General features: G+C 72.9%; 39 protein-coding genes and 1 pseudogene (1 of these 40 running past the window's edge). 16 read left to right on the plus strand and 24 right to left on the minus strand.

The window, feature by feature from the left end; all coding sequences use genetic code 11:
• Nucleotides 1-134: 134 nt before the first annotated feature.
• The 5 genes from AB0M11_RS19005 to AB0M11_RS19025 are packed head-to-tail and all read right to left on the minus strand — an operon-like array spanning nt 135 to nt 5718.
• On the minus strand, nt 135-1445 hold the full coding sequence (locus AB0M11_RS19005) for a DUF58 domain-containing protein (protein ID WP_365706822.1): 1311 nt from the start codon (nt 1443-1445) through the stop codon (nt 135-137).
• Nucleotides 1445-2434: a MoxR family ATPase gene (locus tag AB0M11_RS19010; RefSeq protein ID WP_365706955.1), complete on the minus strand. Its 990-nt coding sequence runs from the start codon at nt 2432-2434 to the stop codon at nt 1445-1447. The genes AB0M11_RS19005 and AB0M11_RS19010 overlap by 1 nt, the downstream gene beginning before the upstream one ends.
• Nucleotides 2434-3633: a DUF4350 domain-containing protein gene (locus AB0M11_RS19015; RefSeq protein WP_365706824.1), complete on the minus strand. Its 1200-nt coding sequence runs from the start codon at nt 3631-3633 to the stop codon at nt 2434-2436. Before AB0M11_RS19015 ends, AB0M11_RS19010 begins: the two co-directional genes overlap by 1 nt.
• On the minus strand, nt 3630-4328 hold the full coding sequence (locus tag AB0M11_RS19020; RefSeq protein WP_365706826.1) for a DUF4129 domain-containing protein: 699 nt from the start codon (nt 4326-4328) through the stop codon (nt 3630-3632). Before AB0M11_RS19020 ends, AB0M11_RS19015 begins: the two co-directional genes overlap by 4 nt.
• A 31-nt stretch (nt 4329-4359) precedes the next feature.
• Complete coding sequence (locus AB0M11_RS19025) at nt 4360-5718, minus strand: hypothetical protein (RefSeq protein ID WP_365706828.1); 1359 nt, start codon at nt 5716-5718, stop codon at nt 4360-4362.
• Between the two features lie 140 nt (nt 5719-5858).
• On the opposite strand from AB0M11_RS19025, the gene mtnA reads away from it, so the two are divergent.
• From mtnA to AB0M11_RS19045, 4 genes are all read left to right on the plus strand, one after another.
• Nucleotides 5859-6998 carry an S-methyl-5-thioribose-1-phosphate isomerase gene (gene mtnA / locus AB0M11_RS19030; RefSeq protein WP_365706830.1) on the plus strand — a complete coding sequence of 380 codons (1140 nt, stop codon included), beginning with the start codon at nt 5859-5861 and terminating at the stop codon, nt 6996-6998.
• A gap of 189 nt (nt 6999-7187) precedes the next feature.
• The gene (gene mtrA, locus AB0M11_RS19035; protein WP_015659998.1) at nt 7188-7877 is read left to right on the plus strand and encodes a two-component system response regulator MtrA; all 690 of its coding nucleotides are present in this window, start codon (nt 7188-7190) and stop codon (nt 7875-7877) included.
• A 1-nt stretch (nt 7878) separates the two neighbouring features.
• Nucleotides 7879-9927: an MtrAB system histidine kinase MtrB gene (gene mtrB / locus AB0M11_RS19040; RefSeq protein WP_365706832.1), complete on the plus strand. Its 2049-nt coding sequence runs from the start codon at nt 7879-7881 to the stop codon at nt 9925-9927.
• Complete coding sequence (locus AB0M11_RS19045; protein WP_365706834.1) at nt 9917-11755, plus strand: LpqB family beta-propeller domain-containing protein; 1839 nt, start codon at nt 9917-9919, stop codon at nt 11753-11755. Before mtrB ends, AB0M11_RS19045 begins: the two co-directional genes overlap by 11 nt.
• Here AB0M11_RS19045 and AB0M11_RS19050 read toward each other — a convergent pair.
• Entirely contained in the window at nt 11743-11952 is a 210-nt protein-coding gene (locus tag AB0M11_RS19050; protein WP_365706836.1) for a hypothetical protein, read from the minus strand. The genes AB0M11_RS19045 and AB0M11_RS19050 overlap by 13 nt on opposite strands.
• Before the next feature lie 54 nt (nt 11953-12006).
• Here AB0M11_RS19050 and AB0M11_RS19055 point away from each other — a divergent pair, with 54 nt between their 5' ends.
• From AB0M11_RS19055 to AB0M11_RS19065, 3 genes are all read left to right on the plus strand, one after another.
• Nucleotides 12007-12912, plus strand: a complete 906-nt coding sequence (locus AB0M11_RS19055; protein ID WP_365706838.1) for a ComF family protein — start codon at nt 12007-12009, stop codon at nt 12910-12912.
• Between the two features lie 281 nt (nt 12913-13193).
• Complete coding sequence (gene raiA, locus AB0M11_RS19060; protein ID WP_365706840.1) at nt 13194-13919, plus strand: ribosome-associated translation inhibitor RaiA; 726 nt, start codon at nt 13194-13196, stop codon at nt 13917-13919.
• 207 nt (nt 13920-14126) lie between these two features.
• The gene (locus AB0M11_RS19065) at nt 14127-14876 is read left to right on the plus strand and encodes a response regulator transcription factor (protein ID WP_365706842.1); all 750 of its coding nucleotides are present in this window, start codon (nt 14127-14129) and stop codon (nt 14874-14876) included.
• 15 nt (nt 14877-14891) lie between these two features.
• Here AB0M11_RS19065 and AB0M11_RS19070 read toward each other — a convergent pair whose 3' ends face one another.
• Nucleotides 14892-16082: a crosslink repair DNA glycosylase YcaQ family protein gene (locus AB0M11_RS19070; RefSeq protein ID WP_365706844.1), complete on the minus strand. Its 1191-nt coding sequence runs from the start codon at nt 16080-16082 to the stop codon at nt 14892-14894.
• A gap of 49 nt (nt 16083-16131) precedes the next feature.
• Complete coding sequence (locus tag AB0M11_RS19075) at nt 16132-16707, minus strand: GNAT family N-acetyltransferase (protein ID WP_365706846.1); 576 nt, start codon at nt 16705-16707, stop codon at nt 16132-16134.
• 301 nt (nt 16708-17008) lie between these two features.
• Here AB0M11_RS19075 and secA point away from each other — a divergent pair, with 301 nt between their 5' ends.
• A complete protein-coding gene (secA, locus tag AB0M11_RS19080) occupies nt 17009-19855 on the plus strand; it encodes a preprotein translocase subunit SecA (protein ID WP_365706848.1) in 2847 nt (948 codons plus the stop codon).
• A 127-nt stretch (nt 19856-19982) separates the two neighbouring features.
• On the opposite strand, the gene AB0M11_RS19085 is transcribed toward secA, so the two are convergent.
• The gene (locus AB0M11_RS19085; RefSeq protein ID WP_365706850.1) at nt 19983-20444 is read right to left on the minus strand and encodes an Rv3235 family protein; all 462 of its coding nucleotides are present in this window, start codon (nt 20442-20444) and stop codon (nt 19983-19985) included.
• A gap of 329 nt (nt 20445-20773) precedes the next feature.
• Between AB0M11_RS19085 and AB0M11_RS19090 the strand changes: the two genes are divergently transcribed.
• The 3 genes from AB0M11_RS19090 to AB0M11_RS19100 all read left to right on the plus strand — a co-directional run bounded on the left by AB0M11_RS19090 (nt 20774) and on the right by AB0M11_RS19100 (nt 27526).
• Nucleotides 20774-21289 carry a hypothetical protein gene (locus AB0M11_RS19090; RefSeq protein WP_365706851.1) on the plus strand — a complete coding sequence of 172 codons (516 nt, stop codon included), beginning with the start codon at nt 20774-20776 and terminating at the stop codon, nt 21287-21289.
• Nucleotides 21290-21335: 46 nt separating this feature from the next.
• Nucleotides 21336-22001 carry an HAD hydrolase-like protein gene (locus AB0M11_RS19095; protein WP_365706853.1) on the plus strand — a complete coding sequence of 222 codons (666 nt, stop codon included), beginning with the start codon at nt 21336-21338 and terminating at the stop codon, nt 21999-22001.
• A gap of 587 nt (nt 22002-22588) precedes the next feature.
• On the plus strand, nt 22589-27526 hold the full coding sequence (locus AB0M11_RS19100) for an NAD-glutamate dehydrogenase (protein ID WP_365706855.1): 4938 nt from the start codon (nt 22589-22591) through the stop codon (nt 27524-27526).
• A 68-nt stretch (nt 27527-27594) separates the two neighbouring features.
• Here AB0M11_RS19100 and AB0M11_RS19105 read toward each other — a convergent pair whose 3' ends face one another.
• Entirely contained in the window at nt 27595-28467 is an 873-nt protein-coding gene (locus AB0M11_RS19105) for an ABC transporter ATP-binding protein (RefSeq protein ID WP_365706957.1), read from the minus strand.
• 40 nt (nt 28468-28507) lie between these two features.
• Complete coding sequence (locus AB0M11_RS19110) at nt 28508-29422, minus strand: ABC transporter permease (protein ID WP_365706857.1); 915 nt, start codon at nt 29420-29422, stop codon at nt 28508-28510.
• A gap of 366 nt (nt 29423-29788) precedes the next feature.
• On the opposite strand from AB0M11_RS19110, the gene AB0M11_RS19115 reads away from it, so the two are divergent.
• Nucleotides 29789-30415, plus strand: coding sequence for a TetR/AcrR family transcriptional regulator (locus tag AB0M11_RS19115; protein ID WP_365706859.1), 627 nt, complete (start codon nt 29789-29791; stop codon nt 30413-30415).
• A 269-nt stretch (nt 30416-30684) separates the two neighbouring features.
• Here the strand turns inward: AB0M11_RS19115 and AB0M11_RS19120 are convergent.
• From AB0M11_RS19120 to AB0M11_RS19130, 3 genes and pseudogenes are all read right to left on the minus strand, one after another.
• A pseudogene (locus AB0M11_RS19120) lies at nt 30685-30804 on the minus strand (ADP-ribosylglycohydrolase family protein); the annotation flags it as partial.
• 17 nt (nt 30805-30821) lie between these two features.
• The gene (gene galE, locus AB0M11_RS19125) at nt 30822-31802 is read right to left on the minus strand and encodes a UDP-glucose 4-epimerase GalE (protein ID WP_365706860.1); all 981 of its coding nucleotides are present in this window, start codon (nt 31800-31802) and stop codon (nt 30822-30824) included.
• Between the two features lie 39 nt (nt 31803-31841).
• The gene (locus AB0M11_RS19130) at nt 31842-33059 is read right to left on the minus strand and encodes a glycosyltransferase family 87 protein (RefSeq protein ID WP_365706862.1); all 1218 of its coding nucleotides are present in this window, start codon (nt 33057-33059) and stop codon (nt 31842-31844) included.
• 421 nt (nt 33060-33480) lie between these two features.
• Between AB0M11_RS19130 and AB0M11_RS19135 the strand changes: the two genes are divergently transcribed.
• Nucleotides 33481-34989, plus strand: a complete 1509-nt coding sequence (locus AB0M11_RS19135; protein WP_365706864.1) for a glycosyltransferase family 39 protein — start codon at nt 33481-33483, stop codon at nt 34987-34989.
• Between the two features lie 74 nt (nt 34990-35063).
• Here AB0M11_RS19135 and AB0M11_RS19140 read toward each other — a convergent pair whose 3' ends face one another.
• Nucleotides 35064-35552: a MarR family transcriptional regulator gene (locus tag AB0M11_RS19140; RefSeq protein WP_365706866.1), complete on the minus strand. Its 489-nt coding sequence runs from the start codon at nt 35550-35552 to the stop codon at nt 35064-35066.
• A gap of 152 nt (nt 35553-35704) precedes the next feature.
• On the opposite strand from AB0M11_RS19140, the gene AB0M11_RS19145 reads away from it, so the two are divergent.
• Nucleotides 35705-36121, plus strand: coding sequence for an organic hydroperoxide resistance protein (locus tag AB0M11_RS19145; protein ID WP_365706868.1), 417 nt, complete (start codon nt 35705-35707; stop codon nt 36119-36121).
• On the opposite strand, the gene AB0M11_RS19150 is transcribed toward AB0M11_RS19145, so the two are convergent.
• The 9 genes from AB0M11_RS19150 to AB0M11_RS19190 form a co-directional block, all read right to left on the minus strand.
• Nucleotides 36111-37667, minus strand: coding sequence for a hypothetical protein (locus tag AB0M11_RS19150; RefSeq protein ID WP_365706870.1), 1557 nt, complete (start codon nt 37665-37667; stop codon nt 36111-36113). The genes AB0M11_RS19145 and AB0M11_RS19150 overlap by 11 nt on opposite strands.
• Before the next feature lie 72 nt (nt 37668-37739).
• Nucleotides 37740-39023 carry a hypothetical protein gene (locus AB0M11_RS19155; RefSeq protein WP_365706872.1) on the minus strand — a complete coding sequence of 428 codons (1284 nt, stop codon included), beginning with the start codon at nt 39021-39023 and terminating at the stop codon, nt 37740-37742.
• Entirely contained in the window at nt 39020-41332 is a 2313-nt protein-coding gene (locus tag AB0M11_RS19160; RefSeq protein WP_365706874.1) for a CDP-glycerol glycerophosphotransferase family protein, read from the minus strand. The genes AB0M11_RS19155 and AB0M11_RS19160 overlap by 4 nt, the downstream gene beginning before the upstream one ends.
• Nucleotides 41333-41334: 2 nt before the next feature.
• Nucleotides 41335-43527 carry a bifunctional glycosyltransferase family 2 protein/CDP-glycerol:glycerophosphate glycerophosphotransferase gene (locus AB0M11_RS19165; RefSeq protein WP_365706876.1) on the minus strand — a complete coding sequence of 731 codons (2193 nt, stop codon included), beginning with the start codon at nt 43525-43527 and terminating at the stop codon, nt 41335-41337.
• 124 nt (nt 43528-43651) lie between these two features.
• Nucleotides 43652-45913 carry a CDP-glycerol glycerophosphotransferase family protein gene (locus AB0M11_RS19170; RefSeq protein WP_365706878.1) on the minus strand — a complete coding sequence of 754 codons (2262 nt, stop codon included), beginning with the start codon at nt 45911-45913 and terminating at the stop codon, nt 43652-43654.
• Nucleotides 45914-46079: 166 nt separating this feature from the next.
• Nucleotides 46080-46919: a carbohydrate ABC transporter permease gene (locus AB0M11_RS19175; RefSeq protein ID WP_365706880.1), complete on the minus strand. Its 840-nt coding sequence runs from the start codon at nt 46917-46919 to the stop codon at nt 46080-46082.
• A 91-nt stretch (nt 46920-47010) separates the two neighbouring features.
• The gene (locus AB0M11_RS19180; RefSeq protein WP_365706882.1) at nt 47011-48342 is read right to left on the minus strand and encodes a sugar ABC transporter permease; all 1332 of its coding nucleotides are present in this window, start codon (nt 48340-48342) and stop codon (nt 47011-47013) included.
• Nucleotides 48343-48349: 7 nt separating this feature from the next.
• Nucleotides 48350-49726 (minus strand): ABC transporter substrate-binding protein, encoded by a 1377-nt coding sequence (locus AB0M11_RS19185; protein ID WP_365706884.1) that lies wholly within the window; start codon nt 49724-49726, stop codon nt 48350-48352.
• 240 nt (nt 49727-49966) lie between these two features.
• Entirely contained in the window at nt 49967-54178 is a 4212-nt protein-coding gene (locus AB0M11_RS19190; RefSeq protein WP_365706886.1) for an FHA domain-containing protein, read from the minus strand.
• Nucleotides 54179-54618: 440 nt separating this feature from the next.
• Between AB0M11_RS19190 and AB0M11_RS19195 the strand changes: the two genes are divergently transcribed.
• Nucleotides 54619-56370, plus strand: coding sequence for a serine/threonine-protein kinase (locus tag AB0M11_RS19195; protein ID WP_365706888.1), 1752 nt, complete (start codon nt 54619-54621; stop codon nt 56368-56370).
• 111 nt (nt 56371-56481) lie between these two features.
• Nucleotides 56482-57671: the 5' portion of a serine/threonine-protein kinase gene (locus AB0M11_RS19200; protein WP_365706890.1), read on the plus strand. Its footprint extends 46 nt past the window's final position; 1190 of the gene's 1236 nt are visible here — the first part of the coding sequence; its start codon is at nt 56482-56484; the stop codon falls past the right edge of the window.

Raw genomic sequence — 57671 nt, forward strand, 5'->3', positions numbered from 1 at the left:
GGTACTGCAGGGGGGACCCTGTGGGAGAGTAGGACGCCGCCGAACAAATATTGAGAAAGAGCCCCACACCTCACGGTGTGGGGCTCTTTCGCGTTTAGGGGGCCGGGGACCCGGCCGTCCCCGGCAGGCCGGAATCAGAGCCGGCCTGCCGCCTTCAATGCCAGATACGCGTCCGCCAGCGCGGGAGCGAGCTCATCAGGCGTCGCGTCCACGACCGTCACGCCGTGCCGACGGAGTTGTTCGGCGGTCCGATGCCGTTCGCTCTGCGCCTGTGCGGCCGCCGCCGCCTCGTACACCGCGTCGGCGTCTCCCCGAGCCGTCGCCATACGGGCGACATGCGGGTCGGCCACTGACGCGAGCAGAACGGTGTGGCGGTGGGTCAGCTGGGCGAGCACGGGCAGCAGGCCCTCCTCGACCGGCGCCGTGTCCAGTGTCGTGAGAAGGACGATCAGGGACCGGCGCGGGGCCGTACGGAGTGCGGTGGCGGTGAGCCCGCGGGCGTCCGTCTCCACCAGCTCCGGCTCCAGTGTGGCCATCGCGTTGACCAGGGACGGCAGGACGTCGCCCGCGGCGCGCCCCTGGACGAGGGCGCGCCCCCGGCGGTCGTAGGCGAGGAGATCCACGCGGTCGCCCGCACGGGACGCGAGCGCGGCGAGGAGGAGAGCCGCGTCCATGGCGGCGTCCAGGCGCGGGGCGTCGCCGACTCGGCCTGCGGAGGTGCGGCCGGTGTCGAGGACGAGGAGGATGTGCCGGTCGCGTTCGGGACGCCAGGTGCGTACCGCGACCGCCGACTGCCGGGCTGTGGCACGCCAGTCGATGGAGCGGGTGTCGTCGCCGGGTACGTACTCGCGCAGGCTGTCGAACTCCGTGCCTTCGCCGCGGGTCAGAACGCTGGTGCGGCCGTCGAGTTCACGCAGCCGAGCGAGTTTCGACGGTAGGTGCTTGCGGCTGGTGAACGGGGGCAGCACCCTGACGGTCCAGGGCACCTTGTGGCCGCTCTGGCGGGAGAACAGCCCGAGGGGGCCGTAGGAGCGGACCGTGACGCGGTCCGCCTGTCGGTCGCCGCGGCGGGTGGGGCGTAGACGTGTGGTGACGCGGCGGCGTTCGCCCGGGGGGACGGTCAGACGGTGGCGTGAGGCCTCGACCTCCGTCCCGGGCTGCCAGCTGCTCGGCGGCCAGCCGTCCCTCAGGCGGGCCCGCAGCGGGCGCCTGGAAAGGTTGGTCACCGTCAAAGTGACGTCGGCGGTCTCGCCCAGACGGGCGGAGGTGTCGCCGGAGCGGGTCAGGACCAGGCGTCGTACCGGGGCCGCGAGGGCGAAGTCGCAGGCGCAGGCCAGGGCCAGCGGGCCGTTGACGGCGAGGAAGCCCGTCCAGCTCGGTTCCCAGATGCCGATGGGGATCGATCCGATGGCCGCGACGAGGGCGGCGCGTCCGGTGAGCGGCATCAGCGGGGGACCGGGACGTGGGCGAGGATCGCGTTGATGACGGAGTCGGCGGTCACGCCCTCCATCTCGGCCTCCGGGCGGAGTTGGACGCGGTGGCGGAGGGTGGGCAGGGCGAGGGCCTTCACGTCGTCGGGGATGACGTAGTCGCGGCCGGTCAGCCAGGCCCAGGCGCGCGAGGTGGCCAGGAGGGCGGTCGCGCCGCGTGGCGAGACGCCGAGGGTCAGGGACGGCGACTCCCGGGTGGCCCGGCAGATGTCCACCACGTAGGCGGTGATCTCGGGGGAGACGGTCGTCTTGGCGACCGCCGCGCGGGCTGCTTCGAGATCGGTGGGACCCGCGACGGGGCGTACGCCGGCGGCGCGCAGGTCGCGGGGGTTGAAGCCCTCGGCGTGGCGGGTGAGGACGTCGATCTCGTCCTGGCGGGAGGGCAGAGGGATCGTCAGTTTGAGGAGGAAGCGGTCGAGCTGGGCTTCGGGGAGGGGATAGGTGCCCTCGTACTCGACGGGGTTCTGGGTCGCGGCGACCAGGAAGGGATCGGGGAGCGGGCGCGGGATGCCGTCGACGGTGACCTGGCGTTCCTCCATGGCTTCGAGGAGAGACGACTGGGTCTTCGGCGGGGTGCGGTTGATCTCGTCCGCGAGGAGGAGGTTGGTGAAGACCGGGCCGGGCTGGAAGGAGAACTCGGCGGTGCGGGTGTCGTAGACGAGGGAGCCCGTGACGTCGCTCGGCATGAGGTCGGGGGTGAACTGGACACGCTTGGTCTCCAGTTCGAGCGCGGACGCGAGGGCGCGCACGAGCAGCGTCTTGGCGACTCCGGGGACTCCTTCGAGGAGGACGTGTCCGCGGCAGAGGAGAGCGACGACGAGGCCGGTCACGGCGGGGTCCTGGCCGACCACGGCTTTGGCGATCTCCGCGCGCAGGGCTTCCAGGGAGGCCCGGGCGTCGGCCGGGTTCCCGGTGTTCCCGGCGTTGTCAGTGGTCGGGTCCATCATGGACGGCGTACCTCTCTTTCGAGGGCGTCGAGCTGGTCGGTGAGGGCGATGAGGGCCGCGTCGTCGCCGGGCGGCGGTCCGAAGAGCAGGGCGTGCAGGGCCTGTCCGTCACCGTGCAGGTGCGCGGAGAGGGCGGGGAGCAGCGCCTCGGGTGCGTGCGCCTGGGAGACGGGGACGCCTATGAGGGGGGCGAGTCGGGTGCGGGTGGTGGAGCGGAGAGCGGCGGCGGCGCGGTCGCGGGCGCCGGCCTTGCGGTAGAGGCGGGCGCGGCCTTCGACGGTTTCGGAGGCGCGGATCGCCACGGGGAGTTTCTCGGGCACGAGGGGGCCGAGTCGGCGTGCTCGCCAGAAGGCGGCGAGGGCCGCGGCGAAGAAGAGCTGGAGGGTGCCCCAGAGCCAGCCGGAGGGCAGCAGGTCGAACAGGGATTTCTGGTCGCCGGTCCCGGTGGCCGTGGCGTCGGAGAGCGAGGGGAGGTACCAGACCAGATGGGGGCGGGAGCCGAGGAGTTGGAGGGCGAGCGAGGCGTTGCCCTGCTCGTCGAGGCGGTCGTTGAGGAGGATGTCGGGGGCGCCGAGGACGACGGTGTCGCCGCCTCCGGAGGCCGCGGGGACGCGGATCAGCGTTGCCAGGCGCTGGCTGGGGTAGCAGGAGTCGGCGTCGAGGTGGGTGGTGGTGTAGCGGATGCCTCCGGTGTCGGCGCTGCCGGCCCGCCGGGCCGCGGCCAGGCCGCAGTGCGGGGCGAGCGTGGACCTGACGCTGGTGGCCGGGTCGGCGGTGACGCCGGGGGCGAGCCGTTCGACGGAGGTGCTGCCGGCGGCCACCAGGACGGTGCGGCCGCCCGATCCGGCCGTCGACTTCTGCAGTTGGGACTGCTGGTGCGGGGTCAGCAGGTCGGGGACAGCGACGAGCAGGGTGGTGTCGCGGCCGGCCGCGGCGCGTGCCTCGGTCAGGGTGGTGACCACGCGAGTGTCCACGCCCCGGTCGGCGAGCAGTTCGGCGACGGCCCGGCTGCCGTAGCGGTCGGCGGAGCGCGGGTCGAGGTCGCCGTGCCTGCTGTCGGAGCGGATCACGGCGATGGCGACGGCCCCGGCGAGGACGAGCACCGCGGCGAGGACGATGCCGCGGGTGCGGGTCCAGACCTGGCGGCCGGTGGGCGCGGTGGAGGTGGCCGGGGGAGCGGTCACGCCGGTGGTCATTCGGCGGCTCCCTGGCGGGCGTTGTGGGCCGTGCTGCGGGCGCCGGCCGTCAGCATCGGTCTGGTGCGTTCGAGGTCGCGGTCGAGGTCGGCGACGCGGTCGTACGACGCCTGGGTCGCCCGGCGGCCGCCGTACGTCACGTCGTCGAACTCCAGGGCGGCGGCGCGCAGCCGGTCGGTGTGGGCGGGCAGGACGCGGCTGGCTTCGGCGGCGGCCTCGTCGGCGGTGCGGCCAGGGCGGACGTCGAGCAGGGCGCGTTCCTCCAGGGCGCGGACGACGGCCCGTACGCGTTCCTGGAGGGCCTGGTTCCAGTGGCCCTGGGCGGCGTGTGCCTCGGCGGCGGCCCGGTGTTCGGCGGCGCTGCGCGGACGGTCGTCGAACAGGGCGGCCGCGGAGACCGGTTGGCGGCGGGGGGTGCCCAGGCGCCACCAGAGGGCGCCCAGCACGGCGACGACGGCCAGGACCACGACGACCAGGCCCAGCGCGCCCCCGGGCGTCGCGGACGCGGCGGCGGAGAGCAGGCGGTCGATCCAGTCCAGGACGGCGTTCAGGGCGCGCTGGTACAGCCCGGGGTCGTTCTCGTGGTACATCCGCTTGGACAGTTCACGCCGTGCCGCCTCCCGCGCGGGGTCGCGCGGGATGGTCACGGGCGGCTGGTCGCCCGAGCCGGTCAGCGACAGCAGGGCTGCGGGCACAGCCGTGAGGACTCCCCCCGGGCTCACCGCATCAGCTCCCCGGGACGGTGCCGGGAGTGCCGGCGCCGTAGTTCTCGACACCGGCGGCGCGGGCCAGTTCGAGGTCGAGGGCCTCGCGGCGGATGCGCTGGTCGATGTAGAGGAGCACGGTGACGCCCGCGTTGATCGGGAAGGTGAGCATGGAGCCGATCACGGAGCCGACGCCGCTGATGACGAGGAACGTCCAGCCGTAGTTGGCGTTGGTGTTCTGGAGGAAGCCGGTCAGGCCGTGACCGCCCGCGTAGGCCGCGATCAGGGTGAAGGGGATCACGGCGAGCGACGAGACGATGTTGGCGATGACCGAGGCGAGGAACTGGATGCCGAAGACCCGCCACCAGGAGCCGCGGACCAGTTTGGTGGAGCGGCCCAGGGACTTGGTGATGCCCTGCTTCTCCAGCATCAGGGCGGGCGAGGCCAGGGAGAAGCGGACCATCAGCCAGACGGTGACGATGGCGCCGGCGAGGATGCCGAGCACGAGCAGGGCGGCGATGGCACCGCCCGGGCCGCCGGCGATCGCGACGACGATGCCGGGGAGTGCGCCGGCCAGCAGGACGCCGACCGCGATGAGCCCGGTCAGCAGGAGGAGGCCGAACAGCCTGGGGACCTGCGGGCGGGCGTCGCGCCAGGCCTCGCCGATGGTGACGGACTTGCCGAGCACGGCGCGGCTGGTGACGGTCGTCAGCAGGGCCGTCGCGACGATGGTGCCGACCAGGGTGATCAGCAGGACGGCGCCCGAGCTGAGCGCGACCTCCCCCGCGGCGCGGCTGATCTCGGTGAGCGAGGCGCTCGGGTCGTTGAGGGCGTCGGTGGTCTCGGTGTCGTTCAGGACGAGGCCCTGGAGGAGGATCACCGCGACCTGGGTGATGACGGCGATGGTCAGCGAGATGCCGAGGACCGTGCGCCAGTAGGTGCGCATGGTGGAGACGGCACCGTCGAGGATCTCGCCGACGCCGAGCGGGCGGAGCGGGATCACGCCGGGCTTGGCGGCGGGCGGGGGACCGCCCCAGCCGCCGCCCCAGGCTCCGTATCCGCCGGGCTGGCCGTACCCGCCGTATCCGCCAGGGCCGCCGTAGCCGCCGCCGGGGGGCCGGCCGCCCCAGCCGGGGCCCGGCGGTGGGGGCGGCGGCGCCTGGCCTGGTGCCGGGGCGCCGGTGGGCGCGGACCACTGGCCGGGCGGCGGCTGCTCCTTGGACCACTGCGAGCCGGAGCCCTGCGGATCCGTGCCGGGCTGCGCGGCGGGCTGTTCGGCAGGCCCTGCGGGGACGGGGCGGTCGGCAGGGGTGGACGCGCCGGGTTCCCGCCCGTCGGACGGGGCGGATCCGGGCGAGGCCCAGCCCGGAGTGTCGTTCATCGAAGCTCCTTCACGGTGCCCGTCCGCGGACGCGTCGGCAGGTTGGCTGCCATCGTGCCATGGGGCGGGCGCCCCGTGACCGGCCGAGGTGGAGGCTGCGCACCTTCAATGGTCCGCCGGATACGGGGCAGACTGACCGCATGGCTGATCAGTACGCGCGAAGCGGCGAGGACAAGCGGCCGACGGGAATGCCGGTGATCCGGTGGGAGGAGCCGCCAGAAGGTCCAGTGGTGGTCCTTCTCGACCAGACCAGACTGCCGGCCGAGGAGGTCGAGCTGGTGTGCACGGACGCGTCGGCGCTGGTCGAGGCGATCCGTTCGCTCGCGGTGCGCGGAGCGCCGCTGCTCGGGATCGCGGGGGCGTACGGTGTCGCGCTCGCCGCCGCGCGGGGCTTCGACGTCGACGAGGCCGCGGTGGCGCTCTCGGGTGCCCGGCCCACGGCCGTGAATCTCTCCGTCGGGGTGCGCAGGGCCGTGTCGGCGTACCGGTCCGCTCTGGCCGGGGGCGGTGACAGCGGGGCGGCGGCCGCGGCGGCGCTCGGTGCGGCGCGGGCGCTGCACCGGGAGGACGCCGAGGCCAGCGCCCGGATGGCCGAGCACGGGCTGGCGCTGCTCGAGGAGTTGCTGCCGGGCGGAGGGCACCGGATCCTCACGCACTGCAACAGCGGTTCGCTGGTGTCGGGCGGGGAGGGCACGGCGTTCGCGGTGGCCCTGCACGCTCATCGGGCGGGGCGGCTGCGGCGGCTGTGGGTGGACGAGACGCGGCCGTTGCTGCAGGGGGCCCGCCTGACGGCGTACGAGGCGGCGCGCAGCGGCATGGCGTACACCTTGCTCACCGACAACGCCGCCGGTTCGCTGTTCGCGACGGGCGAGGTGGACGCGGTGCTGATCGGCGCGGACCGGATAGCGGCCGACGGGTCGGTGGCGAACAAGGTGGGGAGTTATCCGCTCGCGGTGCTCGCGCGGTACCACCATGTCCCGTTCATCGTGGTGGCGCCGGTGACGACGGTGGACCTGGAGACGCCGGACGGGGCGTCCATCGAGGTCGAACAGCGTCCCGGGTACGAGGTGACCGAGGTCGCGGCACCGCAGGTTCCGGTGACGGGAGCGGGCGGCGGGATTCCGGTGGCACCGCTGGGGACCCAGGCGTACAACCCGGCGTTCGACGTGACGCCGCCCGAGCTGGTGACGGCCGTCGTCACCGAGGAGGGCACCGTCTCGCCCGTGACGGCCGAGGCGCTCGCCGAGCTCTGCGCCAGGTCACGTCAGGTGACGACTTAGGGTGGCCGTGCCGGTGTGCTGATCGGCCAGGCGTAGGGGCACTCCACGTCGGTGCGGCTCGGGGCAGTCGGAACCGGCGTGCGTCGTCGGCGCCGGGAGACGGGGGCAGACAGTGACGGTCCGCAGCGGCTAGGGTCACTGGCCGGTGAGCCTGGTCACCTGCGTAACCTTCACTGTTATGAGAATGGGATGATGTCGTTTATGAAGGGACGAGTCCTTGTCGTCGACGACGACACCGCACTGGCCGAGATGCTCGGCATTGTGCTGCGTGGTGAAGGTTTTGAGCCGTCTTTCGTAGCTGACGGCGACAAGGCGCTGGCCGCTTTCCGTGAGACCAAGCCCGACCTGGTGCTGCTGGACCTGATGCTGCCCGGTCGGGACGGTATCGAGGTGTGCCGCCTGATCAGGGCGGAGTCCGGCGTGCCGATCGTGATGCTCACGGCGAAGAGCGACACCGTCGACGTGGTCGTGGGCCTGGAGTCGGGCGCGGACGACTACATCGTGAAGCCGTTCAAGCCGAAGGAGCTGGTGGCCCGGATCCGGGCCCGGCTGCGCAGGTCGGAGGAGCCGGCGCCCGAGCAGCTCGCCATAGGCGACCTGGTCATCGACGTGGCCGGGCACTCGGTGAAGCGGGACGGGCAGTCGATCGCGCTGACCCCGCTGGAGTTCGACCTGCTGGTCGCGCTCGCCCGCAAGCCGTGGCAGGTGTTCACGCGCGAGGTGCTGCTGGAGCAGGTCTGGGGCTACCGGCACGCGGCGGACACCCGTCTCGTCAACGTTCACGTCCAGCGGCTGCGCTCCAAGGTCGAGAAGGACCCGGAGCGGCCGGAGATCGTGGTGACCGTCCGTGGCGTCGGATACAAGGCGGGACCCAGCTGACATGTCCGGGGACAGTGCCGCTTCGGCCCCCGGCCGGTCCGGGGACCGTCCGGAGCGGCCTGTCGGCGGGAGACGGTTCGGCAAGCGCTGGCGGATGCTCTTCGAGGGCGGGCTGCTCCAGGGCGGGGTTCAGGGCAGCCCGGTGCTGCGCCTGTTCATCCGCTGGGTGCGACGGCCGCTGTTGCCGGTCATGCGGCTGTGGCGGCGCAACATCCAGCTCAAGGTCGTCGTCACGACCCTGCTGATGTCGCTGGGCGTGGTCCTGCTGCTCGGCTTCGTCGTCATCGGCCAGGTGCGCAACGGCCTGCTGGACGCCAAGGTGAAGGCCTCGCAGAGCCAGGCGACCGGCGGTTTCGCGGTGGCCAAGCAGAAGGCCGACGAGGCCGGGACCGGCGCCGGTGACACCGCCGACACGGCGGACGGACGGCAGTCGCCGAACCTCACGTCGTGGATGAGCGACCTCGTCGACTCCCTCTCCAGCGGCGGCCAGGGTGCCTTCGACGTGGTCACCCTGCCGGCGGGCGACAACAACAGCGGCGGCGGGCGCACGCGTGCCTCCGGGTTCGTCGACCCGACGGCCAGCGTGCCCGACGCCCTGCGCGCGCGGATCAACGGCAACACGACGGCCGCGCAGAGCTACACCCGGATCGTCTACACGGACGACAAGGAGTCGCAGCCCGCGCTGGTCATCGGCAAGCAGGTCACCGACCCGAACGGCGGCCCGTACGAGCTGTACTACCTCTTCCCGCTCTCCCAGGAGGAGAAGTCCCTCAGCCTCGTCAAGGGCACGCTGGCGACCGCCGGGCTGTTCGTCGTCGTCCTCCTCGGGGCCATCGCCTGGCTCGTCGTGCGGCAGGTCGTCACGCCGGTGCGGATGGCGGCCGGGATCGCCGAGCGGCTGTCGGCGGGACGTCTCCAGGAGCGGATGAAGGTCACCGGCGAGGACGACATCGCGCGGCTCGGTGAGGCCTTCAACAAGATGGCGCAGAACCTCCAGCTGAAGATCCAGCAGCTGGAGGAGCTGTCGCGGATGCAGCGCCGGTTCGTCTCCGACGTCTCGCACGAGCTGCGGACGCCGTTGACGACCGTCCGGATGGCGGCCGACGTCATCCACGAGGCGCGAGAGGACTTCGACCCGGTGACCGCGCGCTCCGCGGAACTGCTCGCCGACCAGCTGGACCGGTTCGAGTCGCTCCTCGCCGACCTGCTGGAGATCAGCCGCTTCGACGCGGGCGCGGCGGCGCTGGAGGCTGAGCCGATAGACCTCAGGGAGGTCGTACGGCGGGTGGTCAGCGGGGCCGCCCCGCTCGCGGAGCGCAAGGGCACGCGCATACGCGTGGTCGGCGATCTGCAGCCCGTGGTGGCCGAGGCGGACGCCCGGCGTGTGGAACGGGTGCTGCGCAACCTCGTGGTCAACGCCGTGGAGCACGGCGAGGGCAAGGACGTCGTCGTCAAGCTGGCGGCGGCCGGCGGCGCGGTCGCCGTCGCGGTGCGCGACTACGGCGTGGGGCTCAAGCCCGGTGAGGCGACCCGGGTCTTCAGCCGCTTCTGGCGGGCGGACCCGGCACGCGCGCGTACCACCGGTGGTACCGGCCTGGGGCTGTCGATCGCCCTGGAGGACGCGCGGCTGCACGGCGGCTGGCTGCAGGCGTGGGGGGAACCCGGTGGCGGCTCGCAGTTCCGGCTGACCCTGCCCAGGACGGCGGACGAGCCGTTGCGGGGCTCGCCGATACCCCTGGAGCCCAAGGACTCCCGGCGCAACCGCGGGCTGGGCGAGACCGGCCTGCCGAGCGGCGGCGAGGACAAGCGGGCGACGGTACCGGTGCAGTCCGGCGGGCAGGCGCCGCCGCTCGCGCCGATGACGCAGCGGACGGCCGGCACCGCGCCCACGGCCGACCCGACCGCGCTGCCCGGCAGCGGTGCGCGCGTGGTGCCCCGGCCGGTCCAGGGCGCACGGCGTCAGGAGGGCCCGCCCGGCACCGGCCAGGACGGCGGGGCGGGCGAGGCGGACGAGTCGAACAAGCCAGGGGAGGCATTTCGTGGGCGCTGACCGCGAGGGGAGCGCCCGGGGCGGGCCGGCGCGCGCGGTGGCGTACGCCGCCTTGGGGGTCGTACTGCTGGCAGGCTGCGCCTCCATGCCGGACAGCGGCAACCTGCAGGACGTCGAGTCCACGCCACGGCAGGACACGCAGGTGCGGGTCTTCGCCATGCCGCCGCAGCAGGACGCCTCGTCGACGGAGATCGTGCAGGGCTTTCTGGAGGCCCTGACCAGTGACGATCCGAACTACGACACGGCGCGCGAGTACCTGACCAGGGCCGCCTCCAAGAGCTGGCGGCCGGAGTCGCAGACCACGGTGCTGGCGAACGGGCCGAGCATGCAGACCGACCCGCGTCCGGCGACCCGGGAGGGCACGGGCAGCATCACCTACACGCTCGAGGGCAGCCGGGTGGCCACCGTCGACGCGCAGCAGGCCTACACGCCCGCGGACGGGTCCTACAGCAGGACGGTGCATCTGACCAAGGACGCCAAGAGCGGGCAGTGGCGGATCGACTCACTGCCGCAGGGTGTCGTGATGGGCCAGTCCGACTTCCAGCGCAACTACACGTCGGTCGACAAGTACTACTTCGCCTCGGACACGTCGGCCGGCCAGAGCGGGCAGCCGGCGGCGGTCGCCGATCCCGTCTTCGTGCGCAGCCGGGTGGATCCGACGACCCAGCTGGTGCGTTCGCTGCTGCACGGCCCCACCACGTGGCTCCGCCCGGTCGTCCGGTCGAGTTTCCCGACCGGTACGGCGCTGAAGAAGGGCGTGTCCGGGCTGGCGCCGGACGACCAGAACCAGGTCACGGTGCCGCTGAACGTCAAGGCCTCCCGGATCGGCCCGGCCAAGTGCAGCGAGATGGCGACCCAGTTGCTGTTCACGCTGCGGAACCTGACACCCACCGTGGACTCGGTCGCGCTGCAGGCCGTCAACGGCACCCGCATGTGCGACGCCGACGAGCGGCAGGCCGAGGCCACCGCCTGGCGTGCCTCCACCAAGCGCCCCGAATACCTGTACTTCCTCGACGGCAAGCACCGATTGGTGCGGATGGCCACCGGCACCACCGGCACCACCGCGTACGCCGTGCCGGGCCCGTTCGGCGCGGGCACCAAGCCGCTGCGGTCGGTGGCGGTCGCCCGTGACGAGCGGACCGCGGCCGGGGTCAGCAGCGACGGCAGCGCGCTGTACGTCACCTCGCTCGCCTCGGACGGTTCGCTGGGCGACGCCGTGCTGACCAGTCACGGCGCGACCGAGGACGACCGGCTGACGGCGCCCAGCTGGGACGCGCGCGGCGACCTGTGGGTGGCCGACCGCAACCCCGCCAAGCCGCGGCTGTACATGCTGGAGCAGGGCGTGGGCCAGCCGCTGGCCGTGCAGATCCCCGAGCTGAACGGCCGGATCGAGGACGTGCGGGTCGCCGCGGACGGGGTGCGGATCGCGCTCGTCGTCGACAAGGGCGGCAAGCAGTCGCTGCTCATCGGGCGGGTCGAGCGCACCGGGTCCGATGACCAGCAGGAGGTCTCGGTCCTCGAACTGCGCTCCGCCACGCCCGGCTCCGAGGAGGTCACCGCGATGTCCTGGGCGGGGGACAGCCGGCTCGTGGTGGTCGGGCGCGAGCAGGGCGGGGTGCAGCAGACGCGGTATGTCCAGGTCGACGGCTCCACGCCGGACGGTCCGGCGCCCGCGGCGCTCACCGGTGTCCTCGCCATCGCCGCGTCCGAGGACGACCGGGTGCCGCTGGTGGCCAAGTCGCAGGACGACGGGATCGTCCGGCTGCCGTCCGGTGACCAGTGGCAGAAGGTGGTCAAGGACGGGTCGGCGCCGGTCTACCCGGGCTGAGCCCCGAGCCGTGGCGAGCGGCCGTCCCGGTCGGGCGGCGAGCCGGTAGGAACGGCCGTTCTGCGTTCGTCGGCATCGGCTCCCTCGTGGGCGTCCTCGTTGGCGTCGTCGTGGGCGTCGTCGTGGGCGTCCTCGCGCGGGTGTCGGCTTCCCTCTGTGCGGGTGACGTCCTGTGCGTGCCGTGCGGAGTTGTCCACAGGCGGTTGTCCACAGGGGTGGCGGGCCCGGTCGGCCGTGGGCAGAGTGGGCACATGCGGGGGTGGTGGCAGGATCTCACCGACCTGGTGCTACCGGCCGAGTGCGGAGGCTGTGGGACGCCTCGCACGGTGCTCTGTGCCGAGTGCCGTGCCGCCCTGAGCGGGGCCGCACCGCGCCGGGTGCGACCGGTGCCGGAGCCGCCCGGCCTGCCGGCGGTGTACGCGGCGGCGTCCTACGCGGACGAGGTGCGGGCAGCCCTCCTCGCCCACAAGGAACGCGGTGCGCTGGCGCTCGCCGGGGCGCTGGGCGCGGCGCTTGCCGGAGCGGTGCGGGCCGGGCTCCGGGACGGCCGGACGGTGCGGATCGTCGCCTCGTGGCGCGGTACAGCGGGGGGTGTCGGCGGGTCCGGGCCCGTGCTGCTCGTCCCGGTGCCCTCCGCGCCGTGGGCGGTGCGGGCGCGGGGGCACGACCCGGTGCGTCGGATCGCGCTCGCGGCGGCAGCGGAGCTGCGGCGGGCCGGGACGCCGGCCCGGGTGGCGCCGGTGCTGCGCCAGCGGCGGGCCGTGGCCGACCAGGCAGGGCTCAACTCCCGGCAGCGGTTCGCGAACCTCGCGGGCGCGCTGGAGGTGACGGCGGGCGGGGCGCGGCTGCTCACCGGGGGCCGTGTCGTCCTCGTCGACGACCTCGTCACCACCGGCGCCACCCTCGCGGAGGCGGCACGCGCGGTACGGGAGGCCGCGGGGCCAGGGCCAGGGGCGGGGGTACGAGAGGGGAAAACGGCTGTGTATCGGCGCGCGGCCTGGGAAGGAAGGGAAGAACGGAAGACCGGATCAGGAGAAGAGCAGGCGAAGTGGACACGGGACGTATCGGGATTGCCCGAGGTGAACGGCCTCGCAGGACCGGTCCGGGCGGCTGTGGTCGCGGCCACGCCGGATTCTTTCGAAATGAACCGGAACTGACCGTGAACGTACATCGTTGCAGCTAGTGACAGGGTCAATTCGCCTGAATGGAGGTACGCATCAGTAGAGGGTGACGACATCCGTCCGGGCGAGATATGTTCGGTTGTGAGGGAGAAAGCCGCAGGCCATGGCTCCCTATCCGAATGCCGTGCCGCGGGTTTTCCGTAATCATCGCGGTGCCGGGGTGCAGATCTTGCCCATGGGGGAGGAGGAGGTGAAGTCGCCGAGTCCGAGGCTCCGGGGTTCACCGGAGCTGGGTGCAAAAAGGGAGATGCTCCGCAGTGCAGCGGAGCGATCCGGGAACGGAGTTCTGCGTGGACATCGTCGTCAAGGGCCGCAAGACCGAGGTGCCCGAGCGGTTCCGCAAGCACGTGGCCGAGAAGCTGAAGCTGGAGAAGATCCAGAAGCTCGACGGCAAGGTGATCAGCCTCGACGTCGAGGTGTCCAAGGAGCCCAACCCCCGACAGGCCGACCGCTGTGACCGAGTGGAGATCACGCTCCGCTCCCGCGGTCCGGTGATCCGGGCGGAGGCAGCGGCCAGTGACCCGTACGCGGCACTCGACCTGGCGGCGGAGAAGCTGGACGCGCGGCTGCGCAAGCAGCATGACAAGCGGTTCTCGCGCCGTGGCGCACGGCGGATCCCGGCCGCCGAGGTCCCCGACCACGTCCCGGGCGCGGCGACGCTCGACGTGAACGGCACCCCGGTCCATGAGGAAGAGCCCGACGGCGTGCCCACCAAGAAGATGGGCTCCCTGGAAGTGAAGGGCGAAGGGCCCCTCATCGTCCGCGAGAAGACCCACGTCGCCTCCCCGATGACCCTCGACCAGGCCCTGTACGAGATGGAACTGGTCGGACACGACTTCTACCTGTTCGTCGACTCCGAGACCAAGGAGCCGAGTGTCGTCTACCGGCGGCACGCGTACGACTACGGCGTCATCCACCTCAGCACGGACCCGATGGTCGCCCAGGCGCAACCTCCCGCGGCAGGAGGCACGCTGGGCGGCTGACCCGTCCGGTCGGCAGCTGACCCGGTGCCCCTGGGAGCGGCGTGCGCCCCCGGGGGCACCGGTGTGCGACCAGTTGGCGCCCCGCTCTGTCCCCGCGTTCCCGTCCGGGCATGGAATCATGGCCGTAGCGGGTCCAACCGGTGGGCCGCTGCCTTGGGTTGGCGGATGGCACAGCACCACAGGCCACAGCCTTCAGGGGGAGGAACGATGGCGGACAGCTTCGGACCGATGCGGGACGGTGATGCCGACGGCGGCGTCGCCGGCATGGGCCCGGACGCGGGCGGTACTGCGCGCAAGGAACCGATCAGAGTCCTTGTCGTCGACGACCATGCCCTCTTCCGCCGCGGACTGGAGATCGTGCTCGCCGCCGAGGAGGACATCCAGGTCGTCGGGGAGGCGGGTGACGGCGCGGAGGCCGTCGACAAGGCCGCCGACCTGCTGCCGGACATCGTGCTGATGGACGTCCGGATGCCCAAGCGCGGCGGTATCGAGGCCTGCACCTCCATCAAGGAGGTCGCACCCAGCGCGAAGATCATCATGCTGACGATCAGCGACGAAGAGGCCGATCTCTACGACGCGATCAAGGCGGGTGCGACCGGATACCTCCTCAAGGAGATCTCCACCGACGAGGTGGCCACCGCCATTCGCGCGGTGGCCGACGGGCAGTCGCAGATCAGCCCGTCCATGGCCTCGAAACTCCTCACCGAGTTCAAGTCGATGATCCAGCGCACCGACGAGCGCCGGCTGGTGCCCGCGCCGCGGCTCACCGACCGGGAACTCGAGGTGCTCAAGCTGGTAGCCACCGGGATGAACAACCGCGACATCGCGAAGGAGCTGTTCATCTCCGAGAACACCGTGAAGAACCATGTGCGCAACATCCTGGAGAAGCTGCAGCTGCACTCCAGGATGGAGGCGGTGGTCTACGCGATGCGGGAAAAGATCCTCGAAATCCGCTGAGACCGCCGGCGCCCCTCAGCGCAGTGCGGCGATCAGGAAGCGGGTCACTTCCTTCATGAGCGGCTCGCGCAGCTCGGGGGCGTCCACTCGCTCCACGCGCACCGTCGTGCAGTCCACCCAGCTCGCCGCCTCGACCAGGGCCTCCGCCACCGCCGGGACCGCCTTGGGGCCCTCCAGCGCGACCTGGCGGGCCACCAGGATCCCGCCCGCCTCCCGCGCCGGGTCCACCCGGCCCACCAGGCGGCCGCCGGCCAGCACCGGCATCGCGTAGTACCCGTACACCCGCTTCGGCTTCGGGACGTACGCCTCCAGGCGGTGGGTGAAGCCGAAGATCCGCTCCGTGCGCGCCCGGTCCCAGACCAGCGAGTCGAACGGGGAGAGCAGAGTCGTGCGGTGCCGCCCGCGCGGGGGTGCGGCCAGGGCCGCCGGGTCCGCCCAGGCGGGCTTCCCCCAGCCCTCCACCTCGACCGGGACCAGACCCGAGTCCGCGATCACCGCGTCGACCTGCTCGCCCTTGAGCCGGTGGTAGTCGGCGATGTCCGCGCGCGTGCCCACGCCCAGCGACTGCCCGGCCAGCCGGACCAGGCGGCGCAGGCACTCGGCGTCGTCCAGCTCGTCGTGGAGGAACTCGCCCGGGACCGCGCGCTCGGCGAGGTCGTACACCCGCTTCCAGCCGCGGCGCTCGACGCACACCACCTCGCCGTACATCAGCGCCCGCTCGACGGCGACCTTGGTGCCGGACCAGTCCCACCACTCGCTGGTCCGCTTCGCGCCGCCCAACTCGGTGGCGGTCAGCGGGCCCTCGGAGCGCAGCTGCTTGACGACCTGGTCGTAGGCGCCGTCGGGGAGGTCGTGGTTCCAGTGCGGGCGGTCGCGGTAGGCGCGGCGGCGGAAGGCGAAGTGCGGCCACTCCTCGATGGGCAGGATGCAGGCCGCGTGCGACCAGTACTCGAAGGCGTGGGCGTCCTTCCAGTACGCGTCCTCGATCGTCCGGCGGCCGACGCGCCCGAGGCGGGCGTACGGGACGAGCTCGTGCGAGCGGGCGAGGACGGAGATGGTGTCGAGCTGGACCGCGCCGAGGTGGCGGAGCACGCCCCGGACGCCGGAGCGGCGGTCGGGGGCGCCGAGGAAGCCCTGTGCCTTCAGCGCGATACGACGGGCTTCGTCCGCCGAGAGCGCGGCGGCGGGGCGCGGGAGGGTCGTCATGGGTCGGACGATAGAGGGTGGCACTGACAGCCCCGCACGAGCTGGGGTTTCAGCTCCGTGCGGGGGCCGGCAGGTAGGGCGCCGCCGACGGCAGGCCCAGGTCCGAGGGGAGCAGGGAGCCGACCCAGCAGTCGCGTCGCACGCCCTTGTTGTTGATGGAGGAGCGCAGGGTGCCCTCGACGGTGAAACCGGCGCGCTCCGCGACCGTGCGGGAGGCGTGGTTGCCGACCTCGGCGCGCCACTCGACCCGGTCGATCGCCATCCGGGTGAACGCCCAGCGGGCCGCCGCGAGGGTGGCCTCGACGGTGTACCCGTGGCCGCGGTGCTCCTTGGCCGTCCAGAACCCCACCTCGGCCGTCCCCAGCGAGCGCATGGTCAGGGCGAGCATCCCGGTCAGTTCGCCGGCCGGCAGGAAGACCCCGAAGGTGAACATCGACCCGTCGGTCCAGCCGTCGGGGACCAACTGCTCCGTGAAGCCGCGCGCGTGCTCGGCGAGGTAGGGCGAGGGAATCGTCGTCCAGCGCTGGATGTCGGGGTCCTGGGCGGCCGCGTACACCGCGTCGGTGTCCTGCGGGCCGACCGCGCGCAGCCGCAGACGGGGGGTGGTGAGCGTGACGGGTTCCATCGGCTGATTCTGCTCGCCCCGGCCTCCGCCACGCCATCGAATTCGCCCTCGTTTCGCTCTACGTGGGCAAGTGATCACATTCCGCGCAATTCCGCATCCGGCGCGGCACTATCCGCGGGCCCCGGCCGTTGTCCTGGGTGAGGCGCGAAGAGGGTCCGCCGGGCCCTCCGGGAAGCGACGGGCGGTCGCCGGACCGACAGGCCTCCCGACGCGGCCGGGTCCTCGCATACGATGGCCGTTGCTCAGTACGTCAAATGGAAACCGACCCTCCCAGGCCCGACCGGCAAGGAGACTAACCCCCGTGTCCGTCCTCTCGAAGATCATGCGTGCAGGCGAAGGCAAGATCCTGCGCAAGCTGCACCGCATCGCGGACCAGGTCAACTCCATCGAAGAGGATTTCGTCGACCTCTCCGACGCCGAGCTGCGGGCCCTCACCGATGAGTACAAGCAGCGCTACGCCGACGGCGAGAGCCTCGACGACCTGCTCCCCGAGGCGTTCGCGACCGTCCGCGAGGCCGCCAAGCGTGCCCTCGGCCAGCGCCACTACGACGTGCAGATCATGGGCGGCGCGGCCCTTCACCTCGGCTACGTGGCCGAGATGAAGACCGGTGAGGGCAAGACCCTCGTCGGCACCCTGCCCGCGTACCTGAACGCGCTGTCGGGCAAGGGCGTCCACCTCATCACGGTCAACGACTACCTGGCCGAGCGCGACTCCGAGCTGATGGGCCGCGTCCACAAGTTCCTGGGCCTGACCGTCGGCTGCATCCTCGCCAACATGACGCCGGCCCAGCGCCGCGAGCAGTACGCGTGCGACATCACCTACGGCACGAACAACGAGTTCGGCTTCGACTACCTCCGCGACAACATGGCGTGGGCCAAGGACGAGCTCGTCCAGCGCGGCCACAACTTCGCCATCGTCGACGAGGTCGACTCCATCCTGGTCGACGAGGCCCGTACGCCGCTGATCATCTCCGGCCCGGCCGACCAGGCCACCAAGTGGTACGGCGACTTCGCCAAGCTGGTCCTGCGCCTGAAGAAGGGCGAGGCCGGCAACCCGCTCAAGGGCGTGGAGGAGACCGGCGACTACGACGTCGACGAGAAGAAGCGCACCGTCGCCATCCATGAGTCCGGCGTCTCCAAGGTCGAGGACTGGCTGGGCATCGACAACCTCTACGAGTCGGTGAACACCCCTCTGGTGGGCTACCTGAACAACGCCATCAAGGCGAAGGAGCTCTTCAAGAAGGACAAGGACTACGTCGTCCTCGACGGCGAGGTCATGATCGTCGACGAGCACACCGGCCGTATCCTCGCCGGCCGCCGCTACAACGAGGGCATGCACCAGGCGATCGAGGCGAAGGAAGGGGTGGACATCAAGGACGAGAACCAGACGCTCGCCACGATCACCCTGCAGAACTTCTTCCGCCTCTACAAGCGCCACGACCACAACGGCAAGGAACTGCCCGGCCTGTCCGGCATGACCGGTACGGCCATGACCGAGGCCGCCGAGTTCCACCAGATCTACAAGCTCGGCGTGGTCCCGATCCCGACCAACAGGCCGATGATCCGCAAGGACCAGTCGGACCTGATCTACCGCACCGAGGTCGCCAAGTTCGAGGCGGTCGTCGACGACATCGCGGAGAAGCACGAGAAGGGCCAGCCGATCCTGGTCGGCACGACCTCCGTCGAGAAGTCGGAGTACCTCTCGCAGCAGCTCTCCAAGCGCGGCATCCAGCACGAGGTGCTCAACGCCAAGCACCACGAGCGCGAGGCGTCGATCGTCGCGCAGGCCGGCCGCAAGGGCGCCGTGACGGTGGCCACCAACATGGCCGGCCGTGGTACCGACATCAAGCTCGGCGGCAACCCCGAGGACCTCGCCGAGGCGGAGCTGCGCCAGCGCGGCCTCGACCCCGAGGAGCACATCGAGGAGTGGGCGGCCGCGCTGCCCGCCGCCCTGGAGAAGGCCGAGCGGGCCGTCAAGGCCGAGTTCGAGGAGGTCAAGGAGCTCGGCGGCCTCTACGTGCTGGGCACCGAGCGGCACGAGTCCCGCCGGATCGACAACCAGCTGCGCGGCCGCAGCGGCCGTCAGGGCGACCCGGGTGAGTCCCGCTTCTACCTCTCCCTGGGCGACGACCTGATGCGCCTGTTCAAGGCCCAGATGGTCGAGCGCGTGATGTCCATGGCCAACGTGCCGGACGACGTGCCGATCGAGAACAAGATGGTCACCCGCGCGATCGCGTCCGCGCAGTCGCAGGTCGAGCAGCAGAACTTCGAGACCCGCAAGAACGTCCTGAAGTACGACGAGGTGCTCAACCGGCAGCGCGAGGTCATCTACGGCGAGCGCCGCCGCGTCCTGGAGGGCGAGGACCTGCAGGAGCAGATCCAGCACTTCATGGACGACACGATCGACGCGTACGTGGGCGCGGAGACCGCCGAGGGCTTCCCGGAGGACTGGGACCTCGACCGCCTGTGGGGCGCCTTCAAGCAGCTCTACCCGGTGAAGGTCACCATCGAGGAGCTGGAGGAGGCGGCCGGCGACCGTGCGGGCCTGACCGCCGAGTACATCTCCGAGTCCATCAAGGACGACATCCACGAGCAGTACGCGTCGCGCGAGGCCCAGCTCGGCTCCGAGATCATGCGTGAGCTGGAGCGCCGGGTCGTGCTGTCGGTCCTCGACCGCAAGTGGCGCGAGCACCTCTACGAGATGGACTACCTCCAGGAGGGCATCGGCCTGCGCGCGATGGCCCAGAAGGACCCCCTGGTCGAGTACCAGCGCGAGGGCTTCGACATGTTCACCGCGATGATGGACGGCATCAAGGAGGAGTCCGTCGGCTACCTGTTCAACCTGGAGGTCCAGGTCGAGCAGCAGGTCGAGGAGGTCCCGGTCGAGGACGCCGAGGCGGCCGCGGAGGGTGTTCAGGACGCGGTGCCGGCCCAGGCGGGCTCCCGTCCGGAGATCCGCGCCAAGGGTCTGGAGGCGCCGCAGCGACGGGGCATGCACTTCTCGGCGGCCACCGTGGACGGCGAGGGCGGCATCGTCGAGGGCGACTTCGCCTACGACGACGAGGAGCCGGCCCGCTCCGAGGCCGACGGCCTGACCCGAGCCGAACGCCGCAAGCAGGCGAAGAGCCGCCGCGGCCGCAGGAAGTAACCGCGACGCCAGCGTTGCGTGAGGGCCGGTCACCTGGAAAGGGGGCCGGCCCTTCGCCGTGCGGCCGGGGCAGGGCGACCGGCGGGGCGGCCGACGGGACCGGTGGCCGCCTCGTCCGGGGCGGCCGTCACGCGTCGTGGGCCGCGCGTCGGCCGCCCATCTCCACCGCCGTGCAGCGCCAGCGCAGATCCGCGCCCTGCTCCAGGCGGAAGGCCATCGCGCGCAGACTGTCGCCCGCGGCGATCCGGGCGAACACCTCCAGGGCGCCTGCCCGCGGCACGTAGTAGCCGATGTCGCGGACGACGGGGTCGGCGCCGCGGGTGCGCAGCGGGCCGCGCTCGGCGAGCCGGGCCAGGTCGTCGTAGGCGTCGCCCGCGGTGTGCCGGAGCATCCAGTGCACGGGGCGGCGACCGCTCAGGACGGCCAGCAGGCGCTCCGCGAACAGGTCGGTGGGGCGCGGGCCCGGCGGGGCCGCCGGAGGCGCGAGCGGACGGCGCGAGGAGGGGGCGCCCGGACGGCGGGAGTCGCGGCGGCCGGGCGGCCGGGTGACCGGGCGGAGCTGTGCGGTCCTGGTCATGACCTTGTTCATGGGGGTCCCCGTTCGGCAGGCCCGGAGAGTGACCGGGCGGTAACTTGAAGTTACGGATCTTGTACGGGGCGCGGACGGCGGCAGCAAGGCGGTGGCGGTCCGTGTCGGGGGCCCGGGAAGGTTCACCTATCCGAGTGGTCAGGGGTGCGGTCGGTCCGTCGGGCGGGCGGCGGCACCGGGTGAATCGCGGGGCGTTTGGTTGACGTGCGGGGCGTCATCGCCCGGGACCCGAAAGGGGACGCCCGCACGTATCCTGAAGGCCCTCCGGAGGTGCCAGGTCCTCCGGGAGACGCAGAGTCGAAGAGCCCGGAAGAGAAGAGCGGCCAGCCATGCGCGTGTACGTCCCCCTGACCCTCCCCGGACTCGCCGAGGCGCACCGGACGGGCGAGCTGGGGACCGGTCCCTTCGTCGCCTACGCCGTCACGCCCGCGCTGCGCGAGTGGTACCTCTCCGACGACATAGAGGAACTGGAGTACGCCGCGCTCAACCGGGCCGCCCTGGCCTCCCTGCGGCTGCTGGCCGCCGATCCGGGCGCCGTCCGGCGCCGGGTGGTGGTCGCCGTCGACGTGCCCGACGGCGCGGCGGCGGCCGACCCGGACCGCGGGCTCGACCCGGCGGCGCTGGGCGAGGTCCGGGTCACCGGGACGGTGGCGCTGGCCAAGGCGGCCTCGGTGCACGTCGACTCCGACGACGCGCGGGAGGACGTGACGGCGGCGGCCGACGCGCTGGCGGCCGCGGACGACGGGGACGACGACGCGCAGTTCGTCGTGGACGGCGCCGAGGACCACGAACTGCTCTGGTATGCCACGCAGGAGATCGCGAACCTGGTGGAGCTGGGCGGCTGAGCGGGCCGCGTCTTGATTGTCAGTGCCGGCGGGTAGCGTTTTTGGCATGGGGAAGCACGAAAGCGCACACATTGTCTGGGACTGGAACGGGACGCTGTTCCACGACAACGACGCGATCATCGGGGCGACGAACGCGGCCTCGGCCGAGCTGGGCCTGGCGCCGATCACGCTGGAGCAGTACCGGGCGCTGTACTGCGTGCCGGTGCCGAAGTTCTACGAGCGGCTGATGGGGCGGCTGCCGACGCAGGCCGAGTGGGAGGTCATGGACGAGATCTTCCACCGCTACTACGCCGAGCACCGCGGTCGGTGCGGGCTGACCGAGGGGGCGGCGGAGCTGCTGGCCGGGTGGCGCGCGGCGGGGCGCAGCCAGTCGCTGCTGAGCATGTACGTGCACGACGAACTGGTCCCGCTGGTGCGGGGGTTCGGGATCGAGCCGCACTTCACGCGGGTGGAGGGCCGGCTCGGGCCGTCGGGCGGCAGCAAGGCCGAGCACATGGTGCGGCATCTGCGGTGGCTGGTGGATGTGGAGCCGCGGCGGACCGTGGTCATCGGAGACGCGGCGGACGACGCGGTGGCGGCGCGGGCGGCGGGGGCGCAGGCGGTGCTGTACACCGGGGGGTCGCACGGCAGAGCGAGCCTGGAGGAGGCCGGGGTGCCGGTCGTGGACTCACTGGCGGAGGCGGTCGAGGAGGCGGAACGACTGGTGGCGTGAGCGAGGGCCGAGATGGGGGTGGGGACGCTTACCGGCACGACTGCCCGCGGCTGTGACGGGCCCCGTAAGGGGCGCGGGGCTGTGCCCGTATGCGGCTCCGCCGCGGCGCGACCAGCCCCCACGCACCCGCGCCGTCAAACGCACCCCCAGCCCCCCGGTCGGCCGAGCCACCGCAGCCTCCCTGTGCAGAACGTCAAAGTTCCACCCCAGCTTTTGTACACATACGGCTCATGACGACCCCCCGGTCGGGAGCGATAGCCTTGGTGGCGTGATCAGCGCGATAGTTCGCGGGGGCCTCGGTGTCCCCGCCCTGCGCCCGGTGAGCACGGAACACCTCCGTGACCGGGCGGCGGTCGCTGGTTCTCCCGGGCGGAGGGCGCCGAAGGCGGCCCTGGCAGGGACGCTGCCGAGAGCAGCATCACACCTGCGGAGCAGCTCAAATATGGCTCAATACCCACCGCTCGTCTCACCCCGCGGCATAGCGTCGGAACAGACCGGAGACCCCGGCCGTGGCGTCGAGCCGCAGGGGGAAGAGCCCGTACTTCCTTCTACGTCACGCAATGGCGCGCGACAGGAGCCAGAGGACAATGCAGACCAAGCTGGACGAAGCCAAGGCCGAGCTGCTCGATCGGGCCGCCCGGGTAGCTGAGAACAGCCCGGCCGGGGGGCACCTACCGACTGGGACGACGGGAGAGGCGGATCAGGAGTCCGTCTTCGCGTTCCTCCAGCGCTACTACCTGCACACCGCACCGGAGGACCTCGCCGACCGCGACCCGGTCGACGTCTTCGGCGCCGCCGTCTCGCACTACCGTCTCGCCGAGACCCGCCCCCAGGGCACCGCGAACGTCCGGGTCCACACCCCGACCGTCGAGGAGAACGGGTGGACCTGCAGCCACACCGTGGTGGAGGTCGTCACCGACGACATGCCCTTCCTCGTGGACTCGGTCACCAATGAGCTGACCCGGCAGGGGCGCGGGATCCACGTCGTGATCCACCCCCAGTTCGTCGTCCGCCGGGACCTCACCGGCAAGCTGATCGAGGTGCTGCCCACCCCGCCCGCCGACGGCGAGCTGCCGCACGACACGCACATCGAGTCGTGGATCCACGTCGAGATCGACCGGGAGACCGACCGCTCCGACCTCAAGCAGATCACCGCCGACCTGCTGCGGGTGCTCTCCGACGTCCGGGAGGCCGTCGAGGACTGGGAGAAGATGCGGGAGTGCGCCGTCCGCGTCGCCGAGAACCTCGGCGAGGAGCCGGTCCCCGCCGACCTGCCGCGCCCCGAGGTGGAGGAGGCCCGCGAGCTGCTGCGCTGGCTGGCCGCCGACCACTTCACCTTCCTCGGCTTCCGCGAGTACCAGTTGCGCGAGGACGACTCGCTCGGCGCCGTGCCCGGCACCGGCCTCGGCATCCTGCGCTCCGACCCGCACCACTCGGCCGACGAGGGCCACCCGGTCAGCCCGTCCTTCGAGCGGCTCCCGGCCGACGCGCGCGCCAAGGCCCGCGAGCACAAGCTCCTCGTGCTGACCAAGGCGAACAGCCGGGCGACCGTGCACCGGCCGTCGTACCTGGACTACATCGGCGTCAAGAAGTTCGACGCGGACGGCAACGTGGTGGGGGAGCGGCGCTTCCTCGGCCTGTTCTCGTCCGCCGCCTACACCGAGTCGGTGCGCCGGGTGCCGGTCATCCGCCGCAAGGTCGACGGCGTGCTGGAGCGGGCGGGCTTCTCGCCCCACAGCCACGACGGCCGTGACCTGCTGCAGATCATGGAGACCTACCCGCGCGACGAACTGTTCCAGACCCCGGTCCCGGAGCTGGAGTCGATCGTCACCTCCGTCCTCTACCTCCAGGAGCGCCGCAGGCTGCGGCTCTACCTGCGCCAGGACGAGTACGGCCGCTACTACTCGGCCCTCGTCTACCTCCCGCGTGACCGCTACACCACCGGCGTCCGGCTGCGGATCATCGACATCCTGAAGGAGGAGCTCGGCGGCATCAGCGTCGACTTCACGGCCTGGAACACCGAGTCGATCCTGTCCCGGCTGCACTTCGTCGTCCGCGTCCCGCAGGGCACCGAGCTGCCCGAGCTGTCGGACGCCGACAAGGACCGCATCGAGGCCCGCCTGGTCGAGGCGGCCCGTTCCTGGACCGACGCCTTCGCCGAGGCGCTCAACGCCGAGTGCGGCGAGGAGCACGCGGCCGAACTGCTGCGCCGCTACGGCAACTCCTTCCCCGAGGGCTACAAGGCCGACCACACCCCGCGCGCCGCGGTCGCCGACCTGGTCCACCTGGAGCGGCTCACCGAGCAGGCGGGCGACGACTTCGCGCTCAGCCTCTACGAGCCGGTGGGCGCCGCACCCGACGAACGCCGGTTCAAGATCTACCGCAAGGGCGCGGCCATCTCCCTGTCGGCCGTGCTGCCGGTCCTCAGCCGGATCGGCGTCGAGGTGATCGACGAACGGCCGTACGAGCTGCGCTGCGCGGACCGGACGACCGCGTGGATCTACGACTTCGGCCTGCGGGTGCCGAAGGTGCAGGGCAGCGCTAGCGGCGACTACCTGGGGGACGACGGCCGCGAGCGGTTCCAGGACGCGTTCGCGGCCACCTGGACCGGCCAGGCGGAGAACGACGGCTTCAACGCGCTGGTGCTGAGCGCCGGCCTGAGCTGGCGGCAGGCGATGGTGCTGCGGGCGTACGCCAAGTACCTGCGGCAGGCCGGTTCCACGTTCAGCCAGGACTACATGGAGACGACGCTCCGCAACAACGTCCACACCACCCGGCTGCTCGTCTCGCTGTTCGAGGCGCGGATGTCGCCGGACCGGCAGAAGGCCGGCCTGGAGATCACCGACGCCCTGCTGGAGGAGCTGGACGCGGCGCTGGACCAGGTCGCGAGCCTGGACGAGGACCGCATCCTGCGCTCCTTCCTGACCGTCATCAAGGCCACCCTGCGCACCAACTTCTTCCAGCGGACGGCGCAGGGCACCCCCCACTCGTACGTCTCCATGAAGTTCGACCCGCAGGCCATCCCGGACCTCCCGGCGCCCCGGCCCGCGTTCGAGATCTGGGTGTACTCGCCGCGCGTCGAGGGTGTGCACCTGCGCTTCGGCAAGGTCGCGCGCGGCGGACTGCGCTGGTCCGACCGGCGCGAGGACTTCCGCACCGAGATCCTCGGCCTGGTCAAGGCGCAGATGGTGAAGAACACCGTCATCGTGCCGGTGGGCGCCAAGGGCGGTTTCGTCGCCAAGCAGCTGCCCGACCCGGGCGTGGACCGCGACGCGTGGCTCGCCGAGGGCATCGCCAGCTACCGGACGTTCATCTCGGCGCTGCTCGACATCACCGACAACATGGTGGCCGGCGAGGTCGTGCCCCCGCAGGACGTGGTCCGGCACGACGAGGACGACACCTACCTGGTGGTCGCGGCCGACAAGGGCACGGCGACGTTCTCCGACATCGCCAACGAGGTCGCCGCCAGCTACGACTTCTGGCTCGGCGACGCCTTCGCCTCCGGCGGCAGCGCGGGCTACGACCACAAGGGCATGGGGATCACCGCCCGCGGCGCCTGGGAGTCCGTGAAGCGGCACTTCCGGGAGCTGGGCGTCGACACCCAGACCGAGGACTTCACGGTCGTCGGCATCGGCGACATGTCCGGTGACGTGTTCGGCAACGGCATGCTGCTCAGCGAGCACATCCGCCTGGTCGCCGCCTTCGACCACCGGCACATCTTCATCGACCCGAACCCGGACGCGGCCACCTCCTACGCCGAGCGCCGCCGCCTGTTCGAGCTGCCCCGCTCCAGCTGGGGCGACTACGACACCGACCTGCTCTCGGCGGGCGGCGGGATCTTCCCGCGCAGCGCCAAGGCCATCCCGGTCAACAGCCACATCCGCGAGGCCCTCGGCATCGAGGAGAAGGTCGCGAAGCTGACCCCGGCCGACCTGATGAAGGCGATCCTCGGGGCACCGGTCGACCTGCTCTGGAACGGCGGCATCGGCACCTACGTCAAGGCGTCGACCGAGTCCAACGCGGACGTCGGCGACAAGGCCAACGACGCCATCCGCGTCGACGGCGCCGACCTGCGCGTCAAGGTCGTCGGCGAGGGCGGCAACCTGGGTCTGACCCAGCTCGGCCGGATCGAGTTCGCACGCCAGGGCGGCAAGATCAACACCGACGCCATCGACAACAGCGCGGGCGTGGACACCTCCGACCACGAGGTGAACATCAAGATCCTGCTCAACGGCGTGGTCGCGGACGGCGACATGACCGTCAAGCAGCGCAACAAGCTGCTCGCCGAGATGACCGACGAGGTCGGCGCCCTGGTGCTGCGCAACAACTACGCGCAGAACGTGGCGATCGCCAACGCGCTCGCCCAGTCCGGGGACATGCTCCACGCCCAGCAGCGGTTCCTGCGCCACCTGGTCAGGGAAGGCCACCTCGACCGGGCGCTGGAGTTCCTGCCCAGTGACCGCCAGATCCGCGAGCGCATCGGCACCGGCCAGGGCCTGACCGGCCCGGAGACGGCCGTCCTGCTGGCGTACACGAAGATCACGGTCGCCGACGAGCTGCTGGCCACCACGCTGCCGGACGACCCGTACCTGAGCGGCCTGCTGCACGCCTACTTCCCGACGGCCCTGCGCGAGCAGTTCGCCGCCGCGCTCGCCACGCACCCGCTGCGCCGCGAGATCACCACCACGGTCCTGGTCAACGACACGGTCAACACCGGTGGCACGACCTATCTGCACCGGCTGCGCGAGGAGACCGGGGCCTCCCTGGAGGAGATCGTGCGGGCGCAGACCGCGGCCCGAGCGATCTTCCGTTCGGCCCCGGTGTGGGACGCGGTCGAGGAACTGGACAACAAGGTCGACGCGGCCGTCCAGACCCGGATCCGGCTGCACTCCCGCCGTCTGGTGGAGCGCGGCACCCGCTGGCTCCTCAACAACCGGCCGCAGCCGCTCCAGCTCCTGGAGACCGTCGACTTCTTCTCCGAGCGGGTCGAGCACGTCTGGCAGCAGCTGCCGAAGCTGCTGCGCGGCGCCGACCTGGAGTGGTACCAGCACGTGTACGACGAGCTGTCCGGCGCCGGGGTGCCCGACGAGGTCGCCACCCGTGTGGCCGGGTTCTCCTCCGCCTTCCCGGCGCTGGACATCGTCTCGGTGGCCGACCGCATGGGCAGGGAGCCGCTGGACGTCGCCGAGGTCTACTACGACCTCGCCGACCGCCTCGGCGTCACCCAGCTGATGGACCGCATCATCGAGCTCCCGCGCGCCGACCGCTGGCAGTCGATGGCCCGCGCCTCCATCCGCGAGGACCTGTACGCGGCCCACGCGATGCTCACCGCCGACGTGCTCGCCGCGGGCGACGGCACGGCGACGCCCGAGCAGCGCTACCAGGCCTGGGAGGAGAAGAACAGCGCGATCCTGGGCCGGGCGCGGACCACCCTGGAGGAGATCCGCAGCTCGGACTCGTTCGATCTGGCCAACCTCTCGGTGGCCATGCGCACGATGCGGACGCTGCTGCGCACGCACTCGTAGTCACGTGAAAGCGCCCCGGGCCGGTGACGGTCCGGGGCGCTTTCCTGCCCACGCGGGCGGCTCATGCCTCAGGAGGGCTGGGCGGCCTTCGGCTTGGGCTTCGCCTTCGTCTTATCGGACTTGTCGCCGGTGAAGGCCTCGTACTCCGCGAGGACCTCCTCGGTCGGCCCGTCCATGCGCAGCACCCCGCGCTCCAGCCACAGCACCCGCTCGCAGGTGTCGCGGATGGACTTGTTGTTGTGGCTGACCAGGAAGACGGTGCCCGCGTGCTGGCGCAGCTCGCGGATGCGCTCCTCGGACCGCATCCGGAAGGACGCGTCACCGGTGGCCAGGGCCTCGTCGATGAGGAGGACGTCGTGGTCCTTGGCGGCGGCGATGGAGAAGCGGAGCCGGGCGCCCATGCCGGAGGAGTAGGTGCGCATCGGGAGCGTGATGAAGTCGCCCTTCTCGTTGATGCCGGAGAAGTCGACGATGTCCTGGTAGCGCTCCTTGATCTCCTCGCGGGACATGCCCATGGCGAGGCCGCCGAGGTAGACGTTCTTCTCGCCGGTCAGGTCGCCCATCAGGGCCGCGTTGACGCCGAGGAGGGAGGGCTGGCCGTCGGTGTAGATGGCGCCGTTCTCCACGGGGAGGAGCCCCGCGACGGCCTTGAGCAGGGTCGACTTGCCGGAGCCGTTGGTGCCGATCAGGCCGATCGCCTCGCCCTTGTAGGCGACGAAGGAGACGTTCTTGACCGCGTGCACCTTGCGGACGCCGGCCGCCTTCTCGGCCTGCTTGCGGCGCAGCATGCGGTTGAGGGCGGCGGTGGCGGAGCCGCGTCCCGCGCCGGTGCCGTTGACCCGGTAGACGATGTCGACGCTGTCGCAGATGACGGTGGGGATGTCGCTCACGACGCGGGGCTCGCGCACGGGCTCGTCGATCGTGCCGGAGCCGTCGGTCATGCCGGGGGTGTCCCTCATGGTGGGGGTGTCGCTCACGTTCTCAGCCACGGCCGTACGTCTCCTCAGCCTTCCAGAAGTAGATGAAGCCGCCGACGCCCGCGAGCAGGGCCCAGCCGGTCGCCGCCGCCCACACGTGCGGGGGCAGCTGGCTGGAGTGGAAACTGTCGATCAGCGCGTAACGCATGAGGTCGATGTAGACGGCGGCCGGGTTGGTCTCCAGCGCGATCGTCACCCAGTGGGGCAGATGGTCGCCCTTGGTCAGCTTGTCGATGCTCCACATCACGCCGGACACGTACATCCAGGTACGCAGGATGAACGGCATCAGCTGGGCGATGTCCGGGGTCTTCGCGCCCATCCGGGCCATGATCATCGCGACACCGGTGTTGAAGACGAACTGCAGCAGCAGCGCCGGGACGGCCAGTACCCAGGAGAAGGCGATGGGGACGCCGAAGCAGAGCAGGATGACGACGAGGGCGGCCATCGAGAACAGCAGCTGCTGGAGCTGCTGGAGCGCGAACGAGATCGGCAGCGCGGCCCGAGGGAAGTGCAGGGCCCGCACCAGGCCGAGGTTGCCGGAGATCGCCCGGGTGCCCGCCATGATCGAGCTCTGCGTGAACGTCCAGATGAACACGCCGGTGACCAGGAACGGGATGTAGTCCGGCACGTGCCGCTTGGTTCCGAGCAGGACACCGAAGATGAAGTAGTACACCGCCGCGTTCAGCAGGGGCGTCATGACCTGCCAGATCTGCCCGAGCTTCGCCTGGGCGTACTGGGCGGTGAGCTTGGCGGTGGCGAACGCGGTGATGAAGTGCCGCCGCGCCCACAGCTGGCGGATGTACTGGGGCAGGGAGGGACGGGCGCCGCTGACCGAGAGTCCGTACCGGGCGGCGAGAGCCGCGAGGTCGTCCTCGGCCGTGACCGGGGCCGGGGGCGGTGTGTGGAGAACCTGGGTCACATCCGCTGCTTTCACTCGGGGGGTGGGGTGCGGCGTCCGGCTGGGCGCCTGGCCCCGTCATCCGGCGTTTCCTTACGTTTCTCTTCACGTTTTCTTACGTCGGGACGGGGCCGTATCGTCGCAACGGGAGCGTAGGCCGAGTCAGCGTCGGAACGCAACCGTTTCGTCGTCACGAGGGATGTGCGCCGTGACACGTTCGAGGTCAGGGCGCGACCGATTCGTTGCCGTAAGGCGCGCACACGTGTTCGGTGCGGAGGTGAGCAGGGGCGTGTGCAGCGCACCCGCGGTGCGGCGACGGGTGGCGGCTCCATGCCGTCGTGTCGTCGGAACGCGACCGTTTCGTCGTTACGCCCCTATGCTGGGACCATGACGACGAACGCCGAGGAGTCCCAGACGCGTCCGCGCCGACGAGCCCCCGCCGGCGCGGCCGTCCTCCGCGAGGACGTGACCGAGGCCATCCGGGCCGCCGTCTTCGAGGAGCTCGCGGCGGTCGGCTATGCCCGGATGTCCATCGAGGGCATCGCGCGCCGGGCGGGCGTCGGCAAGACCGCCGTCTACCGCCGCTGGCGCTCCAAGCTGCACCTGGTCCTCGACGTCGTCTCCGCCCTTGCCGTGATGGGCCTGCCGGTGCCCAACACCGGCTCGCTGGAGGGCGACCTGCGGCTGCTCTACGAGGTCACCTCCCGCGCGCTGCGCCACCCGGTCGCCTCCCAGATCATCCCGGACCTCCAGGCCGAGGCGGCCCGCAACCCCGACATCGCCGAGGCCATGCAGAAGACGCTGCGCGAGGGCCAGGAGGGCGTCGCCAGCAAGATCATCGAGGCGGCGCAGCGGCGCGGCGAACTCGCCGAGGGCCTCGACGACGACCTGGCCATGGACCTCATCTCCGGCCCCCTCTACTGGCGCTCGGTGGTGATCCGCACCCCGAAGCTGCCCAAGGGCTATCTGACGGCGCTGGCCCGCGGCACCACGGAGGCACTCAAGGCCCTCTGAACCACTCCGCCGGCGATGCGGCAGGCGCGGCCGGCCGTCTCGTCCTGGAGGGCGCAGGCATCCCCGCTCACGCAGCGGACGACGAACCTGGCACCGCGCATCGCACACCACGCACCACATACCGCGCGCCCACCGCGCACCGCATACCGCGCGCCCACCGCGCACCGCCACCGGCCCGCTCACCGCGACGGTGCCGGCCGACGTGGCTCAGCAGGACGTCACCCTGCGGGAGCGGCCGGTCGCGGGCATTTCCCACCCCTTGCCCCCCTCGGGAACCGTGCCGAGAAGGCACCCTCCGGGCCGGACTCGAAGGGGGCGCCGAGGGCGTCGCCGACGGCGGAGCCGGTGATGGCGCCCAGGGCGCGGTCGAGGGGGGACGGGTGGGGCATGCCCGCAGGGTACGGGGTCAGCCGCGGACCGCCTCGGGGTGGAGCCGGACCCAGCCCTCCCAGGCCGAGGTGATCATGTCCTGGACGTCGTGCTTGGCCTTCCAGTCGAGCTCGGTGGTGATGCGCTCGGCGGAGGCGACCACGCGGGCCGGGTCGCCGGGGCGGCGCGGGGCGACCACCGGGGGGAGGTCGTAGCCGGTGACCGCATTGATGCGGTCGATCATCTCGCGGACCGAGACGCCCTCACCGCGTCCGATGTTCAGGGTCAGCTCGCGGCCCGGCTCGGCCTGGAGGGCGCGGGCGGCGGCCACATGGGCGTCGGCCAGGTCCACCACGTGGATGTAGTCGCGGACGCAGGTGCCGTCCGGCGTCGCGTAGTCGTCGCCGAAGATGCGCGGCGGCGCGTGCTCCGTGAGCTTCTCGAAGACCATCGGGACGAGGTTGTACACGCCCACGTCGGCGAGGTCGGGGCGGGCCGCGCCCGCCACGTTGAAGTAGCGCAGCGAGGCCGTGGCCAGACCGGTGGCCCGGCCCGTCGCGCGGACCAGCCACTCGCCCGCGAGCTTCGTCTCGCCGTACGGCGACATCGGCACGCACGGCGTCTCCTCCGTCACCAGCTCGACGTCCGGCATGCCGTAGACGGCGGCGGAGGAGGAGAACACGAAGGACGGGACCCGGGCCTCCGTCACGGCCCCCAGCAGCACCCGCAGGCCTTCGACGTTCTCGTGGTAGTAGTGCAGCGGGCGGTCCACCGACTCGCCGACCTGCTTCTTCGCCGCCAGGTGCACCACCCCGGTCACCTCGTGCTCGGCCAGCACGCGCGCGACCTTCTCGCCGTCGAGCGTGGAGCCCGTCACCAGCGGCACGTCCTCGGGAAGGCGTTCGGTGATGCCGGTGGACAGGTCGTCGTACACCACCGTCCGCTCGCCCGCCTCCGTCATCGCCCGTACGACGTGCGCCCCGATGTAACCGGCGCCGCCGGTGATCAGCCAGGTCATGTGTGGCCGTCCCCTCCGTCAGTTGGCCCGTGGTGTTCGTCAGCCGCGGTCACCCCTCAGTGAAGCAGGTGCGGCCGCCCTCCGTGGACCGCTGACCTGGCTGGTCGGCATCCTGTGGACAAGTTCCGCGTTCCCGCGGTGGCGGGTGGCGCGCCACAGCCGGGTCAGGGAGAGCACGGCGGCGCCGGTCAGCAGGCCGTTGCGGGCGAGCATCAGCAGACAGCCGGTCCAGGTGCCCTGGACGACGTCGGCGTAGAACGCGGGATAGGCGACGGCGCTGAGCCCGGTCGCCACCGCGACCAGCGCGGCGACCGGACGCTGGGTGGTGTGCCGTGAGGTCAGGCAGACGGCGGCCAGGCCGAGCAGCCAGACCATGTACTGCGGGCTGATCACCCGGCTGGTGACGGTGAAGAGGAGCACGGCGCTCAGGGCCGCGTCGTACGGGGTGGCCGGACTCCAGTGCCTGGCCCGTACCCGCCACAGCAGCAGCAGCGCGAAGGCGGCCGCCGTGAGCCCGAGGGAGACGGTCGCCACCGCGCGCACGTACGGGCCGACCAGTTCGATGGCGCCGTACTGGTAGTGGGTCGTGCCCCGCCAGCCTGCGTGCCGCGCGAGGCTGAGCGCGGTCCCGCCGAGCGACTCGACCTGCACACCCCGGCCGCCCTGCTGGCGGAGGAAGGCCAGCGGGTTGCGGAACGACACCACGAGGGCGGCGAGGGCCACGGACCCGGTCAGGGCCGCGGACAGCCAGGCCGTACGGGTCGCACGCCCGCGCTCCAGGCCGAGCAGCACCAGCGCCGGCCACACCTTCACCAGCCCGCCCAGCGCCGCGAGCGCACCGCACGCGCGCGTGGAGCGCTCCAGCGCCAACAGGGAGAGCACCGCGAAGGCGGTGACCTCCACGTCGTAGCGGGCGAGGGGGAGGTGCAGCAGCAGGGGCAGACCGCCGGTCCAGAAGGCCGCGCCGAGCAGGGTGCGGCCGGGGCGCGTGCCCGCGCGGGCGAGCGCCGCCGTGATCAGCGCGTCGGCGGCCAGGGTGAGCGCCACGAACGCCTGGAAGTAGCTCGGTCCGGGCACCAGCCCCGGCGCCAGCAGCACCGCGCCGGCGCCCGGCGGGTACTGCCACAACGTGTCGTGCGCCGGGAACGCGCCGTGCGACAGCACGCCGTACCAGTGGAAGTACAGCCGCCACACCTCCCGCGCGACCGCTCCGTGCCCCAGGGCCCGCTCGTTGTTGTGGGCGAGGAGCCACAGCATCGCCGCGCGCGTGGCCGCCCACGCGACGGCGAGACAGAGGAGATGAGGGAACCGGGGGAGCCGGGGGAGTCGAGGGAGTCGAACAGGCGAGGCGAACGGGGCGGCTGGGAGCGGGGCGTACGGGTGGCGGTTCATCGACCGCGAGCGTAAGCCGCGCGGATGGTGTATCCATGCCGATACGCCGTCATTACCCGGCAAAGGTTGGCTAATCGCAAAAGATCGGGCCGTGGTGAGTATCGGGCCTCTCGAAAAAGCACATCCGCGACACCCGTCGCACCCACCGCGTCCACCGCGAAAGACGCGAAAGACGCGAAAGACGCGAACGACGCGCACAGCGCTGGGCCGTCGGCCGGCTCCACGGAGTGGCCCGCGTCCGCCGGGCGGGCCGCTCCGGTGGCCCGGGGCCGCCCGGGTCCTCGCCGTGGCCGTCCCGGCCGCGGCGATGCTCGCGGTCGGCTTCTGGGGGCTGCGCCGCGGTGGCATGTGGCGCGACGAAGCCGTCACCTACCAGGTCGCCCGGCGCACGGTGCCGCAGATCTGGCGGCTGCTGCACGACGTGGACGCGGTGCACGGCCTGTACTACCTGCTGATGCACGTCGTCCTCGGCGCCGACCCCGGCCACCCCGGCGAGGTCGTCCTGCGGCTGCCCTCGGTGTGCGCGGCCGCCGTCACCGCCGGCCTGGTCGGCGCCCTCGGCGCCCGCCTGGCCCGGCCGCGGGTCGGCCTGTGGGCCGGGCTGCTGTACGCGGTCAACCCGCTGGTCGGCCACTACGCGCAGGAGGGCCGTTCGTACGCCCTGGTCGCCGCGGGCGCCACCGGGGCGACGCTGCTTTTCGTCCGGGCGGTGCGGGAGGAGGGCCGACGGGCCTGGTGGTGGTACGGCACCGTCCTCGCCGTCACCTGCTGGCTGCACGAGTTCGCCGTCCTGCTGCTGCTCGCGCACGCGGGAACCCTGGCGCTGGCCCGTGCGTCGGGAAGGGTGTGGCGGGGGTGGTGCTGCGCGGCCGGGGGCGTGGCGCTGTCGCTGCTGCCGATGGTCGTGGTCTCCCGCGGGCAGTCGGCCCAGGTGGCCTGGCTGCGGGAGCCGGACGTGGAGACCGCGCAGGAGTTGCTGCGCCAGTACCTCGGACCGACCGGCGGGGTGTACTGGACGTGCCTGGCGCTGGGGCTGCTCGGCCTGACCCGGTGGGCGGGCCGGCGCGGTGAGGTGAGCCTCGCGGCGGTCGCGCTGCCGCTCGCGGTGCTGCCGCCGGTGGCCCTGATGCTGGCCTCGCAGCTCACCCCGCTGTACGTCGACCGGTACGTGCTGTACGCGCTGGCCGGGGCGCCGCTGCTGGTGGCGCTGGGCGCGGACCGGGTCGCCGGGCTGCTCGGCCGCCTCTGGTCGCGCGCCGCGGCCACCACGCCCCGGGCACCGCTGCTCACCCTGGCCGGGGTCCTGGCGGTCCTGCTCTCCGTCGCCCACCAGATTCCGCTGCTGCGGGCGGACCGGGTGGCGGGCACCCGCCCCGACGACCTGGGGGCGGTCGCGGCGGCCGTCGCCCGGACGCTGCGGCCCGGCGACCCCGTGCTGTTCCTGCCGGCTCACGCGCGCGGGGCCGAACTCGCCTATCCCGCCGACTTCAAGGCCACGAGGGACGTCGCGCTGGCCGAACCCGGTCCGGAATCGGGGACGTTGTACGGGCGCGAGGTCGGGGAGGCGACGCTGCGGCGGCGGTTGGCGGGGGCCGACGAGGTGTGGGCCGTGATGGAGAAGTACGCGCTGGTGAGCGGCTACCGGCCGCGGCTTCCGACGGAGCGGGCCAAGTTCGCCGTGCTGAACCAGCAGTTCGTGCTGCGGGAGGAGATGGTGATCGACCGGGTCGCGCTGAGGCTGTACGTGCGCCCGCTGCGGATGGGTGCGGAGGAGTCCGGGCTGCACGGTCGGTGAGGGCTCGTCAGGCCCACGGCGGCCGTACGCCGACTACGGCCGCCCGCCGCTGAGAGCGAGGGGGCGGCGGCGCCTCAGCACGAGCCCTCCGCCAGGGCCGCCGCGTCCAGGGTCCCCGTCAGCTGGTCCAGACGCGCCTTCAGGTCCCGGATCTCGTCCACGTCGAAGCCCGTCGCCGTCACGATCCGCCGCGGCACCTCCTGTGCGCGTTCCCGCAGCGCGGACCCCTCCTCCGTCAGGCGGACCTCCACCGAGCGCTCGTCCCGGACGCTGCGCTCGCGGCGCACCAGGCCCGCCGCCTCCAGGCGCTTGAGCAGCGGTGACAGGGTGCCGGAGTCCAGGCGCAGGTGTTCGCCGAGCTTCTTGACGGGCAGGTCGCCCTGTTCCCAGAGCACCAGCATCACCAGGTACTGCGGGTAGGTGAGCCCGAGGTCCTTGAGGATCACGCGGTAGACGCCGTTGAAGGCGCGGGACGCGGCGTGCAGGGAGAAGCAGATCTGGCGGTCCAGGTGGAGCCACTCCGCCTCGGCGGCGGGGCTGGGGGGCGGGGTCGCTGCGGTCATGGGTCCATGGTACCGCCTTGCGCGCCATTCGGTTGTGCGCAATTGAATTGTGTGCTCTACTTGTGTTCGTGAGGGCGGCCGGAACCGGAGCCGCCGGCACACCGACGCTTCGCACACCGACGCATCGCGCACTTCGAGAGGGATGGTCTTCCATGGACGCGCTCTACACCGCAGCCGCCACCGCCACCGGCCGGGAAGGACGGGCTGTCAGCTCGGACGGGCAGCTGGACCTCACGCTGGCGTTCCCGGCCGCGCTGGGCGGCAACGGCCAGGGCACCAACCCCGAGCAGCTCTTCGCCGCCGGTTACGCCGCCTGTTTCGCCAGCGCCCTCGGCGCCATCGGCCGCCAGGCCAAGGTCGACACCGGCGAGATCTCCGTGACCGCCGAGGTCGGCATCGGCAAGGACGAGTCCGACGGCGGCTTCGCGCTCAAGGTCACCCTGCGCGTCGAGCTGCCCGAGGCGCTCGCCAACGAGACCGGTGAGAAGCTGGTCCACCAGGCCCACGCGTACTGCCCCTACTCCAAGGCCACCAAGGGCAACATCCCGGTCGAGCTCGTCATCGAGTAACCGGCGCTCCGGCCGCCGCCCGCGCCGGGGGCGTGTCCCCCGTCCGGGTGAGCCGCGCGAGCACCTCCCCGGTCCGCCGGCTCCAGTCCACGACCACCGCCTCCGCGGGCAGCCGCTCCCGCCGCGTCAGCAGCAGCCAGCGCACCCCGGGCCGGTGGTCGTGGCCGTCGGCCAGCTCGATGCCGTAGCCGGGGAGCAGGCGGACGGCGTAGTAGGCGTCCGTGCGCACCGGCTCCCCGGGTTTGATGTGCCGGGCCGCCCAGTCGTACGACGGCCAGCGCGGCGGCTGGACGAAGCCCACCGGGTCCACCGAGCGGGGGACGACCGCCCCGGCCTGCGCGGCCAGAAAGCCCAGGCAGACCCCGCCGGCCGCGGCCCAGCCGAGTGCCCGCCGCCGACCGGACCAGGGTCGCTGCGCCGCCAGCTCGACGGCGAGCGCGCACTGCGGCGCCAGCAGGACGAGCCCGAGCACCGCGGGCGGCAGCCCGTAGGCCAGCAGCAGGCACTCCAGAGCGAACAGCAGCACGAGCGGATCCCGCCAGCCCACGTGCCCCGACGCGCCCCGGGCGGCCGCCCCGGCCCGCGCGGCCACGGAGCCTCGCCCGGCCGTCCCGCCCCGCCCGGCCGCCCGGCGCCCCCGCAGCCACAGCGCCGGGAGTCCCAGCAGGGCCAGCCAGCACTGACCGGCCAACCCGGCCAACCCGGCCGACCCGTCGTACGACGTGTACGAGCCGTACGAGCCGTACACGGCGTGAGAACCGTACGGCGACAGCACGCGTGGGTGGGTCCCGAAGGCGAGCGCGGCCGCCGCCACCGCGCACAGCAGCGCCCACCGCACCCACACCGCCCCCCGCCACCCCCGCTGCCACCCCGCCACGAACGCCACCGCCCCGGCCGCCGCGCCCGCCCCGGTCCCCGGGTCGACCAGAGCCACCGCCCCGTACAGCAGTCCGAGCGCCGCGTAGCCGGACAGGCTGCGCAGGCCGCTCGGGCCGACGTAGCGCACCCGGCGCAGATCCAGGGCGCGGCTGCCGGTCAGCGCCCAGGCCCAGAAGGTGAGGCCGAGGGCGAACGCCGACGGGTAGCCGAGGCTGCCGGTCAGCGGCAGCAGCGCCAGCGAGCCCCCGCCCCAGGCCGGCCGGGTGCCCCACAGCACGGACAGGAAGGCCAGCGCCAGCACCGGTGCCCACGGGCGCGGGGTGAGGACGCGGACCAGCCGGCCGAGGCCCGTCAGCAGCACCAGGAGGTTCAGCGGGCCGCACACCCGCAGCAGCTGCCATCCGCTGAGCCCGGTCAGCCGCGCCAGCGCACCCTGCGCCGCCACGTACGGGGACACGCCCGGGTCCGGCAGGCCCGCCCGCAGCCGGGCCACCGCCGCGGCGTGCAGTCCGGCCTCGCAGCACGGCGGGACCCGCCAGTACGCCAGGGTCATGAGCAGCCAGAACAGCAGGCCGAAGACCTGGTACGGGGTGAGTCTGCGGACCCGGCCGCCGCGCAGGGCGGTGGAGCCACGCGGGGCGCGCCGGAGCAGGATGCCGGTGCTCACCGGCGGAGACGGACAGGACGGACCATTTGTCCAGTGTTCCCGTGCGCTCCGACGACGCTGCCGCCCATCACCTCATCGAGTGATGCCGAGGGCCCTGGGTGACTTCTGCGCGGGAACCGGGACCGGCCGGGGCGCCAGCGGTTCCAGGAGCAGCGGCACGCCCACCACCGGCAGCAGCCAGGCCAGCACGATCAGCCGGTCGCCGCCGATGGTGATGTCGGGGTGCCCGGCCTGGGTGAGGACGCCGGTGCCTGCGGCCGCCAGCAGGAAGGCGCCGAACGCGGGCCGCCGCCGCGCTCCCCAGGCCCCGGCGGCCAGCGCGGCCGGGAACAGCGGCGTCGACAGCTGCCGGCGCAGCCACTCCACCCAGAAGTCGAACTCCAGATGGAGGAACTCCCGCCACGGGTGGGCCCGGTCCGGATGGGCGTAGTGGCCGGTCAGCAGGTCCTGCACGCTCTCCGCCTCGGACGGGTAGCGCAGCAGCCGGGCGAGGAGCAGGGTGCCGGCCACCGCCCCGCATCCCGTCGCCGCGAGCGCGGCCACCGCGCGCCCGGCACCCCGCCCGTGCCGGCGCCGCCCCAGCGCGACCAGCACCGCGGCCCCGGCCAGGCACCCACCGAGGAAGAGCGCCTGCGCGTGCTTCACGGCGAACAGCGCCACCAGCGCACCCGCCACCAGGGCGGTCGCCCGAGCCGTCCGCGCCCGCCCGGTCAGGGCCAGCGCGCAGCCCCACACCGCCGTCAGGGTCAGGGCCAGCATCAGGCCCTCCGCCATCGGCCGCATCGCGGTCGTGCCGACCGGCAGGACGTAGTACAGAGCCTGCCCGGTCAGCGCGAGCGGCACCGCCACCGACACCGTCCGCAGCACCAGGAAGACCAGCACCCCGCCCGCGGCCGCGACCAGCACACTCGCCAGCCACACCCCCCACGTCACCCCGAACAGCGTGACGAAGGGCAGCAGGTACACCGGATAGCCCGGCCGCACCTCGAAGATCCGCCGCAGCCGGGGACCCACGAACGGCACGATGTGCCCGTCCGTCTGCGCGCCCCCGGCCCGCAGCCTCCGCTCCACCCGCCGCAGTTCACCGGCCCGGCAGTCGGCGTACACCCGCCCCGCGGGACTCGGCGCGTGGAACCGCAGCACGTCCACGCGCCGCGCGCGCTCCGCCGCCGACGCCTCGCCGGCGCACACCCAGTCCACGGTCTCGGCCGCCGCCTCCCGCTTGCCCGCCCCGCCCAGGGCCAGCGCGTACGACACGTAGTTCTTGGAGTCGGGGGAGTCCCGGCCGGTGACGTTCGCGAGCTGCAGCACCGCGAAGGCGGCGGCCAGCACCAGCACCCAGGTGCGCGCCCTCACCTCGTCACCGGCAGGTCACGCGACCCGGCCGGACCGGGCACCCGGGCCGCCTCCGGCATCGGCTCGCCCAGCAGCAGCGTCCGTACGACCCGTTCGGCGGCCCTGCCGTCGTCGAACTCGCAGAACCGGGACCGGAAGTCGGCCCGCAGCCGCGCCGACTCCTCGTCCCGCCAGCCGCCCGAGGCGAACAGCCACGCCAACTCCCGGTAGGAGTGCGAGACATGGCCGGGTGCCTCGGCGGTGATGTCGAGATAGGCGCCCCGGCTCGCGGTGTACGCGGCCCAGTCGTCGGCGTGCACGACGATCGGCCGGTCCAGGTTGGCGTAGTCGAACATCACGGAGGAGTAGTCGGTGACCAGGGCGTCCGAGGCGAGCATGACCTCCTCGGTGTGCGGTTCGCCGGTCGCGTCGACCAGCACGCCGCGCCGGTGCAGCTCGGCCAGGCCCATCCCGCGCGCCGGGCCCGTCGCGAGGGCCGGATGCAGGCGGACCACCAGCGTGTGCCCCGGGCCGAGGTCGGCGGCGAACCGGGCCAGGTCGATCCGGTCGACGTGACCGCCCCGGACGTAGTCGCGGCGGGTCGGTGCGTAGAGCACCACCGTGTGGCCGGCCGGAATGCCGTGCCGGACCCGGAAGTCCGTCGGACCGCGACGGACCAGGACGTCGTTGCGCGGGCTGCCCGTGCGGGCCGACGCGAAGTGGCAGGGGTAGGCCCGCTCCCACACCAGCTCCGAGTGGCGGTTGGCGACCAGGCTGTGGTCCCAGCGGTCGGCCCGCCGCAGCATCTGCGGCACGTCGAAGCCGAGCCGGGCACCGGGCTTGCCCAGCAGGTCGGCGCCCACGTACTTGAGCGGGGTGCCCCGGTGGGTGTGGACGTGCACGCTGCCGGGCCGTTTCTCCAGAGTGCCGGGCCAGTTGACGTCGTTGACGAAGAACTTCGCGCGGGCCGCCAGCCGCAGGTACTCCGGGGAGTCCAGCAGCACGTGCTCGACATCGGCCGGGAGCCGCGCCGCCACCTCCGCGTCCCGCACCACCCAGACGCCGCGCAACCGGGGCGCGACCTCCCGGGCCGCCCGGTACACCGCCGCCGGGTCGCCGCGCAGCCCCTGGTGCGAGGCCGCCGAGTACAGCACCAGGTCCTCGTCCAGCGGGCGCAGGCCGCGCAGCCCGGTCAGCGCCCGCCGGGCCCGGACCTCCGCCGCCCGCCGCACCCGCACCGCCTGCCGCCCGCCCGCCCGGCCGACCCGCCCGGCCTGCCGCCGCAGCCGGTACGCCGCGTAGGAGCCGTCGAGCACACGGAGATCGCCGGAGCCGCCGAGGTCACGGGACGCACTGGGCGCATCGGGCGCACTGGGCGCACCAGGGGCGCCGGGGGTGCCGAGCGCACCGGGCGCACCGGGGGCGCCGGGGGTGCCGAGGTCGCTCCGGTCGGTGCCCTCGGGCCGGAACGCGCGGTACAGCTCCGCCGTGCGCCGGAAGAACTCGCCCTTCGCGGCCGGCGGCAGCCGGTCCGGCTTGGCGAGGATGTCCAGGCAGTGCTCGCCCATCTTCCGGTGCAGCCAGGGCCGCCAGCCGGCCAGCTCCGGGCGGCCGTCGAGGAAGGCGAAGACCCGCTTGTACTGCTCGTGGACGTCGAAGTGCTTGCGGCTGGTGGTGGAGAGGATGTTGCCCTGCCGCCGCTGCCGGTAGTTGACGCAGATCCGGTCGAGGGTGGCGATCCGGGCCGCGCTGAGCATGACCGGGAAGGTCCAGGGGGTGTCCTCGTAGTAGCCCGGCGGGAACCGGAAGCCGTTCTCCTCGACGAAGTCACGGCGCTGCACCTTGTTCCAGACCACCATCAACAGGTCCAGGATCGCCGGGTGTTGTGCCGCGGTGAACACGTCAGACCTGGCCCCGAGCACCTCGGCGAGGGCGTTGCGCCGCGTCCCGCCCCACCAGTAGGTGCGCGCGTAGTCGAAGACCAGCACGTCCGGGTCGCCGGTCTCCGCCAGCCGGTCGGTGATCGCGTGCAGCGCGCCCGGGGTGAGGGTGTCGTCGCTGTCGAGGAAGAGGAGGTAGTCGCCGGTGGCGTGGGGGAGCCCGGCGTTGCGGGCCCGGCCGAGGCCGACGTTCTCCGGCAGGTGCAGGACCTTCACGCGCGGGTCGCGGGCCGCGTACTCGTCGAGGATGGCGCCGCAGCCGTCCGGCGAGCGGTCGTCGACGGCGATCACCTCGATGTCGTGGCAGGACTGCTCCAGGACCGAGTCGAGACACTCGCGGAGGAAGCCCTGCACCTTGAAGCAGGGCACGATCACACTGAGTCGGGGCACGGTCAGCTCCTGACGAGGGTCGCGGCCGGGGCGGGCAGGCGTTCGGCGAGCGGGATCACCGTCGGGATGTCCTCGGCCGGGCGGCCGAGGAACACCCGCCGTACGACCCGCTCGGCGGCCAGGCCGTCGTCGAACTGGCAGAACCGGGCCCGGAACTCGGCCCGCAGCCGCCTGGACTCCGGGCCCCGGTAGGAGCCGTCGCGGAAGATCCGGGCCAGCTCCTCCGGGGTGCGGGCGACCGGCCCCGGCGGCTCGGCCATCAGGTCGAAGTAGACGCCCCGGGTCTGCCGGTAGACCTCCCAGTCGTCGGCGTAGACGACGATCGGCCGGTCCAGGTTGGCGTAGTCGAACACGATGGAGGAGTAGTCGGTGATCAGCGCGTCGGCGGCCAGGCACACCTCCTCGGCCGAGCGGTGGGCGGTGACGTCGATGATCCGGCCGCTGCCCGCCGGACGGCCCCGGTCGTAGAAGTAGTGCGCGCGCAGCAGCACGACGACGTCCTCGCCGGCCGCCTCGCAGAACGCCTCCAGGTCGAGGCCGGGCTCGAACCCGGTGTGGTGGTCGCGGTGGGTGGGGGCGTACAGCACGGCCGTCCTGCCGTCCGGGACGCCCAGCCGGCGGCGGGCCCGGACCACGTCGTGGGCGGTCGCCGTGTAGTAGACGTCGTTGCGCGGATAGCCGTACTCCAGGGTCTGGTAGGAACCGGGGAAGGCGCGCTCCCACGTCTGGGTGGAGTGGCGGTTGGAGGAGAGGTTGAAGTCCCAGCGGTCGACGCGGCCGAGCAGCTTGGTGAAGCTGCCGGTCCGGGCGGCGACCACCGGGTACGTCGACTGGTCGACGCCCATCTTCTTCAGCGGGGTGCCGTGCTGCGTCTGGATGTGCACGCTGCCCGGCCTCTTGACCACCCCCTCGGCGAAGTTGGCGTTGTTCACCAGGTACTTGGCGCGGGCCAGCACCTCCCAGGAGCGGCGGCTGCCGATCACCGCGTACTCGACGTCCGGCGGCACGGTGTGTTCCTGGCCGGCCTCGACCAGGAACACCGAGCGGATGTGCGGGGCGAGTTCGCGGGCCACGGCGTGGATCGCGGCCGGGTTGCAGACGTATCCGCGCCCCCAGTAGGCGCAGTACACGGCGAGGTTCGGGTCCAGCGGGCGGCGCAGGTCGAGCGCGTACCGCAGCCGGGTGAGCGGCAGGTGCGGGCGGGGCAGCCGCTCCGCCGCCCGCGCCGTCACCCGGTTGGCGCCGCGCAGCACGCGGAACGCCGTGTACGCGCCCGCCGCGAGGAGCCGGTGCTGGACACCCACACTGCCGCCCGGCATCCGGAACCCGGCGGGCCGGTGCGCGCGGTGCAGCCGGGCCGCCCGCCGGAAGAACGCCCGGTGCCTGGACGGCATCCGCTCCGGCCGCGCGGCCGTCTTCAGCACCACCGCGAAGACCTGCTCGAACAGCGCCCGCGCCCGCCGGCCGGGCAGCCCCGCGGCCCGCTCCAGCACCAGCTCCACCTGGTCGAGGAGTTCGTGCTGATGCGGCCCCGGCAGATTCAGCCGGCTGCCCTGTCGGCGCAGCCGGTGCCGTACGACGACGGAGCGCAGCACCGCGATCCGCTCGGCGGCGACGGTGGTCAGGCCGCCCCAGCCGACGTCGGTGAAGTGCCCGTCGGGAAAGGCCAGCCGCCGCTCGGCCAGGAAGGCACGGCGGTAGACCGCGCTCCAGGCCGGCAGCGCCACGCCCGTCAGCCTCGGCGCCCGGTCCGGGGCGAACGCGCCGTTCGGGGCACCCGCCAGCAGGGGCGCCACGGGGTTGGTCGGCTCGCCCTCCCACCAGGGGGCGCGTTCGTGCTCGGCGTACAGGACGTCCACCTCACCGGTCTCGGCGAGCCGCGCGTCGAGCAGCGCCAGCGCGCCCGGGACCAGCACGTCGTCGCCGTCGAGGAACAGCAGATACGTGCCGTGCGCCGCCCGGATCCCGGTGTTCCGGGCTCCGCTCAGCCCGGCCGACGGCGGGGAGTGCACCGGGGTCACCCGGGAGTCCCGCTCGGCGTAGGCGGCGGCGACCGAGGCGGCCGGGGCGTCCGGCGCGTCGCAGACCGGGATCAGCTCCAGGTCGCCGAAGGACTGGGCGAGGACCGAGTCCAGCGCCTGCGAGAGCCGGCCGGCGACCCCGTGGGACGGGACGATGATGCTGAAGCGGGGCATGCTGCTCTTTCTCAGGTGTGCATGCGGCCCGGCCGTCCCGTCGGCCGCCAGGTGGACGGCCGGGACGGGGTGGGCCGCGAGGTGTGGGGGGACATGAGAGGACTCCCTGCGAGGCAAACGGCGTTCAGCGGCTCTCGGTGACGGGCAGATGACCGGAAGGTTGCGGAACGGTGGCCAGTGAGGCGTCGGTGAGCTCCGCGGCCGCCGCCGGCACCGGATGCCGCTCCGCCGGCGGGACGAACTCCGGCAGCCCGTCCGGCTCGCCGAGCACCACATGGCGGACCACCCGCTCGGCGGCGCGTCCGTCGTCGTACCGGCAGAACCGCTCGCGGAACGCGGCGCGCAGCTGGGCGGAGCGGGAGCCGCGCCAGTGGCCGGTGTCGAAGATGTCGATCAGCTCGTCCTCGGTGCGGGCGACCTCGCCGGGCGGGCTGGAGCGCAGGTCGAAGTAGGTGCCGCGGGCCGCGTGGTAAGCGTCCCAGTCCTCGGTGTGCACGACGATCGGCCGGTCCAGGTTGGCGTAGTCGAACATGACGGAGGAGTAGTCGGTGACCAGGGCGTCGGCGGCCAGGCAGAGGGACTCCACGCTGGGGTGGCCGCTGACGTCGATCACCCGGTCCCCGGACCCCAGGGAGCCGCCGTGCCAGTAGTGCGCGCGGGCCAGGATCACGAAGCGCGGGCCCAGCCGGCGCACGATCCGCTCCAGGTCCAGTGCGGGGCGCTGGGTGCGCCGGTAGTCGCGGTGGGTGGGCGCGTACAGCAGGGCGACCGTGCCCTCCGGGACGCCGAGCGACTCCCGGATCCGGGTCACGTCGGCCGAGGTGGCCTGCTGGAACACGTCGTTGCGCGGATAGCCGTATTCGAGCGTCCGGTACCGGCCGGGGTAGACGCGCTCCCAGGTCAGGGTGGTGTGCCGGTTGGCGGAGAGCACGTAGTCCCACTTGTCGACACCCCGCAGCAGTTCCTCGAAGTCCATGCCGGCGGCCGCCGCCGGGTGTTCCTGGAGGTCGAGGCCCATGTGCTTGAGGGGGGTGCCGTGCTGGGTCTGCACGAACACCTGGCCGGGGCGCTTGCGCAGCCGCCGGTCGAAGTTGACGTTGTTGACCAGGTACTTGGAGCGGGCCAGCGCCGTCCAGTAGGCGAAGGTGCCCGGCCGCAGCCGGCGCGGGCCCGGCGGGATCGTGTGGTGATGTTCCGGGCGGGCGATCCACGCGGTGCGGATGTGCGGGGCGTGGGTGCGGAACGCCTTCTCCAGCGCGCCCGGGTTGCAGCTGTGGCCGCGGTTCCAGTAGGCGGCGAAGACCGCCCGGTCGGCGCGCAGCGGCAGCCGCAACTGGACGCGGTAGTGCAGCAGGAGCAGGGCCGAGCGCAGACCGCGGGCCGACTTGACGCAGGCCTTCAGGGCACGGCGGCGGCCGGACATCGCCAACTGGAGGGCGCGGTAGGTGCGGTGCAGGCCGTAGCGGACGAGACCGTGCCGCAGCCGGGTGCGCCACGGCACCGGGGTGCCCGCGGACCGGTAGCGGCGGTAGTGCGCGCGGGCGGTGCGCAGGAACTCGGCGCGGCTGCCCTTCGGGAGCCGGTCCCGCCTGGTGAACACCGTGGTGAAGTGGTCGACCATGCGGCGGAACAGCACCGGGCGCCAGCAGGCCAGTTCGGGCCGCCGGTCGAGGAACGCGAAGACCCGGTCGTACTGGTCGAAGACGTCGAAGTGCCCCCGGCTGGTGGTCGAGAGGATGCTGCCCTGCCGCCGCTGCCGGTACTCCACGCAGACCCGGTCGAGCGTCGCGATCGACTCGGCGGTCATCAGGACCGGATACGTCCAGGGCGTGTCCTCGTAGTAGCCGGGCGGGAAGGTGAAGCCGTGTCGCTCGACGAACTCCCGCCGGTACGCCTTGTTCCAGGCCACCATGAGCACGCGGAGCAGGCCGGGCCGGTCGTCGAGCCGGAAGGGCGCCGGGCCCTCCTCGGTCAGCTGCGACGCGAACCTGTCGCGCTCCGCCGGGCCCGTGCAGAACGTCCGCACGTGGTCGTACACGAGCACGTCCGGATCGCCGGTCTCCTTGATCCGGTCGGCGATGGCCCGCAGCGCGTCCGGCGTCAGCGTGTCGTCGCCGTCCAGGAAGAGCAGGTAGTCGCCGCGCGCCCGCGCCGCCCCCGCGTTGCGGGCGCCGCCCAGGCCCTGGTTCTCCGGCAGGTGCAGGGCCCGCACGCGCGCGTCCCCGGCCGCGTACTCGTCGATGATCGCGCCGCTGGCGTCCGGTGAGCAGTCGTCGACGGCGATCAGTTCCAGATCGGGGTACGACTGCGACAGCACCGACTCCAGGCACGCGGGCAGATACGCCTGGACCTGGTACGCGGGGACGATGACACTGAACCTGGGCACGGGACATCCATGGGTCGGTCGGCGCGGGCGTTCTGCCCGGGAACGGCCAATGGAGTGATTCGGTTACGGTCCCCTACGTCATGTGGGTTACGTTCCGTGAGCGGTCGGGGGCGAGCCGACGGCCGGCCCGCCCCCTTCGGTGACACGTCGCGGAGCCCTGGCGCGGTCACTTGACCGCGCCCGCCATCACCCCCGACACGAACTGCCGCTGGAACGCGAAGAACACGGCCAGCGGGATCACCATGGAGATGAAGGCGCCGGGCGCGAGGACGTCGACGTTGTTGCCGAACTGGCGTACCTGGGTCTGCAGCGCGACCGTGATCGGCTGGGTGCCCGACTTGGTGAACACCAGCGCGACCAGCATGTCGTTCCACACCCACAGGAACTGGAAGATGCCGAGGCTCGCGATCGCCGGCCCGCCGAGCGGCATCACCACCCGGGTGAACAGCCGCAGTTCTCCGGCCCCGTCGAGGCGGGCCGCCTCCAGCAGCTCCCGCGGGATCTCCGCGAAGAAGTTCCGCAGCAGGAACACCGCGAACGGCAGGCCGAAGCCGACGTGGAACAGGATCACCCCGAAGATCGTCCCGAACAGGCCTACCTTGCCGAAGAGTTCGGCGATCGGGATCAGCGCGACCTGGACGGGCACGACCAGGAGGCTGACCACGATCAGGAACCACCAGTCCCGGCCCGGGAACTCCATCCACGCGAACGCGTAACCGGCCAGCGCCCCGATGACCACGACGAGGACCGTCGCGGGGACGGTGATCAGCACCGTGTTCCAGAGGGAGTGGGTGATGTCGCTGTTCTCCAGGAGCTTCTGGTAGCTCTCGAAGGTGAGCTGGGACGGCTTGCCGAACACGTGCCACCAGCCGCTCGCGCTCATGTCCTCCGGAGACCTCAGGGAGGACGCGAGCAGCCCGATCGTCGGCACCAGCCAGAACAGGGCGACGACGATCAGGAAGACCCGCACCAGACCGCCGTTGATCTTCTCCAGCAGCCAGCTCATCGCCGCTCCTCCCGCCTGAGTCGACGCACGTCACTGCGCCATCCCGGGGGGCGACCCCCGGACCCCCGGCCGGCAAACAGGCGTTGCACGCTCATCGCCGCTCCTCCCGCCTGAGTCGACGCACGTTGAACCACATCACCGGGATCACGAGGAGGAGCAGGAACATCGCGATCGCGCTCGCGATGCCCGGCTGGCCCTCGGAGAAGCCCTTGCGGTACAGCTCCAGGGCGAGCACGTTGGCGTCGTCCTGGGAGGAGCCCGGCGCGATGATGTACACGAGGTCGAAGACCTTCAGCACGTTGATCATCAGGGTGACGGTGACCACCGCCAGGACCGGTGCGAGCAGCGGCACGGTGACCTTGCGGAACACCTGCCACTCGGTCGCCCCGTCGACCCGCGCCGCCTCCAGCAGCTCCCTGGGCACACCGGCCAGCCCGGCCGCGATCAGCACCATCGCGAAGCCCGCCCACATCCAGACGTACGACCCGATGATCGCGGGCGTGACGAGGGACGGGCCGAGCCAGTCGACGCCGTTGTAGGGCTGCCGGAAGTTGCTCGCCGGCAGCCGGAGCCGTGCCCCGTCGGCCGCGGCGGGCAGGGTGAAGGTGCCGTCGGCGGCGGCCTTGGCGGACGCCACCACCTTGCCGTCCCTGACCGCCTCGACGCGCATGCCGGAGTAGCCGAGCTCGGACGGGTCGGGGGCGCCGAGCCGGCCGACGCCCTTGCCGCGGGTGAAGTCCTGCCAGGTCGTGCCGGTGATCTTCCCCGGCTCGGGCCTGGCCGCCACGGCCCGCTCCGCCCCGTCGGGCATCTGGTCGGGGGCGACGCCGACCAGGGGGAGGGCGACGGTCTGGCCGGTGTGGACGGCGGCCGTGGTGATGAAGCCGCCCTGGTCCGGTCTGAGGGGCGACTCGCGGCCCGGATGGGCGTTCGGGAACGCGGAGGACTGGGCGAACGTGTCGTGCACGCCGACCCACACCGCGTTCGCGACGCCCTTGTCCGGATCCTGGTCGTAGACCAGGCGGAAGATGATCCCGGCGGCCAGCATCGAGATCGCCATCGGCATGAAGACGACCAGCTTGAACGCCGTGCCCCAGCGCACCCGTTCGGTCAGCACCGCGAAGACCAGACCGAGGGCGGTGGAGACCGTCGGCGCGAACACCACCCAGATGACGTTGTTCTTCAGGGCGGTGCGGATGCCGTCGTCCGTGAAGATCGCCTTGTAGTTGTCGAAGCCGGCGAAACCGCTTCCGTCGGCGTTGTAGAAGCTGCGGATCAGCGAGTACCCGATCGGGTAGACCACGAGCGCGCCGAGCAGCACCAGGGCGGGGAGGAGGAACAGGGCCGCCACGGTCCTGCGGGTGCCGGTCACGCTCTTGCGCCGGCCGGGAGGAGCGGGGGCCGTGGTCGCGGGCGCGGCCATGGCCGGCTCAGCTTCCGCTGCCGTAGGCGGCCGCCGCGTCCTTCTCCAGTTTCGCCTGGGTGCCCGCGACGTCCGTCGGGTTCTGCAGGAAGTCCTGGAGGTCCTTCCACTCGCCCTTGCCCGGGGTGCCGCCGAACGCCTGCGGGGCCTGGTCGGACATGTCGAAGCGGAAGTCGTCACCGGAAGCGATCAGGGACTTGGCGATCGTGCGCTGCACCTCGTTCGGGTAGGCCGAGTCCGCCACGTTCTTGTTCGGCGAGAGGTAGCCGCCGAGCTTCGCCTGGATCGTCGCCGCGTCCGGGGAGGCCAGGAACTTCGCCAGCGCCTGGGCGCCCTTGGAGTCCTTGAAGACGACGGCAGCGTCACCGCCGGAGACCACGGGCGCGGTGGAGCCGACCGCGGGGAACGGGAACACCTTGGCGTCCGTGCCCACCTTGGCCTTGGTCTCACCGATGTTGACCTGCACGAAGTCGCCCTCGTAGACCATCGCCGCCTTCGGCTGGTCGCCGCCGGTGAAGGTCTGGGTGACCGAGGCCGGGAACTCCGTCTGCAGGGCGCCGGACGCGTTGCCCGCGACGTACCCCTTCTTGCCCCAGACCTGGGCGAGGGTGGTCAGCGCCTGCTTCACCGACGGATCGGTCCACTTGATCTTGTGCTGGGCGAGCTGGTCGTACTTCTGTGGGCCCGCCTGGGACAGGTAGACGTTCTCGAACCAGTCGGTCAGCGTCCAGCCGTCCGCGCCGCCGACCGAGAACGGGGTGACGCCCGAGTCGTACACCGCCTGCGCCGTCGTCAGCAGGTCCTGCCAGGTCTTGGGTTCCTTGGCGCCCGCGTTCTCGAAGACCTTGGCGTTGTACCAGATCAGTGACTTGTTGGCGGCCTTGTAGTAGACGCCGTACTGCTTGCCGCCGACCTTGCCGATGTCCTGCCAGCCCTGCGAGTAGTTCTTCTGCACCTCCGTGAGCGTGTCCGCGTCGAGCGGCTTCGCCCAGCCCTTCTGCACGGCCTGCTTGATCGCGCCGGGCTGCGGCAGCAGCGCGATGTCCGGCGGCTGACCGCCCGCGATCTTCGAGCCCAGGAAGTTGATGATCGGGTCCTGGGCGGGCACGAAGGTGACCTTCGCGCCGGTGCGCTTCTCGAACTCCGCGAGCACCTGCTTGAAGTTCTTCTGCTCCTGGCCGGTCCAGACCGCGGCCACTTCGAGGGTGGTGCCGTTGAGCTTCGGGAGGGTGACGGTGCTTTTCTCGGTGGTGCTGGTGTTGTTGTCGCCGCCGGACTTCTTGTCGCCGCTCCCGCACGCGGTGAGGGCGAGAGATCCCGCGAGCAGCGCGGCCAGCGCGGCGAGGGCCCTGTGTGTCCGGATGGTGTTGCTCATGACGCGCATCACTTCCCCGTTCGTCGTTCCTCATTGAACGTCAGAACTCTGTCCCGTGCGCTCCGGTCTACGCGGGGGCCGCGTACGCGGCAAGTAGGCCGACAGGTCAGCGCCGAGGATCGTGATCACGTTGTGATCGGTGGCCGGTGCCAGTGCGCGAGCAGCGGAGGGGCTGAGGTGTGGTGCCGGTCGGCGTTCGTCCTCGGCGTTCGTCCTCGGAGGCCGGGCGGGGTGCTGTGGTGGCCTCGGTCACAGAAGCGAGGGAACCTCCGCCGCCGAGACCTCCTTGGCCGCCCGCTCCACCGCGCTGGCCAGCAGGGCCAGGTCGGTCGGGCCGTTGCCCAGTTCGCGGATCGGGCGGCGGGCGGGGGGGTCGCCCATGCGGTGCCAGTCGAGGGCGACGACGGTGGGGCGCTGGGTCGCCGTGCGCGGGATACGGCCGGTGACCCGGCCGGTCTGGAACGCCGTGGTCCGGCCGTCCGGGGTGGTCAGGCGGCCACGGCCCGGCGCCGGTTCGTCCGGGCCGTCGGCCGGTGCGTCCAGGACGATGCGCAGGGTGGCCTGCCGGGCCGGTTCCGTCTCCGCCGTACGGCCGCCCGGGCCGGCCGCCGCGACCAGGTGCACGCCCAGCCGCTCGCCCTCCTTCGCCACCGCCTCCAGCGCCCGCATCACGGAACCGGAGGCCGGGCGGCCCGGCGAACCGAGGGCGGGGGAGACCAGGGCGTCCAGGTCGTCGACCACGACCACGAGCCGGGGGAGCGGCGGCGGCGCCTCGGTGCGCCCGCGGGCCGCGGCGCCGGCCGACGGGCGCAGGCGGAGCGTCGAACTCGGCGGGGCCTCTATGTCACCGGCTCCCGAGGCGGCGGGGCGGCGCTGCGGGACGATGCGGCCGGAGACCTCCCGCCGGCCGTGCCAGTCGGTGAAGTCGGAGCGGCCCAGCAGCTCGGCCCGCCGCTTCAGCTCGGCGCTCAGCGACTGCGCCAGCTCCCGCATCCGCACCGGGTCGTTGGCGGTGAGGTGGGTCGTGACATGCGGTATGTCCGTGCAGACCCGCAGGCCCTCGCCGTGCCCGGCACCGGTGCCGACGCCGTCGCGGCCGTCGATCAGGACGATGCCGAGCCGGTCGGGGCGCTCGGCGGCGGCCAGCGAGGCGACCGTCGCCCGCAGCAGCTCCGTACGGCCGCTGCCGGGCGGGCCCTCGATCAGCAGATGCGGTCCCTCGGCCACCAGGTCGGCGGCGAGCGGGCCGCGCGGTCCGGCGCCGAGCACCGCACGGGCCCGGCCGCCCAGCGACTCGGTGTCGTCGGCGGCGTCCGCCCAGCGGGCCATCAGCGACGCCGGGGTCGCCCTCGCCAGCCCCAACTCGTCCAGCAGCCGGGCGGACTGGGGGAGCGGGGCGGCGACCCGGGCCTGCCGGTCGGCCCCCGGGCCGTCGGGGCGCAGCGGCGCCAGCGCCCGCGCGAACCGCTCGGCCCAGGCGGGCGACACCGCGTCCACCGCGGCCAGCGTGCCGGGGCCGACCGGGCCGGTGTGCCCGGCGGACCCGCCCGGCACGGCCGAGACGCGCAGGAGGTGCAGCGCCGTCGCCACGTCCCCGCTGAGCAGCGCCACCGCGCCGCACTCGCGGAACGTGGGCGTCACCGCGCACGCCTCCTCGTAGGTCCGGTCGACCGGGGAGGCGGACGAGGCGGGGGCGGTCTCCGCCAGACAGATCACGTGCACTCCGGCCCGCGGACCGGCGACGGTCAGCCGCGCCACCGCGTCGCGCAGCGCGGAGCCACCGGGATCGCCGTCCACGACGACGACCGTGTACGGCCCCGGGAAGCCGCCCCCGCGGCCCCTGTCGTCGTCAGCGCCGAGGTCACGGGCCCAGGAGGGACGGTGGGCGGCTTCGGAGGGCGAGGCGCCCGCTGCCGCGCGGGGCGGTGCGGGGGCCTGGGCGGGTGCCGGGCGGTCGGACGGGGTGGCCGGCCTGCGCGGGACGGACAGTTCCTCCGTGCGCCGCAGCAGCTCCTCCACCCGGGCCGCGGCCTGTTCCCGGTCGTAGGCGAGCAGCAGGCGGCAGTCCTGGCCGTGGCCGGGGCGGACGTGCGGGAGCCAGCCGAGCCAGGACCACTCGGCCGTGCGCTCCTCCAGGGAACGGGCCCGGTCCGCGCTGATCAGCACGATCTCCAGCAGATCGGGCGAGTGCAGCGCGGCGAGCTGGGCCAGGACCGCGCGGGCCAGGCCGGCCAGGCGGGTGCGCGGTCCCGCCAGGCCGAGGGCGCCCGCCTCGCGCAGATCGGCCGTGACCGGGACGGCGGGCAGCAGCCCCGAGCCGTCGGGCGCCGGGCGGTCCGCCGTGCCGAGCCGGACGGTGAGCGCCTCCGGGTGGCCGGGGCCGCGCTCCCACAGGCGCGGGCCGGGGCCGAGGGCCGTGAGCAACAGGGCGGCCGGGTCGGGCCAGGTCTCGGGCTGGGCGGGCAGTCCGGCAGACGGCGCGCCGCCGCCCTCCGCCGCGCTCTCGCCGTCGGCGGCCGCGGGCGGCTCACCGCGCCCGCCGGCCAGCCGCCGCGCCCAGGCCCCGAGCCCGCCGCGCCGACGGACACCGGGCAGCACGGGGGCGTCGGTACCGCGCAGAGGGGTGCCCTTGCGCCTGCCGGAGGGGACGGGGGCGTCGGCGGGGTCGTGGGAGAGGGGGCCGTGCGCGCGGGCGCCGCCGTCGGCGGGGGCCGAGCCTGGGGCCGCGGGGCGGGCCGCGGTGCTTCCCGTGCCGGTGGCAGCCCGACCGCCTCCGACGCCTTCGGCACCTGCGCCGGGGGCCGGACGGTCGCCGAGCACTCCGGACCGGCCGGCGTGTGTGTCGCCTGTCCGATGGCGGACGCCGGAGTCGGCTGCGGCACCGAATGCGCTACCGAGGCCCTGCGCAGCCTCGGGGTCGTGTGCGCCGCCTGGCCTGTGGGGTGCGCCGGGGCCGTGGGCGGTCTCGGACCCGGGGGCCGCGCCAGAGCCGTAGACGGTCTCGGGCCGGTGGGGTGCGCTGGGTCCGTGGGTGGTCTCGGGCTGGTGGGCCGCGCCCGCACCGTACGCGGTGTCGGGCCGGTGGGGTGCGCCAGAGCCGTAGACGGTCTCGGGCCGGTGCGGTGCGCTGGGTCCGTGGGTGGTGTCGGGCCGGTGGGGTGCGCCGGAGGCGTAGGCGGTGTCGGGCCGGTGGGGTGCGCCGGAGCCGTGGGCGGTGTCGGGCCGGTGGGGTGCGCCGGAGGCGTAGGCGCTCTCGGACCGGTGCGGTGTGCCGGAGCCGTAGGTCGTCTCCGAGCCGTGGGGCGCACCGGCGCGGTGCGCGGCCTCGGACGGGTGGGAGGGGGCGGGGCCGTACGCCGCGGCCGAGTCGTGCGCGGCGGCAGCGCCGCGCGGGCCCGGCAGTGTGCCGTGGGTGGCGGTCGACGGGTGGCCGGGCCGGTCACCGTCGTGCTCGCGCCCCGCCGACGGCGGCTCCGGCCGCTGCCCCGGCGAGGACGGGAACCCGCCCGCGTGCCCGCCGTCCCTGGCGGGGGATCCGCCTGGCCGCCCGGTCCGCGGCGGTCCGTCGCCCCGGCCGGCCGCCGGCTGCCCGCCCCGGCTCTCGATCCTCGGTGCGTCCCCCTGCGCCGGCACGACCGGTGGCTCCACCGAGCCGTGCGCGTGGTGTCCGGCGGCGCCGCCCGCGGCTCCCCACCCGGCGGTGCCGTAGGCGTGGTGGGTACGGCCGGCCGGCCCGGCGGTGGTGTCCCCGGCGGCGGATCCGTCGTCGTCGGCCCGCTCGCCGCCCGTCAGTACCCGCACGCACCCCTCTCCGTCGGGTGCCGTGCCCACCCGGGCCCCCGGTCCCCCGGACGGCGTAAGCCGCAGGGCCGATTCCCCGATGCGCAGGAGCGAGCCCGGGGTGAGGCGGACCGGGCGGTCGGTGACGCGGGTGCCGTCCAGCACCGTGCCGTTGGTGGAGTGCAGGTCGGCGACCGAGACCCGGCCGTCGGCCGCGACCGTGACCGCGCAGTGCAGCCGGGAGACGTCCGGGTCGTCGAGCGGGACGTCGGCGTCGGCGGAGCGGCCGATGGTGATCTGGCCGCCGTGCAGCAGGTGGACCCCGCCCGCGTCGGGGCCGGCGACCACGTGCAGCTGGGTCGGGGCGCCGTCCACCTCGGGGTGCGGTTCGGGGGCCGCGGGGGCGCCCAGGGACAGCACCGCGCCGTCGACCAGCGGGGGCTCGCCCAGGATGCGGCGGCGGGCGTCCAGCCGCTCCGCCCCGGCGTACAGCACGACCGGGGCGCCGCTCTGCTCGCGGCCGCCCAGGCTGCCGTCCCCGGTGACCGCTGAGGCCAGCCCCGACGCCACCGCGGCCAGGTCCGTGCCCGCGGGCGCCGTCACCAGCACGTCGCGGCTCACGGCCCGGCCCCGCTGCGCGGCAGGGCCCAGCGGGTCTACGACGGTCAGCCGGATCTGCATCGCCGTCAGCGGTCCCTTCTGCGCGGGCGCGGAATTCCCCCCACCGCCACGAGCACGTCGGCCAGTTCTGCTGTCAAACGCATCCTCGCACCTGCCACTGACAACGCGCCCACGTCCCGATGGTAAGTGATCTTGATTGGTCAGCTCTGCCCCCAAAAGTGCCTGACCAATACCGTGCGGACGATCACTTGAGATCGGTCACGTCCGAGTCCGGCAACCAGCGGACCGAAGCGAGCGTCTTTCCATCGAACGCAGGCCGGAACGACAACGTATGGGCATACGTCCGCGGATACGTCCAGAACGCTTCGGGGAGGCTGTCGGCCCCCTTCCGGGGAGGGGCAGAGCACAGCCGACGACAGCCCGGTCCCGGGCAGCACGGCACTACAGTGGTTCGGACACAGGGGTCGGAGACCTTCAGCAAGCAGCAGGGAGCGCATGACGTGCGGCCGGTAGGCAGCAAGTACCTCCTGGAGGAGCCGCTGGGACGCGGCGCCACCGGTACCGTCTGGCGTGCCCGCCAGCGGGAGACCGCGGGCGCCGAGGCAGCCGTGCCCGGCCAGCCCGGCGAGACCGTCGCGATCAAGGTCCTCAAGGAAGAGCTCGCGAACGACTCCGACATCGTGATGCGCTTCCTGCGGGAGCGCTCCGTCCTGCTCCGGCTCACCCACCCGAACATCGTCCGGGTCCGCGACCTGGTCGTCGAGGGCGATCTGCTCGCCCTGGTCATGGACCTCGTGGACGGCCCCGACCTGCACCGCTACCTGCGCGAGAACGGTCCCTTCACGCCCGTCGCCGCCGCCCTGCTCACCGCCCAGGTCGCCGACGCGCTCGCCGCCAGTCATGCCGACGGCGTGGTGCACCGCGACCTGAAGCCGGCCAACGTGCTGCTCGCGCAGTACAACGGCCAGATGCACCCGATGCTGACCGACTTCGGCATCGCCCGCCTCGCCGACTCCCCGGGCCTGACCCGCACCCACGAGTTCGTCGGCACGCCCGCCTACATCGCCCCGGAGTCCGCCGAGGGCCGCCCGCAGACCTCCGCCGTCGACATCTACGGCGCCGGCATCCTCCTGTACGAGCTGGTCACCGGTCACCCGCCGTTCTCCGGCGGCAGCGCCCTGGAAGTCCTCCACCAGCACCTCAGCGCCGAGCCCCGCCGGCCCTCCACCGTCCCCGACCCGCTGTGGACGGTCATAGAGCGCTGCCTGCGCAAGAACCCCGACGACCGCCCCAGCGCCGAGAACCTCGCGCGTGCCCTGCGGGTCGTCGCCGAGGGCGTCGGCGTGCACGCGAACTCCGCGCAGATCGCGGCGGCCGAGGGCGTCGGCGCGCTGCTCGCCCCCGACCCGGCGCCGACCGCCGTACCGGGCTCGGCTGACCCGACCCAGGTGCTGCCGAACACCGGCACGCCGATGGGGGCGTACGACCCGAACGCCGCGACCAGCGTCCTCCCGCACACCGGCGGACCGGTGCCGTTCGGCGCCGCCGACCCGACCGCCGTGCTGCCGAACACCGGCGCCGCCGACCCGACGGCCGTCCTGCCGCCGATGCCCCAGGGGCAGCCCGGCCAGCCGGGGCAGTCCGGCCAGCAGCAGCCGGAGCAGCCGCACCCCTGGCAGACCCAGCTCCGCGCGGCCCGCGACCGCAACGAACAGACCCAGGTCCAGTATCTCGACCCGGGTGAGGACCCGCTGCGCCGCCGCCCCCAGCGGCAGGTGGCCCGGCCGCAGCAGCCGCCGCCCCGACAGGCCCCGCAGCAGCAGCCGGTGCGCCGGCCGCAGCCGCGCGGTCAGGGCGGGCCGGGCGCGCCGGGTGGTCAGGGCGGGTACGGGCAGCAGCCCGCCGGATACGGCCGGCAGCAGCCTGCCGGGTACGGCGGCGGGCAGCCGCAGCAGTACGCGCCGCCGCAGCAGCCCCAGCAGCGGTACGCGCCCCCCGCCGAGCCGCGGCAGCGGGCCCCGCGCGAGCCGCGGCAGCGCAGCGCCAACCCGATGCGGATCCCCGGGCTCGGCTGCCTCAAGGGCTGCCTGTTCCTGGTCGTCATCCTGTTCGTCGCGGGCTGGCTGATCTGGGATCTGACCCCGGTGCACACCTGGGTGGGACAGGGCAAGGGCTACTGGAACCAGCTGAGCGACTGGGCGAGGTCGGTCAGCAACTTCATCGGCAACCTGGGCAACGGCTCCGGCAAGTAACCGCGACTCTATGGATTTGTCGACATCCGGCGGGTGATTTCCGCCTCTGTGGTGAAGGTTGGCTCTTCGGACGCGTAGTTTTATCGGCAACACGCGTCGGTAGGAGCAGCCTTGGCACGGAAGATCGGCAGCCGGTACACCGCGAACCAGATCCTGGGGCGGGGCAGCGCCGGCACGGTGTGGCTGGGCGAGGGGCCGGAGGGGCCCGTCGCCATCAAGCTGCTGCGCGAGGATCTCGCGTCCGACGAGGAACTGGTGGGCCGTTTCGTGCAGGAGCGCACGGCGCTGCTGGGCCTTGAGCACCCGCACGTGGTCTCCGTCCGCGACCTCGTCGTCGACGGCAACGACCTCGCCCTCGTCATGGACCTGGTCCGGGGCACGGACCTGCGCACCCGCCTGGACCGGGAGCGGCGGCTCGCCCCCGAGGCGGCCGTCGCCATCGTCGCGGACGTCGCGGACGGGCTGGCGGCGGCGCACGCCGCGGGCGTCGTCCACCGCGACGTCAAGCCGGAGAACGTCCTCCTCGACATGCAGGGCCCGCTGGGCCCCGGCGGCTCCCACCCGGCCCTGCTGACCGACTTCGGCGTCGCGAAGCTCATCGACTCCCCCAAGCGGACCCGCGCCACGAAGATCATCGGTACGCCGGACTACCTGGCTCCGGAGATCGTCGAGGGCCTGCCGCCGCGCGCCTCGGTGGACATCTACGCCCTCGCCACGGTCCTGTACGAGCTCCTGGCGGGCTTCACCCCGTTCGGCGGCGGGCACCCGGGGGCGGTCCTGCGCCGGCACGTCACCGAGACGGTCGTCCCGCTCCCCGGCATCCCCGAGGAGCTCTGGCAGCTGCTCGTCCAGTGCCTGGCGAAGGCGCCGGCGTCCCGGCTGCGGGCGTCCGAGCTGGCCGCGCGGCTGCGGGAGCAGCTGCCGACGCTGGCGGGGATGCCGCCGCTGGACGTCGACGAGCCGGAGACGGAGGCGCCGGAGGAGGCGGAGGCGCCGGTCGCCGCCGCGCCGGACGCCGAGGAGCAGCGGGTACGGCGGCGCGGGGCCGTCTCCCTGGTGCCGGGCGCGAAGCCGGACTCCAACCGGGACACGCACACGTCGATGCGGGTGCCGGGCCCCGACGAGCTGGCGGGCGGCGCCCGCGGGACGGCGCGGGTGCCGAGGCCGGCCGGGGCGCCGCGGCCGGGGTCGGCGCGGCACCGGGTGGCGGCGCGGCGGCGGCGGGTGACGTTCGCGGTGGCGGGGGTCGTGGTGGCGGCGGTGGTGGGGGTCGGCGCGTGGTTCGCGTCGGGCGGCGGGGA

The organism is Streptomyces sp. NPDC051987 (assembly GCF_040680735.1).
Taxonomy (GTDB): Bacteria; Actinomycetota; Actinomycetes; order Streptomycetales; family Streptomycetaceae; genus Streptomyces.

What these genes read in the sequence shown, in the direction of transcription:
- AB0M11_RS19005 (WP_365706822.1), bottom strand. Translation starts at nt 1,445, where the DNA reads ATGCCGCTCACCGGACGCGCCGCCCTCGTCGCGGCCATCGGATCGATC.
- AB0M11_RS19010 (WP_365706955.1), bottom strand. Translation starts at nt 2,434, where the DNA reads ATGGACCCGACCACTGACAACGCCGGGAACACCGGGAACCCGGCCGAC.
- AB0M11_RS19015 (WP_365706824.1), bottom strand. Translation starts at nt 3,633, where the DNA reads ATGACCACCGGCGTGACCGCTCCCCCGGCCACCTCCACCGCGCCCACC.
- AB0M11_RS19025 (WP_365706828.1), bottom strand. Translation starts at nt 5,718, where the DNA reads ATGAACGACACTCCGGGCTGGGCCTCGCCCGGATCCGCCCCGTCCGAC.
- mtnA (WP_365706830.1), top strand. Translation starts at nt 5,859, where the DNA reads ATGGCTGATCAGTACGCGCGAAGCGGCGAGGACAAGCGGCCGACGGGA.
- mtrA (WP_015659998.1), top strand. Translation starts at nt 7,188, where the DNA reads ATGATGTCGTTTATGAAGGGACGAGTCCTTGTCGTCGACGACGACACC.
- mtrB (WP_365706832.1), top strand. Translation starts at nt 7,879, where the DNA reads ATGTCCGGGGACAGTGCCGCTTCGGCCCCCGGCCGGTCCGGGGACCGT.
- AB0M11_RS19055 (WP_365706838.1), top strand. Translation starts at nt 12,007, where the DNA reads ATGCGGGGGTGGTGGCAGGATCTCACCGACCTGGTGCTACCGGCCGAG.
- AB0M11_RS19065 (WP_365706842.1), top strand. Translation starts at nt 14,127, where the DNA reads ATGGCGGACAGCTTCGGACCGATGCGGGACGGTGATGCCGACGGCGGC.
- AB0M11_RS19070 (WP_365706844.1), bottom strand. Translation starts at nt 16,082, where the DNA reads ATGACGACCCTCCCGCGCCCCGCCGCCGCGCTCTCGGCGGACGAAGCC.
- AB0M11_RS19075 (WP_365706846.1), bottom strand. Translation starts at nt 16,707, where the DNA reads ATGGAACCCGTCACGCTCACCACCCCCCGTCTGCGGCTGCGCGCGGTC.
- AB0M11_RS19085 (WP_365706850.1), bottom strand. Translation starts at nt 20,444, where the DNA reads ATGAACAAGGTCATGACCAGGACCGCACAGCTCCGCCCGGTCACCCGG.
- AB0M11_RS19090 (WP_365706851.1), top strand. Translation starts at nt 20,774, where the DNA reads ATGCGCGTGTACGTCCCCCTGACCCTCCCCGGACTCGCCGAGGCGCAC.
- AB0M11_RS19095 (WP_365706853.1), top strand. Translation starts at nt 21,336, where the DNA reads ATGGGGAAGCACGAAAGCGCACACATTGTCTGGGACTGGAACGGGACG.
- AB0M11_RS19100 (WP_365706855.1), top strand. Translation starts at nt 22,589, where the DNA reads ATGCAGACCAAGCTGGACGAAGCCAAGGCCGAGCTGCTCGATCGGGCC.
- AB0M11_RS19105 (WP_365706957.1), bottom strand. Translation starts at nt 28,467, where the DNA reads ATGACCGACGGCTCCGGCACGATCGACGAGCCCGTGCGCGAGCCCCGC.
- AB0M11_RS19115 (WP_365706859.1), top strand. Translation starts at nt 29,789, where the DNA reads ATGACGACGAACGCCGAGGAGTCCCAGACGCGTCCGCGCCGACGAGCC.
- galE (WP_365706860.1), bottom strand. Translation starts at nt 31,802, where the DNA reads ATGACCTGGCTGATCACCGGCGGCGCCGGTTACATCGGGGCGCACGTC.
- AB0M11_RS19130 (WP_365706862.1), bottom strand. Translation starts at nt 33,059, where the DNA reads ATGCTGTGGCTCCTCGCCCACAACAACGAGCGGGCCCTGGGGCACGGA.
- AB0M11_RS19140 (WP_365706866.1), bottom strand. Translation starts at nt 35,552, where the DNA reads ATGACCGCAGCGACCCCGCCCCCCAGCCCCGCCGCCGAGGCGGAGTGG.
- AB0M11_RS19145 (WP_365706868.1), top strand. Translation starts at nt 35,705, where the DNA reads ATGGACGCGCTCTACACCGCAGCCGCCACCGCCACCGGCCGGGAAGGA.
- AB0M11_RS19165 (WP_365706876.1), bottom strand. Translation starts at nt 43,527, where the DNA reads ATGCCCCGCTTCAGCATCATCGTCCCGTCCCACGGGGTCGCCGGCCGG.
- AB0M11_RS19175 (WP_365706880.1), bottom strand. Translation starts at nt 46,919, where the DNA reads ATGAGCTGGCTGCTGGAGAAGATCAACGGCGGTCTGGTGCGGGTCTTC.
- AB0M11_RS19180 (WP_365706882.1), bottom strand. Translation starts at nt 48,342, where the DNA reads ATGGCCGCGCCCGCGACCACGGCCCCCGCTCCTCCCGGCCGGCGCAAG.
- AB0M11_RS19185 (WP_365706884.1), bottom strand. Translation starts at nt 49,726, where the DNA reads ATGCGCGTCATGAGCAACACCATCCGGACACACAGGGCCCTCGCCGCG.
- AB0M11_RS19190 (WP_365706886.1), bottom strand. Translation starts at nt 54,178, where the DNA reads ATGCAGATCCGGCTGACCGTCGTAGACCCGCTGGGCCCTGCCGCGCAG.